The 57,671-nt window shown below is 41.2% G+C and carries 58 protein-coding genes and 1 pseudogene (1 of these 59 running past the window's edge); 51 read left to right on the top strand and 8 right to left on the bottom strand.

Annotated features, from left to right (window positions below):
- The first annotated feature begins 239 nt into the window (after window positions 1–239).
- Both pta and JCM9152_RS12260 read left to right on the top strand, forming a co-directional pair.
- Window positions 240–1,235 (top strand): phosphate acetyltransferase, encoded by a 996-nt coding sequence (gene pta / locus JCM9152_RS12255; RefSeq protein ID WP_035344624.1) that lies wholly within the window; start codon window positions 240–242, stop codon window positions 1,233–1,235.
- 171 nt (window positions 1,236–1,406) lie between these two features.
- Window positions 1,407–2,264: a hypothetical protein gene (locus JCM9152_RS12260; protein ID WP_035344626.1), complete on the top strand. Its 858-nt coding sequence runs from the start codon at window positions 1,407–1,409 to the stop codon at window positions 2,262–2,264.
- Between the two features lie 224 nt (window positions 2,265–2,488).
- Here JCM9152_RS12260 and JCM9152_RS12265 read toward each other — a convergent pair whose 3' ends face one another.
- Window positions 2,489–3,316 (bottom strand): lipoate--protein ligase family protein, encoded by an 828-nt coding sequence (locus tag JCM9152_RS12265; RefSeq protein WP_035344631.1) that lies wholly within the window; start codon window positions 3,314–3,316, stop codon window positions 2,489–2,491.
- A 140-nt stretch (window positions 3,317–3,456) separates the two neighbouring features.
- Here JCM9152_RS12265 and JCM9152_RS12270 point away from each other — a divergent pair, with 140 nt between their 5' ends.
- The 4 genes from JCM9152_RS12270 to JCM9152_RS12285 all read left to right on the top strand — a co-directional run bounded on the left by JCM9152_RS12270 (window position 3,457) and on the right by JCM9152_RS12285 (window position 6,351).
- Window positions 3,457–3,699 (top strand): YuzB family protein, encoded by a 243-nt coding sequence (locus JCM9152_RS12270; RefSeq protein ID WP_035344632.1) that lies wholly within the window; start codon window positions 3,457–3,459, stop codon window positions 3,697–3,699.
- Between the two features lie 276 nt (window positions 3,700–3,975).
- Window positions 3,976–5,268 carry an HD domain-containing protein gene (locus tag JCM9152_RS12275; protein WP_035344633.1) on the top strand — a complete coding sequence of 431 codons (1,293 nt, stop codon included), beginning with the start codon at window positions 3,976–3,978 and terminating at the stop codon, window positions 5,266–5,268.
- Window positions 5,269–5,290: 22 nt separating this feature from the next.
- Window positions 5,291–5,791: a YwgA family protein gene (locus JCM9152_RS12280; RefSeq protein WP_035344634.1), complete on the top strand. Its 501-nt coding sequence runs from the start codon at window positions 5,291–5,293 to the stop codon at window positions 5,789–5,791.
- Between the two features lie 26 nt (window positions 5,792–5,817).
- Entirely contained in the window at window positions 5,818–6,351 is a 534-nt protein-coding gene (locus JCM9152_RS12285) for a YwhD family protein (RefSeq protein ID WP_035344638.1), read from the top strand.
- Between the two features lie 222 nt (window positions 6,352–6,573).
- Here JCM9152_RS12285 and JCM9152_RS12290 read toward each other — a convergent pair whose 3' ends face one another.
- The gene (locus JCM9152_RS12290; protein WP_035344639.1) at window positions 6,574–8,634 is read right to left on the bottom strand and encodes a transglycosylase domain-containing protein; all 2,061 of its coding nucleotides are present in this window, start codon (window positions 8,632–8,634) and stop codon (window positions 6,574–6,576) included.
- 358 nt (window positions 8,635–8,992) lie between these two features.
- On the opposite strand from JCM9152_RS12290, the gene speE reads away from it, so the two are divergent.
- The 5 genes from speE to JCM9152_RS12315 all read left to right on the top strand — a co-directional run bounded on the left by speE (window position 8,993) and on the right by JCM9152_RS12315 (window position 13,426).
- Window positions 8,993–9,826 (top strand): spermidine synthase, encoded by an 834-nt coding sequence (gene speE / locus JCM9152_RS12295; RefSeq protein WP_035344640.1) that lies wholly within the window; start codon window positions 8,993–8,995, stop codon window positions 9,824–9,826.
- A gap of 207 nt (window positions 9,827–10,033) precedes the next feature.
- Window positions 10,034–10,468, top strand: a complete 435-nt coding sequence (locus tag JCM9152_RS12300; protein ID WP_035344641.1) for a YwiB family protein — start codon at window positions 10,034–10,036, stop codon at window positions 10,466–10,468.
- 4 nt (window positions 10,469–10,472) lie between these two features.
- The gene (argS, locus tag JCM9152_RS12305) at window positions 10,473–12,143 is read left to right on the top strand and encodes an arginine--tRNA ligase (protein ID WP_035344642.1); all 1,671 of its coding nucleotides are present in this window, start codon (window positions 10,473–10,475) and stop codon (window positions 12,141–12,143) included.
- Between the two features lie 244 nt (window positions 12,144–12,387).
- Window positions 12,388–12,558 (top strand): XapX domain-containing protein, encoded by a 171-nt coding sequence (locus tag JCM9152_RS12310; RefSeq protein ID WP_035344643.1) that lies wholly within the window; start codon window positions 12,388–12,390, stop codon window positions 12,556–12,558.
- 94 nt (window positions 12,559–12,652) lie between these two features.
- On the top strand, window positions 12,653–13,426 hold the full coding sequence (locus JCM9152_RS12315) for an alpha/beta fold hydrolase (protein ID WP_035344644.1): 774 nt from the start codon (window positions 12,653–12,655) through the stop codon (window positions 13,424–13,426).
- Between the two features lie 429 nt (window positions 13,427–13,855).
- On the opposite strand, the gene cls is transcribed toward JCM9152_RS12315, so the two are convergent.
- Entirely contained in the window at window positions 13,856–15,052 is a 1,197-nt protein-coding gene (gene cls / locus JCM9152_RS12320; RefSeq protein WP_035344646.1) for a cardiolipin synthase, read from the bottom strand.
- Between the two features lie 358 nt (window positions 15,053–15,410).
- On the opposite strand from cls, the gene JCM9152_RS12325 reads away from it, so the two are divergent.
- From JCM9152_RS12325 to pyrG, 3 genes are all read left to right on the top strand, one after another.
- The gene (locus tag JCM9152_RS12325; RefSeq protein ID WP_035344648.1) at window positions 15,411–16,046 is read left to right on the top strand and encodes a TetR/AcrR family transcriptional regulator; all 636 of its coding nucleotides are present in this window, start codon (window positions 15,411–15,413) and stop codon (window positions 16,044–16,046) included.
- A 61-nt stretch (window positions 16,047–16,107) separates the two neighbouring features.
- A complete protein-coding gene (rpoE, locus tag JCM9152_RS12330; protein ID WP_035344650.1) occupies window positions 16,108–16,611 on the top strand; it encodes a DNA-directed RNA polymerase subunit delta in 504 nt (167 codons plus the stop codon).
- A 165-nt stretch (window positions 16,612–16,776) separates the two neighbouring features.
- Window positions 16,777–18,384 carry a CTP synthase gene (gene pyrG / locus JCM9152_RS12335; protein WP_035344652.1) on the top strand — a complete coding sequence of 536 codons (1,608 nt, stop codon included), beginning with the start codon at window positions 16,777–16,779 and terminating at the stop codon, window positions 18,382–18,384.
- Window positions 18,385–18,511: 127 nt separating this feature from the next.
- On the opposite strand, the gene JCM9152_RS12340 is transcribed toward pyrG, so the two are convergent.
- Window positions 18,512–19,033 (bottom strand): DUF2529 family protein, encoded by a 522-nt coding sequence (locus JCM9152_RS12340; RefSeq protein WP_035344656.1) that lies wholly within the window; start codon window positions 19,031–19,033, stop codon window positions 18,512–18,514.
- Between the two features lie 286 nt (window positions 19,034–19,319).
- Here JCM9152_RS12340 and JCM9152_RS12345 point away from each other — a divergent pair, with 286 nt between their 5' ends.
- The 7 genes and pseudogenes from JCM9152_RS12345 (at window position 19,320) to JCM9152_RS12375 (ending at window position 25,706) form a co-directional block, all read left to right on the top strand.
- Window positions 19,320–19,694: a response regulator gene (locus JCM9152_RS12345; protein WP_035344659.1), complete on the top strand. Its 375-nt coding sequence runs from the start codon at window positions 19,320–19,322 to the stop codon at window positions 19,692–19,694.
- Window positions 19,695–19,919: 225 nt separating this feature from the next.
- The gene (fba, locus tag JCM9152_RS12350) at window positions 19,920–20,783 is read left to right on the top strand and encodes a class II fructose-1,6-bisphosphate aldolase (protein ID WP_035344660.1); all 864 of its coding nucleotides are present in this window, start codon (window positions 19,920–19,922) and stop codon (window positions 20,781–20,783) included.
- Between the two features lie 204 nt (window positions 20,784–20,987).
- Window positions 20,988–22,271, top strand: a complete 1,284-nt coding sequence (gene murA, locus JCM9152_RS12355; protein ID WP_035344832.1) for a UDP-N-acetylglucosamine 1-carboxyvinyltransferase — start codon at window positions 20,988–20,990, stop codon at window positions 22,269–22,271.
- Between the two features lie 308 nt (window positions 22,272–22,579).
- Window positions 22,580–23,850 (top strand): annotated as a pseudogene (gene rho / locus JCM9152_RS12360) (transcription termination factor Rho).
- A 113-nt stretch (window positions 23,851–23,963) separates the two neighbouring features.
- Window positions 23,964–24,209 carry a type B 50S ribosomal protein L31 gene (locus JCM9152_RS12365; RefSeq protein WP_035344663.1) on the top strand — a complete coding sequence of 82 codons (246 nt, stop codon included), beginning with the start codon at window positions 23,964–23,966 and terminating at the stop codon, window positions 24,207–24,209.
- A gap of 108 nt (window positions 24,210–24,317) precedes the next feature.
- Entirely contained in the window at window positions 24,318–24,935 is a 618-nt protein-coding gene (locus tag JCM9152_RS12370) for a thymidine kinase (RefSeq protein WP_035344665.1), read from the top strand.
- 285 nt (window positions 24,936–25,220) lie between these two features.
- Window positions 25,221–25,706 (top strand): hypothetical protein, encoded by a 486-nt coding sequence (locus JCM9152_RS12375; protein WP_035344667.1) that lies wholly within the window; start codon window positions 25,221–25,223, stop codon window positions 25,704–25,706.
- A gap of 209 nt (window positions 25,707–25,915) precedes the next feature.
- Here JCM9152_RS12375 and JCM9152_RS12380 read toward each other — a convergent pair whose 3' ends face one another.
- On the bottom strand, window positions 25,916–27,223 hold the full coding sequence (locus tag JCM9152_RS12380; RefSeq protein ID WP_035344669.1) for an FAD-dependent oxidoreductase: 1,308 nt from the start codon (window positions 27,221–27,223) through the stop codon (window positions 25,916–25,918).
- Window positions 27,224–27,485: 262 nt separating this feature from the next.
- Between JCM9152_RS12380 and prfA the strand changes: the two genes are divergently transcribed.
- From prfA to JCM9152_RS12405, 5 genes are all read left to right on the top strand, one after another.
- The gene (gene prfA / locus JCM9152_RS12385; RefSeq protein WP_035344675.1) at window positions 27,486–28,556 is read left to right on the top strand and encodes a peptide chain release factor 1; all 1,071 of its coding nucleotides are present in this window, start codon (window positions 27,486–27,488) and stop codon (window positions 28,554–28,556) included.
- A complete protein-coding gene (gene prmC / locus JCM9152_RS12390) occupies window positions 28,543–29,418 on the top strand; it encodes a peptide chain release factor N(5)-glutamine methyltransferase (protein ID WP_035344678.1) in 876 nt (291 codons plus the stop codon). The genes prfA and prmC overlap by 14 nt, the downstream gene beginning before the upstream one ends.
- Before the next feature lie 173 nt (window positions 29,419–29,591).
- Entirely contained in the window at window positions 29,592–30,215 is a 624-nt protein-coding gene (gene spoIIR, locus JCM9152_RS12395) for a stage II sporulation protein R (RefSeq protein WP_035344680.1), read from the top strand.
- A 64-nt stretch (window positions 30,216–30,279) separates the two neighbouring features.
- Complete coding sequence (locus tag JCM9152_RS12400; RefSeq protein WP_035344683.1) at window positions 30,280–30,720, top strand: GNAT family protein; 441 nt, start codon at window positions 30,280–30,282, stop codon at window positions 30,718–30,720.
- A gap of 203 nt (window positions 30,721–30,923) precedes the next feature.
- Window positions 30,924–31,961: an L-threonylcarbamoyladenylate synthase gene (locus JCM9152_RS12405; RefSeq protein ID WP_035344686.1), complete on the top strand. Its 1,038-nt coding sequence runs from the start codon at window positions 30,924–30,926 to the stop codon at window positions 31,959–31,961.
- Between the two features lie 170 nt (window positions 31,962–32,131).
- Here JCM9152_RS12405 and JCM9152_RS12410 read toward each other — a convergent pair whose 3' ends face one another.
- From JCM9152_RS12410 to JCM9152_RS12420, 3 genes are read right to left on the bottom strand one after another with little or no spacing between them, the layout of a single operon-like run.
- Window positions 32,132–33,040: a cation diffusion facilitator family transporter gene (locus JCM9152_RS12410; RefSeq protein ID WP_052015906.1), complete on the bottom strand. Its 909-nt coding sequence runs from the start codon at window positions 33,038–33,040 to the stop codon at window positions 32,132–32,134.
- A 23-nt stretch (window positions 33,041–33,063) separates the two neighbouring features.
- Window positions 33,064–33,450 carry a TetR family transcriptional regulator gene (locus JCM9152_RS12415; RefSeq protein ID WP_158318436.1) on the bottom strand — a complete coding sequence of 129 codons (387 nt, stop codon included), beginning with the start codon at window positions 33,448–33,450 and terminating at the stop codon, window positions 33,064–33,066.
- Window positions 33,432–33,650 (bottom strand): TetR/AcrR family transcriptional regulator, encoded by a 219-nt coding sequence (locus tag JCM9152_RS12420; protein ID WP_035344690.1) that lies wholly within the window; start codon window positions 33,648–33,650, stop codon window positions 33,432–33,434. Before JCM9152_RS12420 ends, JCM9152_RS12415 begins: the two co-directional genes overlap by 19 nt.
- A 329-nt stretch (window positions 33,651–33,979) precedes the next feature.
- On the opposite strand from JCM9152_RS12420, the gene JCM9152_RS12425 reads away from it, so the two are divergent.
- The 25 genes from JCM9152_RS12425 to JCM9152_RS12545 form a co-directional block, all read left to right on the top strand.
- A complete protein-coding gene (locus tag JCM9152_RS12425; RefSeq protein ID WP_173402077.1) occupies window positions 33,980–34,519 on the top strand; it encodes a manganese efflux pump MntP in 540 nt (179 codons plus the stop codon).
- 106 nt (window positions 34,520–34,625) lie between these two features.
- Window positions 34,626–35,072, top strand: a complete 447-nt coding sequence (locus JCM9152_RS12430; protein ID WP_035344693.1) for a low molecular weight protein arginine phosphatase — start codon at window positions 34,626–34,628, stop codon at window positions 35,070–35,072.
- 12 nt (window positions 35,073–35,084) lie between these two features.
- Window positions 35,085–36,386 carry a methyl-accepting chemotaxis protein gene (locus tag JCM9152_RS12435; protein ID WP_035344696.1) on the top strand — a complete coding sequence of 434 codons (1,302 nt, stop codon included), beginning with the start codon at window positions 35,085–35,087 and terminating at the stop codon, window positions 36,384–36,386.
- A gap of 32 nt (window positions 36,387–36,418) precedes the next feature.
- Window positions 36,419–36,970 carry a TIGR01440 family protein gene (locus tag JCM9152_RS12440; protein ID WP_052015909.1) on the top strand — a complete coding sequence of 184 codons (552 nt, stop codon included), beginning with the start codon at window positions 36,419–36,421 and terminating at the stop codon, window positions 36,968–36,970.
- A 122-nt stretch (window positions 36,971–37,092) separates the two neighbouring features.
- Window positions 37,093–38,346 carry a serine hydroxymethyltransferase gene (gene glyA / locus JCM9152_RS12445; RefSeq protein ID WP_035344699.1) on the top strand — a complete coding sequence of 418 codons (1,254 nt, stop codon included), beginning with the start codon at window positions 37,093–37,095 and terminating at the stop codon, window positions 38,344–38,346.
- A gap of 567 nt (window positions 38,347–38,913) precedes the next feature.
- The gene (gene upp / locus JCM9152_RS12450; protein ID WP_035344701.1) at window positions 38,914–39,543 is read left to right on the top strand and encodes a uracil phosphoribosyltransferase; all 630 of its coding nucleotides are present in this window, start codon (window positions 38,914–38,916) and stop codon (window positions 39,541–39,543) included.
- Between the two features lie 434 nt (window positions 39,544–39,977).
- Window positions 39,978–42,212 carry a S8 family serine peptidase gene (locus JCM9152_RS23730; RefSeq protein WP_081728029.1) on the top strand — a complete coding sequence of 745 codons (2,235 nt, stop codon included), beginning with the start codon at window positions 39,978–39,980 and terminating at the stop codon, window positions 42,210–42,212.
- A 423-nt stretch (window positions 42,213–42,635) separates the two neighbouring features.
- A complete protein-coding gene (locus JCM9152_RS12460) occupies window positions 42,636–42,869 on the top strand; it encodes an AtpZ/AtpI family protein (protein ID WP_035344703.1) in 234 nt (77 codons plus the stop codon).
- Window positions 42,866–43,204, top strand: coding sequence for an ATP synthase subunit I (locus tag JCM9152_RS12465; RefSeq protein ID WP_035344705.1), 339 nt, complete (start codon window positions 42,866–42,868; stop codon window positions 43,202–43,204). Before JCM9152_RS12460 ends, JCM9152_RS12465 begins: the two co-directional genes overlap by 4 nt.
- 60 nt (window positions 43,205–43,264) lie before the next feature.
- Window positions 43,265–43,978 carry a F0F1 ATP synthase subunit A gene (gene atpB / locus JCM9152_RS12470; protein ID WP_035344708.1) on the top strand — a complete coding sequence of 238 codons (714 nt, stop codon included), beginning with the start codon at window positions 43,265–43,267 and terminating at the stop codon, window positions 43,976–43,978.
- A 73-nt stretch (window positions 43,979–44,051) separates the two neighbouring features.
- Window positions 44,052–44,267: a F0F1 ATP synthase subunit C gene (gene atpE / locus JCM9152_RS12475; protein ID WP_035344710.1), complete on the top strand. Its 216-nt coding sequence runs from the start codon at window positions 44,052–44,054 to the stop codon at window positions 44,265–44,267.
- A 164-nt stretch (window positions 44,268–44,431) separates the two neighbouring features.
- Window positions 44,432–44,917, top strand: coding sequence for a F0F1 ATP synthase subunit B (gene atpF, locus JCM9152_RS12480; protein ID WP_035344712.1), 486 nt, complete (start codon window positions 44,432–44,434; stop codon window positions 44,915–44,917).
- On the top strand, window positions 44,914–45,462 hold the full coding sequence (locus JCM9152_RS12485; RefSeq protein WP_035344715.1) for a F0F1 ATP synthase subunit delta: 549 nt from the start codon (window positions 44,914–44,916) through the stop codon (window positions 45,460–45,462). The genes atpF and JCM9152_RS12485 overlap by 4 nt, the downstream gene beginning before the upstream one ends.
- A 21-nt stretch (window positions 45,463–45,483) precedes the next feature.
- Window positions 45,484–46,992: a F0F1 ATP synthase subunit alpha gene (gene atpA / locus JCM9152_RS12490; RefSeq protein ID WP_035344718.1), complete on the top strand. Its 1,509-nt coding sequence runs from the start codon at window positions 45,484–45,486 to the stop codon at window positions 46,990–46,992.
- Between the two features lie 37 nt (window positions 46,993–47,029).
- Complete coding sequence (gene atpG, locus JCM9152_RS12495; protein ID WP_035344721.1) at window positions 47,030–47,893, top strand: ATP synthase F1 subunit gamma; 864 nt, start codon at window positions 47,030–47,032, stop codon at window positions 47,891–47,893.
- Between the two features lie 181 nt (window positions 47,894–48,074).
- Complete coding sequence (atpD, locus tag JCM9152_RS12500) at window positions 48,075–49,487, top strand: F0F1 ATP synthase subunit beta (protein ID WP_035344724.1); 1,413 nt, start codon at window positions 48,075–48,077, stop codon at window positions 49,485–49,487.
- A 50-nt stretch (window positions 49,488–49,537) separates the two neighbouring features.
- A complete protein-coding gene (locus tag JCM9152_RS12505; protein ID WP_035344727.1) occupies window positions 49,538–49,939 on the top strand; it encodes a F0F1 ATP synthase subunit epsilon in 402 nt (133 codons plus the stop codon).
- Window positions 49,940–50,560: 621 nt separating this feature from the next.
- Complete coding sequence (locus JCM9152_RS12510; RefSeq protein ID WP_035344730.1) at window positions 50,561–50,797, top strand: DUF1146 family protein; 237 nt, start codon at window positions 50,561–50,563, stop codon at window positions 50,795–50,797.
- Between the two features lie 95 nt (window positions 50,798–50,892).
- Entirely contained in the window at window positions 50,893–51,663 is a 771-nt protein-coding gene (locus JCM9152_RS21410; RefSeq protein WP_052015911.1) for a YwmB family TATA-box binding protein, read from the top strand.
- A gap of 44 nt (window positions 51,664–51,707) precedes the next feature.
- Complete coding sequence (murA, locus tag JCM9152_RS12520; protein WP_035344733.1) at window positions 51,708–53,033, top strand: UDP-N-acetylglucosamine 1-carboxyvinyltransferase; 1,326 nt, start codon at window positions 51,708–51,710, stop codon at window positions 53,031–53,033.
- Window positions 53,034–53,432: 399 nt separating this feature from the next.
- On the top strand, window positions 53,433–54,449 hold the full coding sequence (spoIID, locus tag JCM9152_RS12525) for a stage II sporulation protein D (protein ID WP_081728030.1): 1,017 nt from the start codon (window positions 53,433–53,435) through the stop codon (window positions 54,447–54,449).
- A 315-nt stretch (window positions 54,450–54,764) separates the two neighbouring features.
- Window positions 54,765–55,592 carry a stage II sporulation protein SpoIIQ gene (gene spoIIQ / locus JCM9152_RS12530; RefSeq protein ID WP_035344738.1) on the top strand — a complete coding sequence of 276 codons (828 nt, stop codon included), beginning with the start codon at window positions 54,765–54,767 and terminating at the stop codon, window positions 55,590–55,592.
- 345 nt (window positions 55,593–55,937) lie between these two features.
- Window positions 55,938–56,225: a sporulation transcriptional regulator SpoIIID gene (gene spoIIID, locus JCM9152_RS12535; protein ID WP_035344741.1), complete on the top strand. Its 288-nt coding sequence runs from the start codon at window positions 55,938–55,940 to the stop codon at window positions 56,223–56,225.
- 112 nt (window positions 56,226–56,337) lie between these two features.
- Window positions 56,338–57,342 carry a rod shape-determining protein gene (locus JCM9152_RS12540; protein ID WP_035344744.1) on the top strand — a complete coding sequence of 335 codons (1,005 nt, stop codon included), beginning with the start codon at window positions 56,338–56,340 and terminating at the stop codon, window positions 57,340–57,342.
- Between the two features lie 41 nt (window positions 57,343–57,383).
- A protein-coding gene (locus JCM9152_RS12545) for a flagellar hook-basal body protein (RefSeq protein WP_035344746.1) crosses the window boundary here: on the top strand, window positions 57,384–57,671 show its 5' end (the start). It continues 534 nt past the right edge of the window; the window shows 288 of its 822 coding nt (coding positions 1–288); the start codon lies at window positions 57,384–57,386; its stop codon lies off the right edge, out of view.

Genomic DNA, 57,671 nt, shown 5'->3' on the forward strand with positions numbered 1-57,671 from the left:
ATAAGGAAAAAATGAAGCGAGCCTCTGACACATAAGCGTCAAATCTTTGGTCATCCTAGAAAAAGGGTAAAGTGGCGAAAGGAGAAGGATTTGCGACTGTGAAAACGGAAACAGATAGATTTTTTCAAAAATTTGAACTTTGATGAACTTGACAAATACGGTTCCTTTTTCGATTGGAGAGGAGTATCCTTATAGTAAGGGAAATAAGTAGAGGGAACGGATAAAGAGGAGGAAATGTAGTGAGCGATCTATTTGCAGCTATAAAAAATCAAGTAGAGAAACATCAGCCGACGATCGTTTTGCCTGAGGGGACAGATGAGCGAATTTTAGAAGCGGCGATTAAACTTGAATCTGATCAAGTCGTTAGACCGATTCTGATCGGTAGTGAAGAGGAGATTAAAGAGAAGGCGAAGCAGTTACAATTGGATGTAGCGAATGTAACGATTATGGACCCGTCAAGCTATGATGGAATGGATAATATGATCCAAGCCTTTGTTGAGCGAAGAAAGGGAAAAGAAACGGAAGAAACAGCACGTGAAAAGCTTGTTGATGTCAACTACTTTGGAACGATGCTTGTCTATATGGGAATAGCAGACGGTTTAGTAAGTGGTGCTGCTCATTCTACGGGAGATACGGTACGTCCAGCTTTGCAAATTATCAAGACACAGCCAGGTATAAAGAGAACGTCAGGTGTGTTTGTTATGGTAAAAGAGGACAAGAAGTTTGTATTTGGCGATTGTGCGATTAATATCGCGCCAAACAGTGATGAGTTAGCTGAAATTGCTATTGCAACGGCTGAGACGGCTAAAGTGTTTGATATAGATCCAAAAGTAGCGATGCTAAGCTTTTCGACTAAAGGATCAGCTTCGTCGATCGAAACGCAAAAAGTATCTGAAGCAACGAAGCTAGCGCAAGCAGCTCGTCCTGATCTTGTTATTGATGGGGAGTTCCAATTCGATGCGGCGTTTGTACCTGCTGTCGCGCAAAAGAAAGCTCCTGATTCACCATTACAAGGTCAAGCGAATGTGTTTATTTTTCCGAGCTTAGAATCAGGAAACTTAGGCTATAAGATTGCTCAACGTTTAGGTGGTTATGATGCAATTGGACCGATCTTACAAGGGTTGAATAAGCCAGTGAACGATCTATCTCGTGGTTGTAATGTTTCAGATGTATATAAGCTTTCCTTAATTACGGCGATGCAGGCGATTAATCAGAAATCGACTGTAACTAAATAAGAGAAAGAGCTAAAAGGTGAGCTTATCTTTTAGCTCTTTTTAGTGTTTTACAAAAGGAAGAAAACTGAAAAGAGCTTTCGTTATTCTGTTTTTCCATTCTTTTTCCACAGTATGAAAAAGCAAATCTTTATTCACACTAAAAGCAACATACTTGAAAAGGGAAGGATACACATGGAGATTAAGCAAACACGCCCTTTTTTCATACTTGGTATTGGTCATGCGATCTTATTTCTCATTACGTTTGTACGTTTTAAAAAGAAAACGATAGCGTTGTTATGGATTTCGATTGGATTTACGTATTTATTTGAATATGTTGTGTTAAATTGGCTACGAATGTACCGGTATAAGCCAGGGGTGTTTCGGAATGCTTGGGTTGATAGTGTATTCGGTGCTTTTCTTTCTCAAGCGTTCTTTGTACCTGTTAAGGCCGTATTTATTACATTGTTTCAATTTGGATGGAAAACCAAGGTTGGGTTAGCGATGTTGTTTGGTGGGGTGGAAGTGATTTTTTTAAGAAAGGGAGTTTTTATTAATCGGACGTGGAGGACACCATTCACAATCATTGGTATTATTTTTTATTTTTGGTTTATCGATCAATGGTGGGTAGGTTTTCGTTCTTCGAAGAGGAAGCTGTTCGCTGTCATTTCAGTCTATTTAAGTAATGTGATTCATTATACGAATGTGCTGTTTTTTTCTTTTGCTTTTACGAAGTTATTTCGTTTTCAATTTCCGTATCATACATCAAGAAGTAAAGATATGGATCATTTCATCGTTGCACCTACCTATGCATTAGTTGTTAGCCTTCTCCCAACTATTAATACATTAACAAAAGGTAGGTTTAAAGTGATTGCGCTCTGTTGCACCCTTCTCCTTGATCAATTGCTTTTTCGCTTTAAGATTCTGAATATAAGACATTCCAATATCATTTTCTTTTTCATGCTTCATTTTGTTATGCTTTTTGTTGGAGATTACACGTATTCCTTTCTTCTTGGAGTTCAAAAAGAAGCGGTTAGAGAGGATGCTATTTGAGCAACAAGAGGATCCTCAATCCAATATGCGGTTAGTGATTGAAAGGAATCCTTACCGCTAATCAGGCAAAATCGATGAAATAACTGGTGAAAAGGAAACAAATAGAGGGATGAGGGGCCGTTCAAAGCTAACTGATCACAGTTGCGATGGTTTCGCACATTGATCAAAGGGCGCTGGAAAAGTTTTAAATTAGACCTTCGCAGCGCCCTCTGCTGCACAGCTTTTTAGAGTACCTTTTCATTTCGCTTCCTTAACCGAGCTTGTTGCTCTGAAAACCAGGCATGCTCTTCTTGAGAAAAGGCTGCCGTTGAAATTGAAACGTTCTCTTGAAGCATCGTTTCGAGTAGGAGATGCAATCCTTTCGTGATATCAATTTCATCATTAAGTAAAGAGGATAAGGACGCCATTGTTGCAGGATTGATGTCTGGATAGGTAAACTTAGTCGGTGATTGCTTCACAGCGTGTTCATAAAATGAACGAATGAGGCGAGCACGGTCCTCGCCACTACCTGTCAAACATAAATAAATTTGAACAGCCACTCCGCCTCGGATGCGTCTTTGTGATATGCCGGCGAATTTCTTGCCATTAATACTAAGGTCATAGCTACCAGGACAATAAGAACCGATAATTTCCCTTGCTTCAATGTTAACTTTATAAGGTGAGAGAGCTTTCTGTATAAAGCGGTACATCAAGTCGTATCCAAAATCGATCGAAATCGATTGGTTTCCCTCCATAATAAGAGAGACATTTAATATGCCGGGATCAAGAACAACTGCTAGGCCACCTGAATTTCGGACGATGACTTCATAACCTGCTGAATGTAAGTGTTGAATGCCATTATTGATATAAGGAAGGCGGCTATCTTGAATGCCGAGCACGATCGTTTGATGATGAACCCACGGTCGTATAGTTGGCATGGAATAACCTCGTCCAACAAAGGCACATAATGTGTCGTCATAGGCAAATGAATCGAGTGGTGGAAAATGTAAACCTAATGTTGAATGGTCAAGCAATCGCCATTGCTTAGAGATGGATGATAAGGTTTCGCTCATGTGTAGACTCCTATTCATTAAGATAAGCTCGTTATATTATAGCATGTCTGCCTTTTTTTCGTGCAAAAAAGCGGGAGGTATGTTAAAATAGTCGCTAGGTTTTAAAAGTAAGATGAACTATAGATGAAAGGAACCGAGATATGGCCAATGAATTTCGAATTTGTGACGAGTGTCAAGCAACGAACATTAAGACGCTTATGCCCCGTTTAAAGAAGCTCGATCCTACCGCGACTATCGATATTCGTTGTCAATCGTATTGCGGTCCTGGACGAAAGAAGTCGTTCGCATTTGTCAATAATCGTCCTGTAGCAGCTCCTGATGAGGATCAGCTGTTAGACAAAGTAGAAAAGAAGATTAAATCAAAAGTTGTCTCTTCTTCGTAAGAGCTTATTGCTAAGAGTGTCGCTTTACCGTCGTGTAAAAGTGGACACTCTTTTTTAAAAAGATAAGAATTTAATCAAGGTAGCTTAAAGTCGATTCTGGGAGTGTCGGCTACGCTCGTTACACGTAGCACTTTCAGAAATGCTCAAACCGTTGTAACGGGTCAGCATGACGCACTTAAGAGAAGAGCGTTGCGCAGTTTTTCTTAAGTGTTTCTTAAGACACGTAAAGTCTTTTCTTATATAATAGTAGTAACGTCGAATATGAGAGGATGAACTATGAGTAAATATGGTGTATTAGCAGAGGAGAAGGTGTTTAAGGATCCTGTTCATCGGTATATCCATGTACGAGATGAATTAATCTGGGAGCTAATTGGAACGAAGGAGTTTCAGCGGTTACGACGAATTCGACAGCTTGGGACAACCTATGTGACCTTCCATGGTGCCGAGCATACTCGCTTTAATCATTCGTTAGGGGTATACGAGATCACAAGGCGAATGGTAGAGGAATTTACGGGACGCCCTGATTGGAATGATGAGGAACGATTGCTCGTATTAACAGCTGCGCTTCTGCACGATATTGGTCATGGCCCTTTCTCTCATTCATTTGAAAAGGTGTTCGACACTGACCATGAGGAGTGGACGCGATCGATCATCTTAGGTGATACGGAAATCAATGATGTCCTTTCTCAAGTTCGACCGCAATTTCCGAAAGATGTTGCAGATGTCATTGAGAAGACGTATTCAAATAAGCTTGTGACAAGTATGATTTCAAGTCAAATTGATGCAGATCGAATGGATTATTTACAGCGCGATGCTTATTATACAGGTGTGAGCTATGGTCATTTTGACATGGAACGGATTTTGCGGGTCATGAGACCGAAAGAGGATCAAGTTGTCATTAAGAATAGCGGTATGCATGCTGTTGAAGATTATATTATGAGTCGTTATCAAATGTATTGGCAAGTGTACTTTCACCCAGTCACAAGAAGTGCAGAAGTGATCTTGAGCAAAATATTAATGCGGGCGAAAGACCTTTATGAGCAAGGGTACTCCTTTATGCAAGAGCCAAAACATTTTTATTCAATTTTTAAAGGAAAAGCGAGCTTGGACGATTATTTACGGTTAGATGAGGCGATTGTCTTGTATTATTTCCAAGTTTGGCAGGAAGAGGAGGATCGCATTTTGCGCGATCTTTGTGTAAGATTTCTAAATAGACGTCTTTTTAAATATATTGAATTTAATCCAAACGATCGAATGGATGATTGGCTCGTGCTACATGATTTGTTTAAGCAGGCTGATTTACAGCCAGATTATTATTTAGTGTTGGATTCCTCGTCTGATTTGCCTTATGACTTTTACCGACCGGGTGAGGAAGAAGAGCGAGTACCGATTCATTTGTTAATGCCAAATGGAAGGCTACGAGAGCTTTCACGACAATCAGACGTTGTTGAGGCGATTTCTGGCAAGAAGCGAACGGATCATAAGCTGTATGTGCCACTTGATCGGTTAGAGGACGAAGAAGAGTATGGTGAGGTTAAGCGCAAAATACGAAAGATTTTAGATATATAATGAAAAGGGAAGAGGGATAACGATGCTGAAGGATCACGCCAATGTGATGGGGCTATTTTTGCAGGCGGGAGAAATCATCGGCAGAAAAAAACTGCAGAAAATGATTTACATTGCGAAGAAGCTGAATGCGCCTTTTTCAGAGAAATATACGTTTCATATGTTTGGACCGTATTCGGAAGAGTTAAGCTTAAGGATGGAGGAGTTGTGTAACTTAGGATTTGTCGTTGAACGTAAAGAGGATAAAGGTCATTACGTTCAATACCGTTATACACTTTCTACTGAAGGTGAGAGGTTCTTAGGTATGTATCCGAATCAGTCTCTCTCGAAGGAGTTAGTAGAAGCGTTAAATGACAAGAGCTCACGTTTTTTAGAGCTTGTTTCCACGTTACTGTACTTTGAAGATTTGGATATGGCTGAGCAGAAGGAGAAGGTTCATACATTAAAAGCTAAGCAAAACTATAGTGATGAGGAATTAGATGAAGCATATACCTATATACATATGTTGCGTGGACTGTTGTCATAATAGTATGTGGAAAGGATGATGGTTTGATGGACTTATTAAACAATGATAACCTTAAGAAGACAACTGGCTTTAATATTTTAAGCGGGGATTCTACAGATGGACATGGTGGATACGGTGCAGGGGTGATGAATTTAGATAATGTATCACCTGTTTTCGTTTGTCCAGAGGACGATGAGGCATTTGTTGATATGGGAGCTCTTCATGCTCGTTCTGCCGTCGAGAAACGAATTAAATTTCTGAAAAATAAGGAAGACGTACCGAACGGCAAACTGTATTGGCTCGTTTGGGTATCGATTGAATATAAGGATAAGAAGCCTTATTATGCCGGTGTGGCAGGTTGTGAAATGCTCGTTGACCGTGAGATCCGCCGAGGCTATAAGAGTATGCCAGAGCATGTGAACAAGATGGATAAATCACTAAAAGGAAAAATTGTTGTTGATGATATGGATGCAAAATCAAAGAAAATTCTTGCCCGGTTTTTGAAAGAGCATAATGAGGCGATGTGGGAGCATTCTTCTGAGGAGCTACACTCGGTTTTGTTAGGGGATAAGAAACGATAAACTTCTTGGCGGTCATGAAAAGTCGTTGCGCCATATTTCTTATCAGAACGCTGATTGATTGTAAAGGGCAAATTGCGTTTAAATTTGAACGATTTTTGAACAGTGATTGCGGCTATTGAGCTTTTCTGTCAGAGCGAGTAAACTGAAGGAAGTATAAACGCACATTTATACTAGGACAAAAAAAGCTGATCTCCAAAATGGAGGTCAGCTTTTTTGACTGTTTTAGTTTCCAAACCAGCGGAAGAAGCGATCAATGATATTCTCTTTATCATGGTCTTGCTCTTCGTCTGGCATGGCATCTTCTTCTGACGGTGACTGGCACGGGGTAGTTGGCTCTGTCCCTTCGAGAAAGTAAGTTGTACGATGGGTTGGACAGTCTTCTGTCGCTAATAGGCCAGTGAATGGATCCATTTCAACCCCAATAACTCCATCTGGGACGTCAAATGGAATCATATCTTGACCTTCCAAGGCATGCTCTGTGAATTGCGCCCAAATCCTCTTGGCAATTTGAGCTTCAGAGGAGTCGATCAGGTGGTCACGGTCATAGCCTACCCATACACTTGTCGATAATTGTGGTGTGAAGCCGACCATCCAACTATCAGTGGGGGTTGATCCTGATTTGCCAGCAACTTCACGAGAGAGGAAATGCGAAATAGAGCCTCCCGTGACGGAAGTGTAGCCATTTAAATAAGGGTCGAACATCCCCTTCATCAAATCGGTTGTAATATAGGCTAAACGAGGATCAAGAGCAGGCTCTAGCTCTGGTTCAGATTCATATAGAATCTCTCCCTCAGAATCGACGACTTTTCGAACGAGACGAGGCGTGACGCGTTGCCCGCCGTTAGCGAAGGCACTATAGGCTGTAGCTAGCTCTAATGGGTTTACTTCAGCTGCTCCAAGAGCGAGTGAAGCTCGTTCTGATAATGGACTTGTCATTCCTGTTCGATCAGCAACATCAACGAGCTTATCCATCCCAAGTAAGAGGTGGGTCTTAATGGCATAAATGTTATCGGAATAGGCCATCGCTTGTAGCAAAGTGATAAAGTCATTGGCATAATTGTCATTAAAGTTACTCGGTTTCCATACTTCACGTCCTTCATCTAATGTAAAGGTCGTTTCTTCACTTAATAGGGTAGAAGCAGGTGTATAGCCATTCTCGAGAGCAGCATAATATAAAAATGGCTTAAAAGTCGATCCACCGTGTCTCTCTAAATCAGTCGCACGATTAAAGGGGCTATCATGGTATTCCTTTCCACCGACGAGAGCTTTTACATCTCCTTGCATTGGATCAAGGGCGACAAGAGCGACTTGTAAATCGTTATTTGGCATTTCTGCTTGAACGAACCGTTCCGCCTCTCGTTGCATATTCGGATCAAGTGTCGTATAAATCCGTAAGCCACCGATTTCAAATAAGGTCGGCTCTAGTCCGATCTCTTGAATAAGCTCACGTTCAACAGCATCTTGAAAATATGGACCAACAGTTGTCGTTGCTTCAAGCTCGTCATGATCAAATACAAGATCCTCAGCATATGCTTCATCTGCTTCGACCTGTGTGAGTACTCCTGTCGCTACCATTGATTGTAAGACGACACTTTGTCTTTTCTTCGCCCTCTCTAAGTCAAATAGAGGAGAATAGTAGCTAGGCCCCTTTGGAATACCGGCAAGCATGCTTGCTTCAGCGAGGGAAAGCTCTTGTGCTGACTTACCGAAATAATGATAGGCAGCTGCTTCAATTCCATAGGCTCCATGACCGTAATAAACGGTATTTAAATAGCCTTCAAGAATTTGATCCTTGTCATAGTTCATTTCAAGGCGAAGGGAGTACATTAATTCATTCCATTTTCGTTTCCACGTTTTATCATGGCTTAAATAGAGGTTTCGCGCATATTGCTGTGTAATCGTACTAGCACCTTGTACCATAGATTGTGAGCGGATGTTCGCCACCATCGCTCCGCCAATTCGAAAGGGGTCAAACCCAAAATGATTGTAAAATTTCCGATCCTCGACAGCGATAGTTGCATCAATGACATCGTGATCTATTGCTGATAATTCAAGCCAATGTCGGTTTTCGCCTTGGTGGCGTTCTCCTATAATGGATTGATCCGCTCCGAAATAAACCGTCGTTTGTGCAACTGTTAATGGTGGAGGACCTTGCATTTTCGTATAAGAAAGTAAGCCAACCGCAGCGGCAGTAAGCAAAACGAATAAAAGTAGTATGAGTCTAAACAATAACCTTATAAGACGCATTTTTCGTCGCTTGCGTCGATTCAAGATGACTTCCATGTTGCCACCCCCATATAAGAGAAAGGTATAGTTACCTTTATCATTGGTAAAAACATGAAAGCTTAAACGTATGAATTCAAAGAGAACGTGTTGAAATTGCGTTGTGTGCAGTCGTTATTAGATCGAGGTGTACCGAACGAATCTGAATTCACCTACATCCTCTTTCTTTAAATGTCTAAAGGCTTTTCATATATTTTTAAAATAAGGTGCACGTATAAATGCAGATTCTACAAAAAAGAACGTTGCTGATTTTTAATCATTGCTATATACTTTCTTTTGAAAGAAAAGACCTATCGCATGTAAGAATGATGAACAGAACGATCAAATAGAAGTGAATCGTTAATATGAGGTGAAAGTAATGGAATTATGGTATACAGAAAAGCAAACAGAGCGTTTCGGCATTACAGCAAAGGTGAAGCAGACGCTCCATACAGAAAAGACAGAGTTTCAACAATTAGATATGATTGAAACGGAAGAGTTTGGGAATATGCTTGTACTAGATGGAATGGTGATGACAACGGAGAAGGATGAATTTGTTTATCATGAAATGGTTGCTCATGTACCGTTATTTACCCACCCAAATCCGAAACGTGTATTGGTCGTTGGCGGAGGGGACGGTGGTGTGATCCGTGAAGTGTTAAAACATCCGTCTGTGGAAAAGGCGACCCTTGTTGAAATTGATGGGAAAGTAGTCGAGTACTCGAAGAAATATTTACCAACCATTGCCGGTGCCCTTGAAGATTCACGTGTCGACGTGCAGATTGATGACGGCTTTATGCACATTGCCAAAGCGGAAAATGAATATGATGTGATTATGGTCGATTCGACCGAGCCGGTAGGGCCAGCTGTTAAATTGTTTGAAAAAGGGTTCTATGAAGGGATTTCAAGAGCGTTAAAGGAAGACGGGATCTTTGTCGCACAAACGGATAACCCTTGGTTTCATGGTGAGTTAATTTCGCAAGTATATCGTGATGTGCAGGAAATCTTTCCAATTACGAACTTATATACAGCGAACATCCCAACCTATCCTAGTGGTCTTTGGACATTTACGATTGGATCGAAAAAATATGACCCGTTACAGGTTGAGGACAGTCGATTCCATCAAATCGAGACAAACTATTATACGAAGGACTTACATCGAGCAGCGTTTGCGTTGCCACGATTTGTAGCAAAATTAATCGGAAGAGATTAATCAGAATGAAGATGAGCAACCAACAGTGGCTGCTCATTTTTTTCAAAGAGTATGAAAGGCCGGCTAGAAGCTTTAGAGCAGACCACTGAAAAAGTACAAATCAACTTTTCCAATGTCTTTGATTTGGCTGGAAAAGATATGAAGCGCTTCTTGCAACTGAGCTTGAAACTCGCTAAACTATGAAGGATAGAGAGGTGTGCGAGCCAGATGAAAAAGGCGCTAAAACGATTTGTGAAAATACGTTTTCAGACGAAAGTAGAACAGCATGACCATACGGATACGAATGATTTCACAACTAGAGGAGAGATCTTTCATAAAGGTAGTCAAGATTATTTGCGATTTGAAGAGGCAATCCCAGGTTTTGAGAAGGTTCAGACGACGATGAAATGGGATGGACATGAATTAATGCTAATTCGACAAGGTACTGTCTTAATGAGACAAGCTTTTGTTGCAGGTGAAAGAACGTTAGGACGTTATGTGACACAAGAGGCGTCTTGGGAAACAGAAGCGATCACTGAAAAAGTATTAGTACAATGGCCGCGAGGAAAGACACGTGGGCGGATTGAAATCTGTTATCAGTTCTTATTGCAAGGACAAGAGACAGGACGTCATTATGTTCGCTTAACGCTTGAGGAGGAATAAATAGATGAATAGTGTAGAGCAAATGAAGCAGCAATTAAAAGAAGAAATTACGAATGCAGTGAAGGCTGCCCAGTTAGCGGATGATCAAACGATCCCAGAGTGTATATTAGAATCACCTAAGGATAAGGCACATGGTGACTATGCGACAAATATGGCGATGCAGTTGGCGCGAATTGCCAAGCAAGCTCCAAGAGCCATTGCGGAGCAAATTGTCGAGCACCTTGATCAAGCTCGTGCCTCAATTGAAAAAGTTGAAATTGCAGGACCAGGCTTTATTAATTTTTATATGGATAAAGCGTATTTACGTGAGGTTGTCCCGACGGTCTTGAAGGCGGGTGAGCGCTATGGCGAAACCAATATTGGTGCAAATACAAAAATTCAGGTCGAATTTGTTTCTGCTAATCCAACTGGGACGTTACACCTTGGTCATGCGCGTGGTGCGGCAGTTGGGGATGCGCTTTGTCATATTTTGGACAAAGCAGGGTATGAGGTCGAACGGGAATATTATATTAATGATGCTGGGAATCAAATTCATAATTTGGCACTTTCTCTTGAAGCTCGTTATTTTCAAGCTCTTGGGAAAGAGAAGGACATGCCAGAGGATGGCTATCATGGCAAAGATATCATCGAATTTGGTCAGCAGTTAGCCGACGAATATGGCGATAAGTTTGTGCAACAAGCAGAAGGGGAAAGAAGGGCATTCTTTCGAGAGTATGGCTTAAAGAAGGAGCTAGATAAGATTAAATATGATTTGAAGGAGTATCGGGTAGAATTTGACCATTGGTTCTCTGAAACGTCGTTATATGAATCTGGCAAAGTGGACGAAACGTTAGCATTCCTCCAGGAAAAAGGTGAGACGTACGAAAAGGATGGTGCTACGTGGTTCCGTTCAACGTCGTATGGTGATGATAAAGACCGCGTCTTAGTTAAAAATGATGGCTCCTATACGTACTTAACTCCGGATATTGCTTATCATCAAGATAAGATGAGTCGTGGCTTCGATAAGCTTATCAACATTTGGGGAGCTGACCATCATGGCTATATTCCGAGAATGAGGGCGGCGATTGAAGCGTTAGGTTATCGTGCGGAGCAAATGGATGTGGAAATCATTCAAATGGTTAGCCTCTATCAAGGCGGAGAAAAAGTGAAAATGAGTAAGCGAACTGGGAAGGCGGTCACATTACGTGATTTAATGGAAGAGGTCGGAATTGACGCAACGAGATATTTCTTTGCGATGCGTAGTGCCGATACTCATTTAGACTTTGATATGGACTTAGCTGTTTCGACGTCAAACGAAAACCCGGTTTATTATGTCCAATATGCTCATGCCCGTGTATGTAGTATGCTTCGTCAAGGTCAAGAACTAGGGTTGACTTTTGATGAGACGACTGACCTTTCAAGCTTAACGTCCGAAAAGGCTTACGATTTGCTCAAAGCAATTGGTGATTTCCCCGTGGCAGTAGCGGAGGCAGCGACAAAGCAAAGCCCGCATCGTGTGACAAACTATGTCCATGAGCTAGCTTCAACACTTCATAGCTTCTACAATGCTGAGCGTGTCATTGATCCAGAGCAGAAGGAGGCGAGTGCTGCCCGTCTTGCCTTAATGAAAGCAACTCAAACAACGATCAAAAATGCGTTAGCGCTTGTTGGTGTTTCAGCACCTGAAAAAATGTAAATGGATGAAGAGGACTCTGGAAATTGAGTATTTTCAGGGTCCTTATAAGTACTGTTGAGTAAACGGTGTATAGAGGAAAAGAATAAGGTCCAGTTATCGATCAATCCGGATGAAGTGCAACATTTCGTTCGGTTTTTTTTATTGAAAAAAAGCAGCAGCTATTACCCCCTTAACTCTTCTTCAAAACCTATGTATGAAAAGTCGCTTCATGACACAAAGTACAAGTAAGAAAGAGGGGCTAGAAATGAATGAAATGATTCTTGCATTTATTGCTGGGGTAGTCGTTGGTTTCTTGTTTGCGTGGATTAAGCTACCTATTCCTGCTCCACCTGCGCTAGCGGGAGTGCTCGGTATTTTTGGGGTATATGCAGGCTATCAATTGTTCGTATTTGTATCTGCGTATTGGCTGAAGTGAGGCCAATGAAAAAGGACAAATCGAATGTTTTGGGCACGAAAAAAGTTAAAAACCAAACTTTTTCAGTGCCCTTTGAAATAAGGAGGAGAAGAACGTGCCGTATGTTAAAGTAGACAAAGCTCGTATTTATTACGAAATATACGGGAGTGGACAGCCACTTGTTTTTGTACATCCTCCAGTGATGGGACAATTAACGTTTCAATCGCAACGGGCACTTGCCAAGCACTATCAAGTGATTTTCATTGATTTATTCAATAGTGGTAAAAGTACAAAGCATGTGTCTGCTTCTGAGGTAGAGGTTCCGTACTTGGCAAAAATGATTAATAACGTTTTAACGAAAATCAATATCCAATCAGCCGTTATTTGTGGGTACTCGAATGGAAGTTCAGTCGCAACAGAGTTTGCATTAACGTATCCCGCAAGAACAGATGGTCTTATTTTAATTGGCGGGTTTCCTGAAGTATCCTCATTTTTATTGGAGAAGGAATTTAATCTCGGTATTTGGGCAGCAAAGAAAGAGTTGTTGGCTTTGTTTGCTCTTGCTCTACCGAAAGCCCATTTTCGCTCTAAGCGGGAGCAAGAGGAGATGGGAAGATGGATAAAGCGTGCTGATGCGACTGTTCTGAAGGATATGTATGAAGCCGGGAAACGATATGTTGCGACTGAACGTCTTAAGCAGCTGTCCATTCCCGTTCTAACGATTTATGGGAAACGAGATCTGTTTTCAACACCATATCTCGTCTATTTTCTTCAAGAAGTGAAGAAAATTGATGTAGTCATCGTTAGTCAAGTTGCACATCAAGTGCCGACGAAGACACCCGAAGAATGTAATGCGATTATTCATCAATGGATGGTACGTCATATTTAGAAGCTTTGGATTAGAATCACGCTATAAGTAATAAAGAGCCTAGAGAAGGAGGAATTCAACTTCTCTAGGCTCTCGTTTGTTAATAGAGGAACGGCTTAGAACGAGGTCACGTGCACTATGCGGTTCCTCATTCCTTTATTTCCTCCCTGATTCCCTGTTTCAAGTCGTAACGGTTCCTCATTCCGCTATGTAAGCTAAATGAGTCTAAAAGGAGCTATAAAAGCTAAAATAGCGGAATGAAAATTACATTTTCTTCTCAGGAAGCGTTCTTTCTCTGATTTAGAGGAATGAGGATTACCTTTGTTAGTTGGCACTGTCAAGTAGGTTCGCAAAAGCTGTCGTCCACGCTTGATACACGCATTTATGAGCTAACCCCTATTAACGGTTCCGCGCAACGTTTTATAAGAAAAGCCCGTTATCGCGCTTTTCTTATAGCAAGCCTGATACAAGCGTAGCAACCTTTTCTTTACTGCGCTGCATAAATGGACGCTTTTCGTATGCCTTTAAGGTTAAACGCTCGGAGCGTTGCATATCGTATTCGAGGGTATGGAGGACCTTATGAACGAATGATTTTTCATAAATAAGGCAATTAATTTCATGATTAAGGTGAAAGCTCCGCTTGTCAAAGTTTGCTGTACCGATATCACACATTTGCTCATCAATGACAATACATTTCGCATGAAAGAAGCCGCGATAATATTGATAGATACTTACACCCTCTTTTAAAAGGCGTTCGAAATAAGGATATGCCGCTTCACGAACGAGTGGATGATCACTTTTCTTCGGGAGAATGAGACGAATGTTAATCCCTTTTTGTGCTGCATTTAGTAATTCCTTTTGCAGTAATTTGCCTGGAATGTAATAAGGGGTGCCAATGACAATCGATGATTTCGCTTGTCTAATTAAATCGATAAACGTCTCTTCTAAATAACTACCGTCAGTTGGTAAAATGCGTAATGGGATTTCGCCTTTTGTTAATCGCGGATAGTGGCTTTCCTTTTTGATGTACGTTTGCTTAGCGGTTTGCCAATCTTCGAGAAATTGCTCTTGCAAATCTTGGACACCATCACCAGCAATACGTAAATGAAAATCACGCCAAAAGCCGAAAGAAGGGTCTCTGCCTAAATATTCGTCTCCGACATTAAAGCCACCGATATAACCGACTTTTCCATCGATAATCGATATCTTTCGATGATTGCGACGATTGAGTGTGAAGAATAAATATGGAAAAGAAGGAGGATGAGAGTAGGCGATTGAAATACCTGCTTTCTTATACTTCTTCTTAACATGCCTTGAGAGCTTGCATCCAAAGCGATCGACGAGCAGTCGTACAGTCACACCTTGCTTTGCTTTTAATGCTAATGTCGATAACACTTTTTTCCCAATATGATCATCACGAAAAATGTAAAAGAGGATGTGGATATGATCGGTTGCCTCTTTTATGTCTTGAAGCATTTGTTTAAAGCACTCTTCTCCATCTGTCAAGAGCAGGACATCTCCGTAACGAGTTTCCTGTATGTGACGAGTCGCCTCTTTCTTCTGCTTCCTTAAACCGAGTAAGAAGTCAATGCGCATTAAAATAATGAGTGCAGCAATGACAAAAAGTGCGATTAACCATCCATTCATTAAGGAACACCTACCTTTTCTCATAAGGAGATCATTTGATAAGATTCTTCCAACTAGATTACCCCATTTACTTGAAATTCATGTTGGTTATTTTGTAAAATCATGAAAGAATCAGAATTTATAAATGTCACAGAAGGATGTTAGGGGAGAATCGAGGGAAATGTAGGTCAATTCACAGGCGGAGTTGACTTCGCACGTTACCCGTTTTCTGAAAGATCCCCACTTGCAGCAAAACTGAAATCCGCTGTAACGGCTTAGCACATCGCTAATAAAAAAGACGCTATCGCGTTTTTTCTATAAAAGTATGGCTCATTCGTTTGAAATTTAGTATGCTATAAGCAAAATTAGGGGAGGTAGGTTGATGAAAAAGGCAGTAAAATCGCTTGTGAAGGATCCTGAACTGATTCGAAAGCGTAGGGAGCAAATGGTTAAGGCTGCGGTACATTTGTTTACGGAAAAAGGGTTTCATCGCACGACCACTCGTGAAATTGCAAGTGCATCAGGGTTTAGCATTGGTACCCTTTATGAATATATTCGAAAAAAAGAAGATGTTCTATTCCTTGTTTGTGATTCGATTTATGAAGAAGTCCGGGGACGGTTGCAATCGTTAATGAAGGAGGAAGGGAGCGGAATGGATCGGTTAAAGAATGCCGTTTCATCCTATTTCCAAGTCGTTCATGAAATGCAGGATGAGGTTCTTGTTATGTATCAAGAAACGAAATCGTTATCTAAGGACGCACTGAAATATGTGCTGGAGAAGGAAGTACAGATGGTTGCGATGATTGAAGAGGTCATTCGTCATTGTGTAAAAGAGAAAATAGCTACATTAAATGAGAAGCAGATTAAGCTGATTGCGAATAATATAGTTGTTCAAGGTCAGATGTGGACGTTTAGACGATGGTCGATTCAGAAGCTGTATAATATTGAGGAATACACTCAGCTTCAGATCGAAAACCTTCTTTCAGGATTGAAAAATACAAAAGCTATGGAATAAAGCTCATAATTATGTTTATAATGAGAAAGATGTGCGATAGATTGCGTGGAAGGGACGTGTCATGATGGGATTAGAATTATCGAAAGATGAAGTAATGGAGCATTCAATGGTAGAGGTTGCTTACGAAATTATGAAAAAGGGTCGTAAGCCTTATGATTACTATGATTTAATGGATGAAGTAGCAAAAGTGAAAGGTATGAACGAGGAACAAGTAGCTGAACGAATTGCGAACTTATATACAGATTTAAATATTGATGGTCGTTTCCATTCACTTGGAGATAATACATGGGGGCTGAAAAGCTGGTATGCACTAGAGCAGGCTGAGGAAGAAATCACAACGCCTGTGAAGCCGAAGAAGAAATCAAAAGCAACAGCTGACCTTGATGATGACTTTGATGATTATGAAGATGAATATGAAGATCTTGAAGACGAACTCGATGAAATTGCTATGGAAGATGATGCTGACAAGGATGAGGAATCAGACGAGTATTCAGATGGAGTCGAAGATCTAGACGAAGATGAGGATGATTCTGATCAATTTGATGAAGAAGATGATTTGAACTAACGAATCTGCTTGACTTCTTCCGGCATTCTCGGTAGAATCATTTTTGGGCTTAAGAACCGAATGGTGAAGTTAAAACAAAAGTGTGCCCCCTTTACATAAGAGGGATCGCTCACTTTTGTTTTTTTTATAACTAGATTGAAAGTACAAAATAAGGGAGACGAAAACATGGCAACAAAATATATCTTTGTCACAGGCGGTGTGGTGTCGTCATTAGGAAAGGGAATAACAGCAGCTTCATTAGGACGTCTACTAAAAAATCGCGGGCTGAAAGTCACAATTCAAAAGTTCGATCCTTATATAAATGTCGATCCAGGAACAATGAGTCCGTATCAGCATGGTGAAGTATTTGTGACAGATGATGGGGCAGAAACTGATCTTGATTTAGGGCACTATGAGCGTTTTATTGATATTAATCTTAGTCAAAATAGCAATGTTACAACTGGGAAAATATATTCAACGGTACTAAAGAAAGAGCGTCGTGGAGATTACCTTGGTGGCACAGTACAAGTCATTCCGCATGTGACTAATGAAATCAAAGAGCGTGTATTTCGTGCTGGGCGTGAAACGCATGCTGATGTGGTTATTACAGAAATTGGTGGTACGGTTGGTGACATTGAGAGTTTGCCGTTTCTAGAGGCGATTCGCCAAATTAAGAGCGATGTCGGCTTTGAAAATGTGATGTATATTCACTGTACGCTTATTCCTTATTTAGCTGCAGCTGGTGAGATGAAATCAAAACCAACTCAGCATAGTGTAAAAGAGCTTAGAAGCCTAGGAATTCAACCAAACATTATTGTTGTACGTACGGAGAAGCCAGTTCCGCAAGAGATGAAAGAGAAAATTGCGTTATTCTGTGATATTGATAAGGATGCTGTTATTGAAGCGCGTGATGAAGATTCACTTTATAAAGTGCCACTTGAGTTGCAGGCACAGCACTTAGATGATATTGTTTGTCGTCATTTTAATTTAACGTGTGAAACAGCTGACATGACAGAATGGAAGGAGCTTGTTAATAGAGTTCAGAACCTATCGAAAAAGGTGACAATTGCCCTTGTCGGTAAATATGTCGCCTTGCAAGATGCCTATCTTTCGGTAGCAGAGGCTTTGCGTCATGCCGGCTATCATTATGATGCTGATATTGAGATTAAATGGGTTCATTCTGAAGAAGTAACAAAGGACAACGTTGCAGAGTATTTAGCAAATGTTGATGGTGTTCTTGTTCCAGGTGGCTTTGGTGATCGTGGTGTTGAAGGGAAAATTGTTGCCATTCAATATGCTCGTGAACAAGGAGTGCCATTTTTAGGTATTTGCCTAGGTATGCAGCTAGCATCAATTGAGTATGCAAGGAACGTATTAGGACTTGAAGGTGCTCATTCGGCTGAGTTAAATCCAGAAACGCCTTATCCAATTATCGACCTCCTTCCTGAACAAAAGGATGTTGAAGATATGGGTGGGACATTACGTCTCGGCTTGTATCCATGTAAGCTTGACAAAGGATCACTTGCAGATGTGACATACAAGGAACCAGTTGTGTATGAGCGGCACCGCCATCGTTATGAGTTTAACAATGAATACCGCGAGCAAATGGAGGAAGCGGGCTTTGTCTTCTCTGGGACAAGTCCAGATGGTCGCTTAGTCGAAATTATTGAGCTTCGTGACCACCCATTTTTCATTGCTTCTCAGTTCCACCCTGAGTTCACATCTAGACCAACGCGCCCACAGCCGCTATTTAGAGAGTTCATTGGTGCGTCGTTAAAAACAGAAAACGCATAACCAAGAATGCCCTTAGGTTACTCAGTGACTTAAGGGCATTTTACTTAAAAGCTAAGGATGAAAAAATCTTTAAAAGTTTAATCAGCGATAAGGCGAATTGTGGGAATAATACATGCATTTTTAAAAGTTATAGGTATTCTTCAAGTATGTCTTTCATCATCAATTGTAACGCTATAAAACAGTAAAGGGCGGTAATGGATGCTGGGTGACCGATTCGGTTTCCTAGATCATTAGGTACTAGCCCATCCATACTATCCAAGTCAATAATTATATCTGCTAGCTTATCAAGTTCTTTCGATTCGTGCTTCGCCACGATCACAACAAATGGAACAGCATGCTCGGTTAAGATTTTCGCTGTTTTTAGTAGCACGTGATGACCTGATGTTGGTGCTACGAGCAGTGCGCGGTCAACCGGAGAAGTAGTTGCTACTACCCCATTTTGATAGAGAGACTTCGTTTGTTCAAAGCGATCTTGACCATGAAGTGCTTCAGCAAGTACACCTCCCATTTCCTCTTGTGCATCAATATACAGGCTCCCATCACCGATTAATGATTGGCATAGAAGGCGGGCTGCATCTTCAATTAATTCTTCATTTTGAGCGATGTCCTTGAGACGTCCTTGAAGCTGTGTTGTAAAAATCGTAAGCACAGTCGTTTCCTCCTTCTTTTCGGTGAATTTTTATTCGGCGTATTGAAAAAAACGCTACGTTCTTTTTTCACTAACTGACTATTGTGAACGACATATACATACCCTCGAAATTATAAAAGGATTTCATACGGAACGCAAGAAATGCAAAATATGTCGGACGGAATTTATGAAAATTGAGTGGAATTTGGAAGGAGTTAGCCATTACTTGGCGAATATGTCGAGGGGGTTTAGAATAGAGGAACACATTCGATAGGGTAAATATGATTTAAATTAGGAGGAAGAAAGCATGAACAAAATTCTTGTCGTCGACGATCAATATGGAATACGTGTATTGCTAAGTGAAATTCTTCAAAAAGATGGTTATGTTATGTCTGATGCGGCTAATGGTGCTCAAGCTCTTAAATTAGTGGAAAAGGATAGACCAGACCTTGTGTTACTTGATATGAAAATCCCAGGAATGGATGGTCTGGAAATTTTAAGGCGTATTAAAGAGCATGATGAATCGATTCGTGTTATTATGATGACTGCTTACGGAGAATTAAATTTAATTAATGAAGCGATGAGTTTAGGGGCGGTAACACACTTTGCTAAGCCGTTTGACATTGATGACATTCGAGAAGTGATTCGTAAGACATTGGAAATGGAGGAAATTTCAAAATAAATTATTCTAAAAAAATTGACGAATCTCCGGTATAAATGGATGTTTTCTTGAGAGAGTATGCTATAATGGACACGTTCAACTATAGAGAGCATTTTGAAGATCATGCCTCTTACATAGAGATACGCACATTTGCGTGACGCGCTTTACTTTTTGTACAAATAAGTAGATACGTCTAGTGGGGATGTTGATCTTTGAATAAGGCTCAATTTAAGGAGGAAAAGAAACATGCCTTTAGTTTCAATGAAGGAAATGCTTAACAAAGCAAAGGCGGAAAGCTATGCAGTGGGTCAATTCAATTTGAATAATCTTGAGTTCACTCAAGCAATTCTACAAGCTGCCGAAGAGGAAAAGTCACCAGTAATCCTTGGTGTGTCTGAGGGTGCAGCTCGTTATATGGGTGGATTCAAAACAATCGTCAAGCTTGTCGAATCATTAATGGAAGAGTACGGTACAACTGTACCAGTTGCGATTCACCTTGACCATGGTTCTAGCTTTGAAAAGTGTGTCGAAGCGATTCATGCCGGATTCACTTCTGTTATGATTGATGGTTCTCACCATCCGCTAGAAGAAAACATTGCGATTACAAAGCAAGTTGTAGCAGTTGCTCATACGTTAGGGGTATCTGTTGAGGCTGAGCTTGGTCGTATTGGTGGACAAGAAGATGACTTAATTGTTGACGATGCAGAAGCTGCTTATGCCATTCCTTCTGAATGTAAGCAACTTGTTGCAGAAACAGGTGTTGACTGTTTTGCACCAGCGCTTGGATCTGTTCATGGCCCATACAAAGGTGAGCCTAACTTAGGCTTCGATCGTATGAAGGAAATTGATGAACTAGTTGGAATTCCGCTTGTTCTTCACGGTGGTACAGGAATCCCAGTAGCTGATGTTCAAAAGGCAATTGAGTTCGGACATGCGAAGATTAATGTAAATACAGAAAGCCAAATTTCATCTGCGAAAGCTGTTCGTGAAACGCTTGATGCAAACCCTGATATGTATGATCCACGTAAATATTTAGGGCCTGCTCGTGACGCGATTAAAGAAACAGTAAAAGGCAAAATGCGTGAATTTGGTTCTTCAAATAAAGCGTAAGCAAGCTATGTGTAGACAAAAAGCAGTTCAGCTGAACTGCTTTTTGTCCATTCATAGGGTTAATTGTATGTAGAAAATGTGGCTAATGCGAATTTTATTTTCATATAAATTAATTGAACTTTAAAAAAAAAGACTCGTTACTTTTTCGTTGATATGGTTATAATGGAAGATAGAGAGATGAGCACCAATGGAAGGGATGCGATTATGGATAAATTAATGATTGAAGGCGGATATCCGTTAGAAGGTACTGTACAAATTAGTGGAGCAAAAAATAGTGCGGTTGCGTTAATACCAGCTGCTATTTTAGCTGATTCAGAAGTTACGATTGATAATCTACCTGAAATATCAGATGTTCAACTTCTCGCAGAGCTTCTTCAAGAGATTGGTGGAGAAGTAGAGTTAACTCCTGATGAAATTAAAATAAAGCCTGAAAATATGATAGCAATGCCACTCCCAAATGGACGTGTCAAAAAATTGCGGGCATCTTATTATTTAATGGGAGCCATGCTAGGTAAATTTAAAAAAGCGGTGATTGGATTACCAGGTGGTTGTAACTTAGGTCCAAGACCGATTGATCAACATATAAAAGGCTTTGAGGCACTTGGAGCTAAGGTGACGAATGAACAAGGTGCGTTTTATTTACGCGCTGATGAACTCCGTGGTGCAACGATCTACTTGGATGTTGTCAGTGTTGGAGCGACTATTAACATTATGCTGGCTGCTGTTCGAGCGAAAGGGCAGACGATTATTGAAAATGCTGCTAAAGAACCTGAGATTATTGACGTTGCTACATTGTTAACAAGTATGGGAGCGAAAATAAAAGGGGCAGGGACAAATGTGATTCGAATTGATGGGATCGACTCATTACAAGGGTGCCGCCATTCCATCATTCCTGATCGAATCGAAGCAGGAACGTATATGATATTAGCGGCTGCTATGGGTCAAAGAGTGATGATTGATAACATTATTCCTTATCATGTTGAATCACTCATTGCTAAGTTACGTGAAATGGGTGTATCGATTGATGTGAATGATGACCAATTATTGATACATAACGATAAACCGAAGCAAGGTGTTGATGTGAAGACATTAGTATACCCTGGCTTCCCTACCGATCTTCAGCAACCATTTACAACGTTGCTTACCCAAGCTGAGGGGACGAGTATTGTAACAGATACGATTTATAATGCTCGCTTTAAGCACATTGATGAGCTCAGACGAATGGGAGCGAATGTCAAGGTAGAAGGCCGTTCAGCGATTATTAATGGGGCGACTACGTTACAAGGAGCAAAGGTAAGAGCAACGGATCTACGAGCAGGAGCTGCTCTTGTAGTAGCAGGGCTATTGGCAGACGGGGTAACAGAAATTTCTGGGGTAGAGCATATTGATCGTGGCTATGCTCATCTTGAGGAGAAATTATTAGGGCTAGGCGCAAAAATTTGGCGTGAATCGATGACTGAAGAAGAAGTGGAACAAGTAAAGAGTTAGTTTGAAAATAGGAAGGGCTCCGTTAAAGGTACCAAAAAAGTTAAAACCAAACTTTTTCAGTGCCCTCTGAAAAGCCCTTCTTGAATATTTGATTGAAATATGGTTAAAATGATTGATAGTAGATACCATTTTAAGCCTTCTATTTTTCTCCGCAATAACTCCAAATATGACCTTATTATTTAAATAAGTAATAGTTTTCCTAGTATAGATGGATATGTTGTCAGTGAAGGAATCAAAACAAGTGTATCGAACCATTGATGTGGTGAGCATCAATGGGTATTCTAATATATAAGAAACGTGGTGTTACGATGGGTGTACATATTTCAGAATTGGAAAATATGAAGCTAAAAGAGCTTTATGAACTTGCTAGAGAATACAAAGTGTCTTATTATAGCAAGCTGACGAAAAAGGAGCTTGTTTTTGCCATCTTAAAAGGACAAGCTGAACAAGACGGTTTAATGTTTATGGAAGGCGTACTAGAAATTATTCAATCAGAGGGTTTTGGTTTCTTGCGACCAATTAATTATATGCCGAGCTCAGAGGATATTTATATTTCTGCTTCGCAAATTCGCCGATTTGATTTGCGAAATGGTGATAAAGTATCAGGGAAGGTTCGACCTCCAAAGGAAAATGAACGTTATCATGGGCTGTTACATGTTGAAGCTGTAAATGGCGACGCACCTGAAACATCGAGAGAACGTCCTCACTTCCCGGCATTAACGCCACTTTACCCTGAGCAGAAGATTGAACTAGAAACAGCCCCTGGCCGTGTATCTTCAAGGATTATTGATATGATTTCACCTGTTGGATTTGGACAGCGTGGCTTGATTGTCGCCCCTCCTAAAGCGGGTAAGACCTCATTAATGAAGGAAGTAGCGAATAGTATTGCGGAAAATCATCCAGATGTTGAACTGATTGTTCTATTGATTGACGAACGTCCAGAAGAAGTGACTGACATTGAGCGTTCCGTTAAAGCAGAGGTGGTTAGCTCAACGTTTGATGAAGTGCCTGAAAATCATATTAAAGTGGCCGAGCTCGTTCTAGAGCGCGCTATGCGTCTCGTCGAACATCGTAAGGATGTCGTCATCTTAATGGATAGTATTACTCGCTTGGCGAGAGCGTATAATCTCGTGATCCCACCGAGTGGTCGAACGCTATCTGGTGGTATTGATCCTGCAGCCTTCCACCGTCCGAAGCGTTTCTTTGGGGCGGCCCGTAATATTGAAGAAGGTGGAAGTTTAACGATTTTGGCAACAGCACTTGTTGAAACGGGTTCACGTATGGATGATGTTATCTATGAAGAATTTAAAGGGACAGGAAACATGGAGCTACACCTTGATCGCAAATTGGCTGAACGACGTATTTTCCCATCGATCGATATTCGTGCTCTGGTACGCGAAAAGAAGAAATGCTTATGCCGAAAAGTCAGTTAGATAAGCTATGGGCCATTCGAAAAACGATGAATGATTCCCCAGATTTTGTCGATCATTTCATTAAGCGAGTGAAGGAAACGAAAACAAACATTGACTTTTTTGCGTCAATGGAAGAAGAAATGAACGCAAGAGGAAGGAAAAGATAACTCATTGGATGAAAATGGAGTTGCTTTTTCGTTGTTGAGTTGATATAATTTCGTCATGTGTGATTGAGATAACTCTGTTTCGAAGAGATTCAGGGCAAAAGGAGTTGAAAGTAATGAAACAAGGTATTCATCCTGATTATCAAAAGGTTGTATTTATGGATACAAGCACGGGCTTTAAGTTTCTAAGTGGTTCTACAAAGAGCTCTTCTGAAACCATTGAGTGGGAAGATGGAAACACATATCCGCTTTTAAAAGTGGAAGTAAGTGCTGATTCACACCCGTTCTACACTGGTAAGCAGAAGCTAAACGACTTAGGCGGACGTGTCGATCGTTTCAAGAAGAAATACAACTTGAAATAAACCGCATTATACAAACAGGCAATAGCAATGTGCATTGCCTGTTTTTTCATGTATATGTGTAGTAGCAATTGTGATGAAGAGAGATATACTATAGATGAGGTGTAAACGATGTATGGGGATAAACAGCTTGGTTCAATTGAAGTCATATGTGGGAGTATGTTTTCAGGCAAATCGGAGGAGCTCATTCGACGAGTTCGAAGAGTGAGCTTTGGAAATGTAAAGGTACAAGTGTTTAAGCCGATTATTGATAATCGTTACAGTGAAGAAGAAGTCGTATCCCACAACGGAACAAAAGTATGCGCATCACCAGTGGAGCGGGCAATGGATGTGTTAGCAGGAGTCGAAGCTACAACACAAGTTGTTGCAATTGATGAGGTACAGTTTTTTGATAACGCCATTATCGATATTGTTGAAGAGTTAGCGAATCGTGGGAAACGAGTTATTTGTGCAGGATTAGATCGAGACTTCCGTGGTGAGCCATTTGGTCCGATTCAACCACTATTAGCGATTGCTGAAGATGTTACAAAGCTCCAAGCGATTTGCCCATTATGCGGGTCACCTGCAAGCCGTACACAACGATTAATAAATGGGAAACCTGCATCGTATGATGATCCGATCATCTTAGTAGGAGCATCAGAGTCCTATGAACCTCGTTGTCGTAATTGTCATGAGGTAGAGCGGTATCAAAAGCAATGTAAGGATCGGGATCATCAAATGAAAGGATAAGTGCGAATATAAAAATGAGGATGTTTCAAAAGAGTGATCATAGACCCTTTGAAACATCCTTTTTGTAGTTGGAATGAAATGGTACCACGTTTTTCCTTGTAGAATGTAATTTATATTTATAAGGACATCGCAGATAACGATTGCACTTTTTGGAAATCTCAAACGCGCGACATCTAAGAAAAGACTGCTGCGCCCGTATTCTTTGGTTATAATTGTCACGTTCTTTTCTACAAAATCGGACAAACTATAAAAGAAATCAGTCTGAATGTAGAGGAGGTGCTTAGATTGAAAAAAGTGTTATGGATGATGGTTGTGGTAACACTATTCCTTGCTATAGGTTGCCAACAACAAGGCGCTCACTATGATTCTGGTGACGGTCAAGGTGTGCAAAATGCATCAGATGAACCAGGTACAAATCGCGTCATGTATGGATTATTCGGACCAGGACCATTAAATTATGGGCAAATTCGAAAGCAGCAATTAGGTCGCTACGATCTAGATGAAATGCCTAATACTGGTACGAACTTTAGATCTATGGATGTTGAGAGGCGTCATTTAGGAAATGATCAACAGCTTATCGCTGAAATTATACAAGAGGATTTTGGACTTGAATCTGGTATGGTGTTTCTTGCTGGAAATCATGCTTTTGTTAATGTGAAAGCACCGAAAGACATGGAGGAGAAGGAAAAGAAAGAATATTTTGATGAACTTCGTCAACAGCTTAGCCGGGAGATTCCAAGATATAATGTCCATATAAGTGAGACAGATTAAGGATTGAAGAAACTCAATCGGGCTATGCCTCATTTGGGTTTCTTACATATGGGTTAAATGTTACTTTTTTAGAAGTTCTCACATTCCTCCTTCAATCCCCCTAGTCAACACCACTTTAATGAATTCCTTTTTTCCTGCTTTGCTTCATTTGTCCTCGATTTGAAAAGACTCTTCGTAGTAATGTGTCAGCCTTTTGGATATGTGAGTCATTAGCGCCGCCGAGCAGTTTGTTGAATCGGATCCCAAACACCGTTATAAGGAGGCGCGTAGGCGAGATCTAAATGCTCTAATTCATCAACTTTCATTTCGTTATAAAGAGCGGTTGAGAGAACATCGATTCGTTTGTCGACACCTGCACGACCGATGATTTGTCCACCGAGAAGCTGATTCGTATCTCGGTGATAACAAAGACGAACGGTTAACCTTTCAGCTCCAGGATAATAGCCAGCAATATGTCCGATTTCGGTAGTCATTTGATCATATGGGTAGGAAATCTCCTCTAACTCACGACTTGATAACCCTGTACGTCCTAATGTTAAGCTGAAAAATTTAATGATCGATGTTCCAACAATACCTTGAAATGGTGAAGGCTGACCAACCATCGCTTTTCCTGCTAGTCTCCCTTGTTTATTTGCATGTGTACCAAGAGGAATATAATCATTCTTTTTCTTTATACGATGATATTGTGTTGCGCAATCACCTGCAGCATACACGTTTTCTACATTCGTTTCCATGAAACGATTCACACTGATTGCACCGTTGTGATGAAAGTGAAGATTAGAGTTAGAAAGAAATGATGTGTTTGGCGTCACACCGATTGCAACGACAACTAGATCCGTACGGATAGAAGCTTGATCCGTAATCACGCGTTCGACACGTTCGTTGCCTGCAAATCCTTCAACGGTTTCATTAAGACGAACTTTAATCTCGTTCTTTTCGGCTTCCTCTTGAATCATGTTGGCCATGTCTTCATCAAAAATAGTAGCAAGCTGCGGTGCTTGTTCAATAATGGTCACTTCTTTTCCTATTTTAACAAAATTCTCTGCGAGCTCCAGTCCGATATAACCACCTCCGATGATTGTGATATGCTTTTTCTCTTTCGCATCAGCTATTAATTGTTCAGTATCGGGGATTGTTTTCACTGTATGAATACCTCGCAAGTCACTTCCTGGCCAAGAGGGAACGATAGGACTAGCCCCTGTTGCAACTAGCAGTTTGTCATATGAAAGGGAAAAATGATGACCACTTACGGTCTGGTTCTTTAGGTCAACCGAAGTTACTTCATGCTTAGTCCGCGCATCTATTCTGTACTTATGACGAAATGTTTCAACATCGCGAGCAATGAGATCGGTTGTTGATGAAATGAGTCCTCCAATCACATAAGGAAGGCCACACTGTGCATATGAATAGATCTCACCTCTTTCTAGTGTGATGATCTCTGCATTCTCTTCATGTCTGACAATTTGCATTGCAGCGCTCATTCCAGCTGCGTCACCACCTATAATGACATATCTCATGAGAACCACCCTTTCTGGCTATTATGTGTAGGTCGTATACGCCTTGAATAAGTATGATAGTAGTATTCCCTCTTTTTTCAACATGAAGCATATATTTTTTTCTGAAAGAAGCTTTTACTTACAGAAAAGCTGAACCCCTATGTAGTAACTATGCACGGCGTATTTAAGAAAAGCCGCTGTGCACTCTTCTTATTTGACCACTGTAAGGCAATGTACTATAATAGTTCTGTTATACGATGGAATATGATGAGGTGAAAAATCCGTGTTAGATCGTTTACAATCATTAGAAGATCGCTATGATCGATTAAATGAGTTACTAAGTGACCCTGATGTCATTAGCGATTCAACGAAATTGCGTGAGTATTCAAAGGAACAATCGGATTTAGAAGAGACTGTACAGGCGTATCGTGAATATAAAGAAGCAAGTACACAATTGACAGATGCTAAAGCGATGCTTGAGGATAAGCTTGATGATGAGATGTATGCAATGGTCAAAGAGGAGATTGATGAACTATCTACGACGATTGAAGAGCTTGAAGCACGCTTGAAAATATTATTACTACCAAAAGACCCGAATGATGATAAAAATGTTATCGTTGAAATTCGTGGGGCTGCTGGTGGAGATGAAGCACAGTTATTCGCTAGCGATTTATACAAAATGTATACTCGTTATGCAGAAGCGCAAGGCTGGAAGGTTGAAGTCATCGAATCGACACCAACAGAGCTTGGTGGCTTCAAGGAAATCATTTTCAGTGTGAACGGAAGCGGTGCCTATTCTAAGCTGAAGTATGAAAATGGAGCTCATCGTGTGCAACGTGTACCGACAACTGAATCAGGTGGTCGAATTCATACGTCAACTGCTACGGTTGCTGTTCTTCCTGAAGCGGAAGAAGTTGAAGTGGAAATTCACGAAAAGGATATTCGTGTCGACACTTTTGCATCAAGTGGTCCTGGTGGGCAAAGCGTTAATACGACGATGTCAGCTGTACGCTTAACACACGTACCGACTGGAACGGTCGTTTCATGTCAGGATGAGAAATCACAAATTAAGAACAAAGAGAAAGCGATGAAGGTTCTTCGTGCGCGTGTATATGATAAATTTCAGCGTGAGGTTCAGGCAGAATATGATTCCAATCGTAAGCTTGCGGTAGGAACGGGAGATCGTTCAGAACGGATTCGCACGTATAATTTTCCACAAAGCCGCGTGACCGATCACCGGATCGGTTTAACGCTTCAAAAGCTAGAGCAAATTTTACAAGGGAAGCTTGATGAAATCATCGATGCTCTAATCGTTGAAGAACAAGCGGAAGCGATGCAAAATGCCGAACGATAGGACGATCCAAGAGGCTCTTCAATGGGCTTCTTCTTTTTTAGCTGAAAGGAAGCTGGAGCAACCAGTCGGAGAATTACTGCTACGGCATTATTTACAAGTGAATCGTACGCATTTTTTGATGATGCTACAAGAGCCACTTTCTAATGCGGTGTGGAATCAGCTAGCGTCTGATCTAGAGCAGCATGCACAAGGGGTTCCTGTTCAGCATTTGATCGGATATGAAGTCTTTTATGGACGACGTTTTAAGGTCAATGGTGATGTGCTCATCCCACGTCCAGAAACAGAGGAGCTTGTGGAAGTGGTGAGTGAGCGAGCGCAGAAACTATTTCAGGAGCGAACGATTCAGGTTGTTGATGTCGGGACTGGCAGTGGAGCGATAGCCATTACGCTTGCACTTGAAAATGCTCAGATGAATGTAGAAGCGATAGATATCTCGCCACAAGCGTTAAAGGTAGCTCGGGAAAATGCACGTAGTCTAGCGGCTGATGTTACGTTTATCGATGGGGACTTACTATCTCCCTATGTATCGTCGAAAAGCAAGGTCGATGTGATTGTATCGAATCCTCCGTATATTCCTGTTCGTGATGAAGGAGAGTTGGCGGTTCATGTTAAGGAACATGAGCCACATTTGGCGCTTTTCGGTGGAGAGGACGGATTAGACTTATATCGTAGGTTTATGACGGAACTTCCACAAGTAATAGAAGCAACCGGTTTAGTTGCGTTTGAAGTAGGTATAGGGCAAGCACAGACGGTTTGTGAAATGTTATCAACAGCTTTTCCGCACGCTATGACTGAAATTAAGCGAGATATTAATGGGAAAGAGCGAATAGTATTGGCATATGGAACGATGACGAACTCTTGAGTGTACGTGGTAGTCTTTTCTTATTTCCGTTGTATTGAAAGTGGAATGTAGCTCGTGAACCAGCCTACGTCCTCCAATTAAATTTCTAACAATCTTTCAAAAAAGAAAAATGACAGGTTTAAATGCCGCTCTCTTTGACGAGAATAATTCGTGAAGGGGCGGTGTTTTTTATTATGAAACCAAATGTTGTTATCTATCTATTATTCTCGTTATTTGTCATAGTCGTTAATTGGGAAGCTCAACATTCGCTTGCGGTAGCTGAGCTACATCAGGAGGTCAATGAAGAGGAAGCCATTCGCCTGCGCATTCTAGCCAATAGTGATTCTGTAGCCGATCAAGCATTAAAGCGCGATATACGGGATCGAGTAAATGATGCGATTACGGAATGGGTGTTACGTATAGATGATATGGAAGAAGCAAAGGCGACGATTGAAGCTAATTTAGTTGAAATTGAGAAGATTGTTGCACAAGAATTAGAGCGTTATGGCTTAGAGCAAGACTATGAGGTCGACTTTGATGCCGTTAATTTCCCGACGAAGCTCTATGGTCACCTTGTCTATCCAGCAGGTACATATGATGCTGTATTAATTACGCTCGGAAAAGGAAATGGTGAGAATTGGTGGTGTGTCTTATTCCCACCTCTCTGCTTTCTTGATATGGCGAATGGAGATGCGATAGAGGCAACGGATGATGAATCTGAAGAGGAATTCGTTGAGGAAACAGAAGAAGATGAGATTGAAGTTTCGTTTTTCTTTGTTGAGTGGTTTAGTGGGTTATTTGAGCGTATATTCGGATAGGATGCATAAATGAGACAAGCCTAGCATATAGATTAGTAAGCTAGTAGAAAGGAAGTGGCTTGCTATGGCGATGGTTGTCCGAAAGGCAAAGCAAGAGGATTTGTTGAAAGTGCAGCGGTTAGTTGCGAAAGCTGGATTACGAGATGAAGGTATTGAACATATAATTGAACATTTCTTAATTGTTGAAAACGATGCCGAGCAGCTAATTGGAACGGTAGGAATTGAAATGTATGAGGAAGTAGGTCTATTAAGGTCACTCGTTTTGCAATCACCTGAATGGGATGCAAAGCTAAGCTTAGAATTCCTGCAATTAACGTTGAAATATGCTGAAGAACAGAAGCTTAAGGCTGTTTATTTATGTGCGAAGGCGACTAGTGCATTGTTTCATCAGCTAGGATTTAGAGAGGTAGTTAAAGAACGTATTCCGAAAGAGATCCAAGAATCAGCTCATTTCAAAAAGCATCAAACGGCTGATGTGAAAATTTGGTGTTGCCCTATTGTCTGAAAGGGGTTACTTATCTACAGGTTATTCACAAGTGTGGATAACCTCATTTGCATTGAAAGAACAAGTAGAACGAAAATAAGAAGAAAGAAGATGTTGTAACAAGTCGATTTGATAAAAAAAACCGAGATTACGTCGAAATATGAATGGAATATTGACATCGTTTGACTTCCCTTGCAAAATGGAGAAGTTAGGAGCGATGAAAATTGAGTTATAAACAAACAAAACGATGGATTGTGGATAAAGAGGATCAACTTTTACATAAAAGTAGTGAAATAAAGGAAGCAGCGTTGTGGATAAAAAAAGGTGAGGTGATTGCCTTTCCAACGGAGACGGTGTATGGACTTGGCGCAAATGCTCTTGATGAAAAAGCAATTCAAAAAATTTTTCAAGCAAAGGGAAGACCGAGTGATAACCCATTAATTGTCCACATTGCTAAGGAAGAGCAGTTAAAGGATTTAGTGACGGACGTTCCGTTAGTAGCGAAAAAGCTAATAAATGCCTTTTGGCCGGGACCATTGACGATAATTCTAAAGCGCACCAATAGCATAGCAGAGAGTGTAACAGCGGGATTGGACACAGTTGGAATACGAATGCCATCACATTCAATCGCTTTAAGTCTTATAGAAGCAGCAGGTGTACCGATTGCCGCTCCAAGTGCTAATCAATCGGGTAAGCCAAGTCCGACAACTGCAAACCACGTTATTCATGATCTAGATGGAAAGATTGCTGGAGTTGTTGACGGAGGTGTAACGGGTGTCGGTGTTGAATCAACAGTTGTTGATTGTTCTGTGGATAGAGTGATGCTCTATCGACCAGGCGGTGTCACGAAGGAAGAGATTGAGGACGTGATCGGTGCGATTGAAGTCGATCCTTCTTTGCATGCTGAAACAGAAGCGCCACGTTCACCTGGAATGAAATATACCCACTATGCGCCAACGGGCCAACTGTATATTGTTTCTGACTGTAGGAAAATCAAGGATTATGTACAGGAGGCTAGAATAAAGGGGCATCGTGTTGGCGTGTTAACGACGGAAGAAAGGGTAGCTGAATATGATGCTGATATTGTTGTCGCCTGTGGAAAAAGAGATGATCTATCAACAGTAGCGCAGAAGCTATATGACAGCTTACGGGCATTTGATGGGCAAAAGGCTGAAATTATTTATACAGAAGCGTTTCCGAAAGAAGGAATTGGCATTGCGGTTATGAACCGACTTGAGAAGGCGGCTGATGGGGTTATTTAGCGCTTCTGAGAGGAATCGATGTGTCGAATATCCTCGAAATTCATCATGTGAGCGCTTTCGAAGGTATTTAGAGCGCTTATGCTAATTTAGGAAGCGCTTCCACTAAAAAATAGAGCGCTTTCAAACACTTGCACAACACAAGAGCCATCGAAACGGCTCTTGCAACTTCATTAAACGGCCCACTTCTCATCTTTTGTAAAGGAGATGGTTAGCCATTTTTGATACGGTAAGTGGTCGGTTGCACGTTTAATTTTCTCACGGATGTCGTCTTGCTGGTCGACAGTTTGTATCAAGGAATGTTCATTTAAAATAAAGTCAACCTCGACAAAGAGTGTGCCACCGACTTTGGCTAAGCGGACATACATTTTCTCTATTTTTTCTTCTTGTTTGATCGTGTTAAATAGCTGCTCATAGTTTGCTTGTATAGACTCTTCTGGTGCCATTTCTAGTATTTCGCGACACGCTTTGACCATTTCAGTAATAGGGACCTTCAAAAAGGCTCCAGCAACTATTATGACCATGAGTGGATCAATATACGGTGTGAAATGAGCATAGGATGTAGATGAGACGAGTAAAGCCACTATAAAACCGAGTAACACAGCCGCGCTTAAATACATATCCATTTTCCACTGATTGGCTTCGGCTTGAACGAAGCCCAATTGGCTGCTTTCTTTCTTCAAATGCATATATACACCGAAGCAGAGTACAGTTGATAGCAAGGCATACAACATAGCGTAGCCGAAGTTGACCTCAGCTCCACCTGAAAAAAGCGTCATCCCTGAAGAGATAATAGCTGTGATACATAACAGCAAAATAGCTGTATATTTGACTAAAAGTACAATAGGCTCGACCATTTGCTTTCCAAAAGGGAAGCGTTTGGAATCTCGTTTGCGAATGAAATTAGCACTTAATAGAGATAGGAATGATAATTTCACACTTATTAATGAATAGAGACCATCAAAAACGACCATTTGTGAGGAAATAAGAAAACCCCAAATGATCGCAATAACCGCAAGTAGAAGCGCCCCGTAGATGGAAAGCTGAAGCAATTGCTTTTCCTTTTTGTGAGACGTATTCATGTTAGTACCTCCATTTTTATATTTTATGACTGATTGTCAGTCAGTGAACTCGAAATAAAAAGTAGTAGCTGTTGCTTCACATCATGAACAGAAGTCGTTTGTTGATTCCCAAAAAAATAAGACTCCGCTGTCGATTCTATCAAATTGATGATCATTTTAGTTAAAGATGAGAGTTCGATTTTTGATTGAATCAGACCTTCATCGATACCTTTTTTCAATTGAGATTCAATCCAGCTGTAATAAGGAGCGTACATTTCCTCCCAGCGTTCATACGTATGATAATAGGCGAGTCCGGAATAACAAAGCTTAATCAATTCATCATATTGATCTGTAATCGCAAACGTCTCGTCGATAACAACAGTGAGTATCTCTATCGTTGAGGTATGATCGTCTACGTTTTTTGAATCGATTCAAATAGGGTCGTTAGAATGCGTTCAGCAATTGCTGGAACTAGTTCATTCTTAGATTTGAAATATAAATAGAATGTTCCTTGAGCTACGCCGGCTTGTTTGACGATATCAGAAACAGAAGTGTGCTCAAAGCCTTTTTCTTTAAAACGGGTAATCGCTGCATCAACGATAAGTGGTAATTTATTTGCTTTTTTGGCCATGTATCTTCCTCCTATAATCAAAAAGTGACTGACTGTCATTCATTAAGAGTATAGCAATAAATAAGATGATTTGCAAATGCTGACAAGTACTTACTGTTTTTAAGCCGTTTTGTTACGATCATGTTAGAGTTTATTAGGAGAGGAGTGAACGATGCGAATGAAGATTGAAATGAAGGCAAAATGGACAAATGTCCTTATTCAAGCATTTGATCCAATAGGTGAAATACTTTACGAGGAAGTCGTAGCACTCGCTCATTGACTTCATTTTCACGTCTTTTTCCTACTGTTTGTGCATACATATGGACTAGCACGGACAAGGAGTGAGCGAGATGGCGGAATGGGTCACGTTAATGATCATGGCATGTGCACTTGGGATGGATGCTTTTTCTGTTTCACTTGGAATGGGAATGGCGGGACTACGTATCATGCAAATTTTCCGTATCGGTCTTGTGATCGGTGCGTTTCATATCGTTATGCCATTACTTGGGATGGTGACAGGTAAATGGCTTTCACAATATGTTGGTATGATAGCTCACTATGTTGGCGGTGGGCTTCTTCTATTCATAGGTGTGCAGATGGTCATAAGTGCGTGGCGTCAAGAGGAAGAATCGCTCTTGCAGCCAGTCGGTTGGGGCTTAATGCTATTTGCCATTAGTGTTAGCTTAGATAGCTTTTCGGCAGGTTTAAGCTTGGGTATTCTTGGAGCAAAGACGTTAATGACGGTTGGGATGATTGGCTTGATTAGCATGCTACTTGCTTGGGTAGGTCTAATCGTAGGAGCTAGATTTCAGCATGTAATTGGTTCATACAGTGAATTGTTAGGAGGATGTATTTTAATTGGCTTTGGCGGAAAGCTGCTTTTTATGTGACTAAAGGCTCATCTTAAATGATATAGGTTTTTGAAGAGGTCTATGGTAAAATTAAGGGCATACTAACGATATTCGCCATAATCTGCTTGAAAAGGAGGTTTAGTGAGTGAAACGCGTTCTATTTATTTGTACGGGAAACACTTGCAGAAGTCCTATGGCTGAAGCACTGTTGCGGGACAAAATGGGAGAAGCAATTGAAGTGAAATCAGCAGGCTTACATGCTTCGACTATGTCAGCTCTTTCAGAAGGGACAAGAACCGTACTAGAAGAGAAAGGGATCTTTGTTGCCCATTCTGTTCAAGAATTGACAGAAGATTTAATCGATTGGGCCGATTTACTGTTAACAATGACAGAGTCGCATAAGCAATCGATCCAAGTGTTTTTTCCAGAAGTGAAGGAGAAGCTTTTTACGTTAAAGGAATTTGCTTATGATCAGGAGGAGGACAGCGATATTGCTGATCCGTTTGGGGGGAGTTTAGAGCAATATCGTACAGTTGCAGAAGAGATAGAAGGGTGTTTGGAACCCCTAATTGAAAAATTAAACAAGAAGTAAGAGGTGGCTCATATGGCAGAGGAGAAAAAGAAGTATCAATTAAGTATTCGCAAGAAGCTAGTATTTGGTGTAAGTGGACTATCATTAGTAACATTCGGTACGAGTGCAATTTTTATTTTTATTCTTGGTGATTTCTTGTTAGATATATTAGGCGTTAGCTTGCAAACGCTTATTTTGCTTACATTGCTTAAAGGTGTTCTTTGGAGCTCGGTCTTAGGTTATTTCGCAGCACCTTATATTACAAAACCAATTCGTGAGTTAGAACAATCAGCAAGACTGGCGGCGGCTGGTAATATACAACAGGATATCACGGTGACGAAATCAGATGATGAAATTCGTTCACTTGGGTTAGCCTATAATGAGATGCTAGCGAATCTACGAAATATGGTGAGGGATATTGATCATAATTTCGAGCAAACGAATGCGAAAGTAACAGAAATGGAGCAGTCCTCACAATTAGCGCAGCAAAAAGCAGAGGAAATTGGAGCGACGATTCAAGAAATATCAGAAGGAGCTGAACAGTCGGCTGTCGCATTGAGTGGGACAGTTGGCTTAATGGAAGAGTTAACAGACATTGCTGGAGAGGTTCAATCACGTGCACAAACATCGAAGAAATCATCAGATGAAATGGTACATACGTTAAAGGATAGCCGGGAAATCTTTGATTCATTAGTGAATGGGATTAAGCAATTAGCAACGGATAACCAGCAGTCTTTGAAGGCAGTTAGTCAATTAGAAGAGCAAGCGAAGCAGGTTGGTGATATTATTTCATTAGTTGGAGATATTGCCGGTCAAACGAATTTACTTGCTCTGAATGCATCGATCGAAGCGGCGCGTGCTGGTGAACAAGGAAAGGGATTCGCGGTAGTTGCGGATGAAGTTCGGAATTTAGCTGATGAAAGTGGACAAGCTGTACAAAATATAACTGAGCTCATTCATAGCATGCAATCAGAGGTGCAAAATGTTGTCAAGCAGATTGGTGATCAAGTCGACTTTGCACGTGAGCAATCGGAAAAAGGGACAACGACGAATGAAGCGATTGCCAATGTTGAACAGTCTGTCTTGGAAGTGGCGGACGTAATTGCCGATATTTCGACGATGATTCACCGACAAATGGATGCGATTAAGAAATCCAGTGGACAGTCTAAAGAAGTGGCGGCAACGATTGCTGAAACGACAACAGCAAGTACAGAAAAGGTAGCGACGATCACTTCTGAGCAAGCGCAAGTCATTGATCAAATGTCAGAAACAGCTAATTTGCTCTCTAGTCAATCAAAAAAATTGAAAGTGACAATCGAACGATTTACGATATAAAGGTATTCATGTCATACTGTAAGGAGGCATAGATGGAGCCGTTCACAAAACAACTATCTATTGATTTAAAGGTGGCATTAGCTGACTTGCAGCAGGCTTTTCCTTTTACAGAGGATTCCTTACTCGTCGTAGGAACTAGTACGAGTGAAGTTATTGGCTCACAAATTGGTTCGAAGGGTTCAGAGACAGTAGCGGATACGATCTTTCAAGTATTGTCAAAAATCCGGACGCTTACGAATGTACAGCTTGCTTTTCAATGCTGTGAACATTTGAATCGTGCGCTTGTTGTTGAACGCAAGACAGCGCGTGAGCGTCGCTATGAGATTGTTAGTGCAATTCCAATTCGGACAGCAGGAGGGGCTATGGCAACTCATGCATTCGGACAAATGGAAGACCCTGTTCTTGTTGAAGCGATTCAAGCTGAGATCGGAATTGATATCGGTGATACGTTTATTGGGATGCATCTTCGTCCTGTTGCTGTACCACTAAGAAGTACCGTTAAAGAAATAGGTCAAGCTCATGTAACGATGGCTTACACAAGACCGAGGCTTATTGGTGGTGTTCGTGCCGTCTACCACGAATGAATCTGAATAAAAAATAGTTTTTTTAAAATAATGTACGGATTTGGAGCCGTCTTATGTTAGAATATATTCTGAGATAGGACGGTTTCGTTCAAATTCCGAAAGATGAAAGGAAGGGTATGGAGATGAAATCATTACCAAAACAAGATCCGAAAGTATTTGCGGCGATTCAACAAGAGTTAGGTCGACAAAGAGATAAAATCGAACTGATTGCATCAGAGAATTTTGTAAGTGAAGCTGTTATGGAAGCACAAGGCTCAGTTTTAACGAATAAGTATGCAGAAGGATATCCTGGCCGCCGTTATTATGGTGGTTGTGAATATGTTGATATTGTGGAGGATATTGCCCGTGACCGTGCAAAGGAAATTTTCGGTGCGGAATACGTCAATGTTCAACCGCACTCAGGTGCTCAAGCAAACATGGCCGTTTATTTCACGATTTTAGAGCCAGGTGATACGGTACTAGGGATGAACTTATCGCACGGTGGGCACTTAACACACGGAAGTCCGGTTAACTTCAGTGGTGTTCTATATAACTTTGTGGAATATGGTGTTGATAAAGAAACGCAACGTATTGATTACGATGCGGTTCGTCAATTAGCTATAGAGAATAAGCCGAAGCTAATTGTAGCAGGAGCAAGTGCGTATCCGCGTGCAATTGATTTCGCGAAGTTCCGTGAAATAGCAGATGAAGTGGGCGCTTACTTAATGGTTGATATGGCTCATATTGCCGGGCTAGTAGCTGCAGGGTTACACCAAAATCCTGTTGAGCATGCTCATTTTGTCACAACGACAACACATAAGACATTACGTGGACCTCGTGGTGGTATGATTATGTGTCACGAGGAATTCGGAAAGAAAATTGACAAGTCGATTTTCCCTGGTATCCAAGGTGGTCCGCTTATGCATGTTATTTCAGCAAAAGCTGTTTCATTTGGAGAGGTCTTAACTCCTGAATTTAAGCAATATGCTCAATCTATTATTGATAATGCGAAGCGTCTTGGAGAGAAGCTTGTTCATGAAGGTGTGAACCTAGTTTCTGGCGGCTCTGATAATCACTTGCTTTTACTTGACCTTCGTACGTTAGAGTTAACAGGAAAAGTGGCGGAGGAAGCGTTAGATTCAGTTGGGATTACAACGAATAAAAATACGATTCCATTTGACCCAGAGAGTCCGTTTGTAACGAGTGGTATTCGAATCGGTACAGCGGCTGTGACGGCTCGTGGATTGGATTTAGAAGCGATGGATGAATTAGGTGAATTAATCGCATTGACGTTGAAAAATGTCGACAATGAAGAGAAAAAGGCAGAAATTCGCGAGCGAGTAGCGGCTCTTACAGCGAAATTCCCGATGTATCCAGGTCTAGGGGATTTAGTGTAACAACTCGAATAAGTGGATGAAAAAAAGGTAGGCTTATTGGAAGGGCGCTGAAAAAGTTAAAATCAAACTTTTTCAGTGCCCTTTAAGTAATGTGCGTAGCCGTTGCCCGATTTTGAAAGCCTTGCAATGAGTCGGTTTCTCATAGCAAGGCGCGCAACGAGCGGAGCCATTACTCTTCTTTGAGTTACTAGAAAGGGCTTTTTCAGTGCCCTCCTCATCGCTCTGCCCTTTTTGTGTGGCTTAGAAGTTAAAACTGCTATCCGGTTTTGCTGATGCCGTTAAAGGAGACTAAAGTGCATTTGTGAGTGGCGTCGGCTTCTATGTTACACGTTCGGTCGAAGAGCCTTAAAAACCATTGAAACGGCTGAATACGATCCGACTAAGGTAAGTCTGTTAGCCGGTACTTTTTATCGTCTCAGCGGAGATCGGGGAAGATATCGGTAAATTCAAAACATTTAATTTTCATCATTCTTGCAAGAAAATCACTCATAGAGGTTGAATGAATGTGTCTTTTTTTGTAGAATTTCAAAGAGTGAATAGAAGTCCGAATACGAAGGAGCCATAATAATGAGTAAAGTATTTGTATTTGATCACCCGTTGATCCAACATAAATTGACGTATATCCGTGATAAATCGACTGGTACGAAGGAATTTAGAGAGTTAGTTGATGAAGTGTCTGCTTTGATGGCTTTTGAGATTACTCGCAATTTGCCGACGCAAGAAGTGACAATAGAAACACCTGTAGGGAAGGCGACATCAAAGACGATTGCTGGGAAGAAGCTTGGTCTTGTACCTATTTTGCGAGCAGGTCTAGGTATGGTCGATGGAATTTTGCGAATGATTCCTGCGGCCAAGGTGGGCCATGTCGGCTTGTATCGTGATCCAGAAACATTAAAGCCGGTCGAATATTATGTGAAGTTACCGAATGATGTCAATGAGCGTGAGTTGATTGTTATTGATCCTATGCTAGCTACTGGAGGATCAGCGATCGATGCGATTACAAGTATTAAAAGGCGTGGCGCAACTTCGATTAAGCTAATGTGCTTAGTGGCGGCTCCTGAAGGGGTGGCGGCTGTACAAATAGCTCATCCTGATGTTGATATTTACTTGGCGGCCATGGATGAGAAATTAAATGAAAAAGGTTACATCGTTCCAGGTTTAGGGGATGCAGGCGATCGCCTTTTTGGAACGAAATAATGGGGGAAGAAGCAAGGGCATCGAAGAAGTTCAACTATGCTATAAGCAGCATGGTTGAGCTTCTTTTGTACTTCTTAATGGGCGGAACAAGGGGAATCCTCATTCCGCTAAAGTGGAGATAAGTAAGTTGAAGTGACTAATAAGGAACCCTCATTCCTCTAATTAGACAGAGTGAAAGGAGAAAGAGGTCAAAAACGACAAATAGAGGAATGAGAATGACAAAACACGGTAAAAACAGCACTTATTAAGTGAATAAAGGAATGAGGATCCGTTCAATGATCGTAAGTGAAAATCTACTTCAGGAAAATCTGTACATTTGTATGAAGCCCATCATGTCATAGGCTCCCGTTACGTGGCATTGATACATAAAAATGGTTATCGTGCATCATACTATTTCTATCTAGAATTGGGTGGGGGAGTTTGATGTTGAAAAAATGCTTCGTTGTTTTCATATTAGCAACTTTATTATCTACGTTAAACAGTGGGCAATTATTTGCCTGAATCAGTTACCTGAGCAAAAGAAGCAAAGGGATCAGGACGTTGTTGTCATTGTAACGACTTCAGGTAATCTTGAAGAGGTCGCTCAAGAAGTGGTGGCCCTTCTACCAGATAGTGAGATTCGAAAAATGTATCGCACTGTTTTAAATGGTTTTTCACTAGAGCTTAAGGAAGGAGAGCTTGATTTATTAGCGGGTATAGAGGCCATTGATCGTATTGATCGAGTTACGGAATATTCGGTTGATTTGGATGGAAGTGTGCCATTTATAGGTGGTAACGCGACTCGTGGTATGGTGGATGATGGCGGACAGCGTCTAACAGGAAAAGGAATTAAAGTAGCTGTTATCGATACAGGTGTTGATTATACTCATCCAGATTTAAAAGCGAACTTTCGTGGTGGTTACGATGTTGTTGATTATGATCATGATCCGATGGAAACAACGTCCAAACAAGGGCAGCCAACGCTACATGGGACACATGTAGCTGGAATCATTGCGGCTAACGGAAAGGTGAAGGGTGTGGCGCCAGAAGCAGAGATTTACGCTTATCGTGCGCTAGGGCCTGGTGGGTCAGGTACGACAGAGCAAGTCATTGAGGCGATCGAAAAAGCGGTGGCAGATGAAGTTGATATTATTAATTTATCCTTAGGAAATACGGTGAATGGTCCAGATTGGCCGACAAGCGTTGCGCTTGATCAAGCGGTTGATGAAGGTATTGTCGCAGTGACATCAAATGGGAATAGCGGTCCGAAAATGTGGACAGTAGGATCGCCTGGTACGTCGACGAAAGCTATTTCGGTTGGGGCATCAGCTCCGCCGATTAAGACGCCTTATTTAACGTATGTTGGCGAGGATAAAGAGTTAACGGTTTATCCGATGGGAGGAGCCCTGCCGTGGGATTTAAGGAGAGATCGTGAGCTTGTTTATTTGGATTATGGACTAGAAGACGATTGGCAAGAAGTCGATGTGAAAGGGAAGGTCGTACTTGTGAAACGGGGAATGATCCCTTTTTCAGAGAAAGCGGAGTATGCTGAGAAGGCAGGCGTTAAAGCGCTTATTATATACAATAATCTCTCAGGAGCTTTTGTCGGAATGGTGGAACCTTCTAAGAAAATTCCAGTTGTAAGCTTGACGAAGGAAGACGGGGAATGGCTTGTCGAAAAGATTAAAAAAGGGAAGAACTCTCCTCATTTACGGACGGTGTATCGTCATGAGGAGGACTTTATTGCGCCATTTAGCTCAAGAGGCCCTGTCACCCAAACGTGGGAAGTGAAGCCGGATATTGTCGCGCCAGGAGTAGCGATTGATAGCACTGTTCCACAAGGATACCTTGGTTTAAATGGCACAAGCATGTCTGCGCCGCATGTTGCAGGAGCAGCAGCGCTAGTAAAACAAGCTCACCCTGATTGGACACCAGAGCAAATTAAAGCTGCGTTAATGAATACAGCGAAGAGGCTTGAAAACGATGAGGGAGAGCTCTATTTACCTTACGAGCAAGGGGCAGGTAGGCTTCAAGTAGATAAAGCTGTTGAAGTAAAAACATTAGCGTATCCAGCAACATTAACGTTTGGAAAATGGTCAAAGGATGATAAGCGTGAAAAGAGAACGGTATCGTTCACAATTGAAAACCATGATCACGTAACGCGGACATATCATGTGAAGCCGCCGTTTGAAGCTCCAGATGGCTTGCAATGGAAGGTTCCTTTTTCCCTTGAGTTAAAGCCGGGCGAAAAGAAAGAAGTGCAAGTGGAGCTCGATTTATTTCCAGCTGTACTTGAGGAAGGGATTCATCATGGTCATATTGAAATTGAAGGCGGACGTGATGAAATTTCAATCCCTTACGTCTTCTTTATCGAGGAGCCTAACTATCCACGAGTGATGGCCTTTAATTTCGGAGTAGGTGACCATCCAGGAAATTACCGCTACGAGCTCTATTTGCCGGGAGGGGCAGAGGAAATGGGTATTGCTTTGTATGATCCGGATACGTTTGAATTTATTCAGTTCCTTGATGTGAAATACAACATTGGGCGTGGAATGGTTAGTGGGACTTGGTCGAAGCCTAGTGTTGAGGACGGAACGTATAAAGCGCTTGTATACGCACGTAAAGACGGCAAGGAAGACACAATTGAAGCAATGATTACAATTGGTGACATTTTAAGGCCGCATTCATGAAGAGAGCCACTAAAAAGGTGAAATAACCAGCAATGGCTCCACTCGTTGCTTACTAATAGGAAAATTTCATTCGTATCAAGCTGTTCAAATTAGGCAGCAGAACACTGTAAAAAGCAAAAAATGCGAGGAGCTCACGAGCTCCTTGCGGGAAGCTTTAATTGCGCTCCGTGTATTTGTTATGATCCTCTGCATTCCAACATGCTTATCCTGGTCAGATCTTTTCAAAAAACGTGTCGATCTTTATGATGCGTCTATCCAATTTTCGGAGTTTTTTGACAGTAATGTGAACGGATATGTCGTGAGTGTGTAAATCTGTGGGAAAACGCATTGACACAAGGGGTATGCTATTGTACGATTACAAAGGGTATGAAGAAAAACTCTACATATTTATATGCTCAGCAAAATGAATGTTGAGGTGAAACGATGTCAAATGACAAAAATGGCAATCGAGTTTTCCGGACGATGGCACTTGTCTCGACGATTTCCTCCTATATCGTAGGTGGAACAGTTGGTGGTGTATTTATTGGTCTCTGGTTAGGGAACCAATTTGGAGCAAAGCCATTTTTCATCATCACTTTTTTATTGCTGGGACTTTGTACAGGGTTTTACGGCGTATATAAAACCGTCGAGCCTTTTTTAGGGGAAGGTCGGAAGTGACAACGATTCAAAAAAAAATGAAAAATTATTGCTTAATCGTGTCAGGATTTGTGCTATTATGTATGATAGGTTATCTGACAAGTTCATTTCAGTCGCATTTCCTCGGCTTTATGATTGGGCTCCTCTTAGGCCTACTCAGTCTTTGGACAACCTATCGGAAATCCATTTTGATTGGGGAAGCTGCCTCAGGCATGAAAAACCATACAACACTTTCCTATGTCGTAGCAGGGTTTGGTTTTGTTATTCGAATCGGAATCGCGTTACTAGGAGTATGGCTTGCCATTACATATCCAGAGCAGCTAGATTTAATCTCAGTCATTGCAGGCTTTGCCTGATGTATTTCATTATTATGGCAGATATGCTTATTGAATTCGCTAGAAAGAGGTGAGAATTGAATGGATCACATAGCACCTATGAGGGAATTTCTAGGGTTACAGTTTAATATGTCGACGGTTTTAATGACGACCGTTACATGTGTAATCGTTTTCCTAATTTGTTTTATTGGAACACGTAATCTGTCGATGAGACCCTCAGGTATGCAAAACTTTCTTGAATGGGTTGTTGACTTTGTTCGAGGCATTATTAAAGCAAACATGCATTGGAATGTGGGCGGACAATTTACAGCGTTGGCCTTTACGCTTTTATTTTATGTGTTTGTTGCGAATATGTTAGGGATTCCTTTTGAGATTTATAACAAAGAAACTCATGAGGTTTGGTGGAAATCACCAACGTCTGATGCAGCATTAACGATAACCCTTGCTGTTCTCGTTATTGTTATGACTCATTATTATGGAATTAAGATCAGAGGAACAAAGGAATATTTTAAAGGGTATGTCAAACCAGTGCCGTTCCTATTACCGTTTAAAATAATTGAGGAATTTGCAAACGCACTAACGCTTGGAATGCGTTTGTTTGGTAACGTTTATGCGAAGGAAATTTTGATGGTTCTATTGATCGGTTTAGGTACGACATGGGGCTTTTGGACCTTTGCCGCGTTTCTACCAACAATGGTGTGGCAAGCATTTGGAATGTTCATCGGGTCTTTGCAGGCGTTTATCTTCGCCATGCTTGCGATGGTGTACATGTCCCACAAAGTTGAAGATCATTAAACATTGCTCATTTCAACACATGAGCGTTTAAATAATTAAAAAATAAACTTATCCTTAAGGAGGACTTATAATCATGACAGCATTAGCAATTGCAATTGTAGCAGGTTTAGCGGCGATCGGTGGTGCGTTCGCAGTAAGTATTATCGTAAAGGCAACAATCGAGGGTACAACTCGTCAACCAGAACTACGTGGTACATTACAAACTCTTATGTTCATCGGTGTACCTCTTGCTGAGGCGGTTCCGATCATTGCGATCGTTATCTCTTTCCTATTATTATTCATCTACTAATTCTTGAGCTTGTGTTGTAAGCAAGCTTCACTACGGGAAATGGCGACAGTGTTCATTTAGAACCTTCGCCATTCCTTTTGTACGACTACCAAAGAAGATAATGAATCAATTACTTATACATTGAATGGAAGAATTCTTCACATCCATGAAAGGAGTGAATCCAATTGACAATACCTTGGGGATCGATATTATACCAACTCATTGCGTTTTTAACGTTACTATTTTTCCTAAAGAAATTTGCGTTAAAACCTTTACTTGGTGTAATGGAAAAGCGTGAACAAATTGTAAATGATAATCTTGACTCAGCAGAGAAGACTCGTAAGGAAGCGGAAGAGCTTATTGCGAATCAAACGAAAGAGCTTGAGAAAGCAAAAGAAGAAGCAAACGAAATTATTCAAAATGCGAAGAAGCTTAGTGAACAGCAAGGGCAAGACATTATTGCTCAAGCAAGAGAAAATGCCGAGCGTTTGAAGGATGCTGCATTAGCTGAAATCCAACGTGAGAAAGAGCAGGCAGTTGCTTCATTACGTGAAGAAGTAGCAGATCTTTCTGTCTTAATTGCTCAGAAGGTCATTACAAAAGAATTGGATGCAAATGAGCAGGAGAAGCTAGTTGCAGATTATCTGAAAGAAGTAGGCGAGAAGCTATGAGCAATCTCACAGTAGCCAATCGTTATGCGGAAGCCCTTTTTAAAGTGGCACAAGAAAAGAACGTACTAAACGAATTGAATGCAGAGCTTCAATTAGTGAAAGACGTAATCGAATTAACTCCTGAATTTGTCCAGTTTGTTAGTCATCCGAAGGTAAAGACAGACAAAAAGCAAGCGTTTATTAAGGAAAGCTTCGGACAAGCGCTAAGTGAACCGAGCCTTCATCTGATTTACCTCTTAGTCGACCGTAAACGTACGGACATTCTCGTTCCATTAATTCAAACATTTAAGAAGCTTGCACTAGATGCACAGGATAAAGCAGAAGCACTTGTCTATTCAGCTAAGCCTTTAGCGAAAGAAGACGAGCAGCAAATTGCCGAGCTTTTTGCAAAAAAAGCAGGGAAGAAACAGCTTGAAGTGAAAAATGTGGTAGATCAAGAGCTAATCGGAGGATTAAAAATCCGGATTGGCGATCGCATTTATGACGGTAGTGTAAAGGCGCAGCTTGACCGCATGCAGCGTCAACTAATTGCCGGAACACGCTAGTAGAAGATAGGGGTGAATGAAATGAGCATCAAACCAGAGGAAATTAGCTCTCTTATAAAGCAGCAGATTGAACAGTTTCAGTCTGACGTTCAAGTACAAGATGTCGGTACAGTAATCCGTGTCGGTGACGGTATCGCACTTGCTCATGGTCTTGAAAATGTTATGGCTGGTGAGCTTCTTGAGTTCTCAAACGGGGTTATGGGGATGGCTCAGAACCTTGAGGAGAATAATATCGGGATTATTATCCTTGGGCCTTACACAGACATTCGTGAAGGTGATGAGGTCAAACGTACAGGACGTATTATGGAAGTGCCTGTTGGGGAAGAACTTCTTGGTCGTGTCGTGAATCCATTAGGTCAACCAGTTGATGGTCTTGGTCCAATTGAAACGTCTAAGACTCGTCCAATTGAAAGCAAAGCACCTGGGGTTATGGATCGTAAATCGGTACATGAGCCACTTCAAACAGGTATTAAATCAATTGACTCAATGGTTCCGATCGGTCGTGGTCAACGTGAGTTAATTATCGGTGACCGTCAAACAGGTAAAACAGCGATTGCAATTGATACGATTATTAATCAGAAAAACGAAGATATGATTTGTATTTACGTTGCAATAGGTCAAAAGGAATCAACAGTAGCAGGTGTTGTCGAAACACTTCGTCAAAAGGGCGCACTAGATTACACAATCGTTGTATCTGCGGGTGCATCTGATCCAGCACCGATGTTATTCCTAGCACCTTATACAGGTGTTTCAATGGGCGAAGAATTTATGTATAACGGTAAGCATGTTCTTGTGATCTATGATGATTTAACAAAGCAAGCTTCTGCGTATCGTGAGCTTTCCCTATTGTTACGTCGTCCTCCAGGTCGTGAGGCATTCCCAGGGGATGTATTCTACTTACATTCACGTTTGCTAGAGCGTGCAGCAAAGCTAAGTGATGCAAAAGGTGGCGGTTCCATTACTGCTCTTCCTTTCATTGAAACGCAAGCTGGTGACGTTTCGGCATACATTCCAACGAACGTTATTTCAATTACTGATGGACAAATTTTCCTACAGTCAGACTTATTCTATTCTGGGGTTCGTCCTGCGGTTAATGCCGGTTTATCGGTATCACGTGTTGGGGGCTCTGCCCAAATTAAAGCGATGAAGAAGGTTGCAGGTACGTTACGTCTAGATTTAGCCGCGTATCGTGAACTTGAAGCATTTGCTCAATTCGGCTCAGATCTTGACAGTGCGACTCAAGCAAAGCTTAACCGTGGTCAACGTACAGTTGAAGTGTTAAAGCAAAATTTACATGAGCCACTTCCAGTTGAAAAGCAAGTAACGATTATTTATGCGCTTATTAACGGATTCCTAGATGATATTCCAGTAGAAGACGTTCTACGTTTTGAGTCAGAGCTATTTACATACTTTGACCATAATAAGAAGGACCTTCTTGATAACATTCGTTCAACTGGAAATCTTCCTAATGCTGGTGAGTTTAACGCAGCGATTGAGGAGTTTAAAAAGACATTTTCAGCGAGCAAGTAATCGAAACACTTGATTTTTCAAAAAGGTGGTGAGTGAAATGGCTTCAATGAGAGATATAAAAGGGCGTATTACGTCAACAAAAAAGACGAAGCAAATTACGAAGGCGATGCAGATGGTTTCGGCTGCGAAGCTAAACCGTGCCCAGCATAATGCTCAAGCATTTCTACCTTATACGGAAAAGATTCGTGAGGTTGTAGCGAGTATTGCTTCTTCAGAAACAGAGATATCCCATCCAATGCTTGAGGAGCGTCCTGTGAAGAAGACTGGCTATATCATTATTACGTCTGACCGTGGGTTAGCGGGTGGTTACAATGCTTCTTTAACACGTGCCCTTCTCCAAAAGATAAGTGAACGTCATAAATCACCTGATGAGTACGGTATTGTCGTAATGGGACGTATCGGTCGCGACTTGTTCAAAAAGCGCAATTTGCCGATTATTCAAGAGATTGTCGGTTTATCGGATCAGCCTGAGTTTAATGAAATCAAAAACTTGGCGAAGACAACGGTCGACATGTTTGCTGACGGCTTGTTTGATGAGCTATACATTTGGTATAACCATTTTGTTAGCCCAATTACACAAGAAGTAACAGAAACGAAGCTGTTGCCATTAACGGATCTAGCAGAGGACAATCAATCAGGTAACGCGGCTTACGAATATGAGCCATCTGAGCAAGTCATTTTAGAACAGTTATTGCCACAATATGCTGAAAGCCTCATTTTCGGTGCTTTGCTTGATGCGAAAGCGAGTGAATTTGGTGCTAGAATGACAGCTATGAGTTCGGCAACTGACAATGCAACGGCGCTCATCGATGATTTAACGTTAATCTATAACCGAGCACGCCAAGCAGCAATCACCCAAGAGATCACTGAGATCGTCGGTGGAGCTGCCGCGTTAGAATAAAATCAATCAAAGGATGGAGCCAACCGACAAACTCCATCCTAATGGAATAAAAGCTGGAACATAAGCTATTACAAGAATCAAAAGCACAAAAGAGATACCTGCAAAACAAAAAGGAAGCGCAAATAAAATGGCTATCCGAAACACATAGCGTGAAAGCTATTAGAAGGGATGGAAAAAAACTATGAATAGTGGTCGCATTACTCAAGTAATGGGTCCGGTTGTCGACGTTAAGTTTGACGACGGCCAGTTACCTGAAATATATAATGCTTTACGTGTTGAGCAAAAAGGTTCGGATGTAAATGCGGTTGATGTAAACGTAACGTTAGAAGTTGCGATTCATCTTGGTGATAATACGGTTCGTACCGTTGCGATGGATTCAACAGACGGGCTAGTTCGTGGTACAGCTGCAGTGGATACGGGCGCTCCGATTTCCGTACCAGTTGGTGAAGCGACATTAGGACGTGTATTTAATGTATTAGGTGAGGCGATTGATTTAGATGAGCCAATCGCAGCAGATGTGAAGCGTGATCCGATTCATCGTGAAGCACCACAATTTGAAGAGCTATCGACAAAAACAGAAATTCTTGAAACCGGAATTAAAGTTGTTGATCTTCTTGCTCCGTACATTAAAGGTGGTAAGATCGGGTTGTTTGGAGGAGCCGGTGTTGGTAAGACGGTTTTAATCCAAGAGTTAATTAATAACATTGCCCAAGAGCACGGAGGAATTTCCGTATTCGCAGGTGTAGGGGAGCGTACTCGTGAAGGGAACGACCTTTACCATGAAATGACGGATTCTGGTGTTATTAATAAAACGGCGATGGTCTTCGGCCAAATGAATGAGCCACCAGGTGCACGTATGCGTGTTGCCCTATCTGGTTTGACAATGGCTGAGCATTTCCGTGATCAAGATGGACAAGATGTATTATTGTTCGTCGATAACATTTTCCGTTTTACACAAGCTGGTTCGGAAGTGTCTGCCTTATTAGGACGTATGCCTTCTGCGGTTGGTTATCAGCCGACATTAGCAACAGAAATGGGTCAGCTACAAGAACGTATTACATCGACGAAAGTCGGTTCGGTTACATCAATCCAAGCCATTTATGTACCGGCCGATGACTATACAGATCCAGCTCCAGCGACGACGTTTGCTCACTTAGATGCAACGACAAACCTTGAGCGTAAATTATCAGAAATGGGGATTTACCCAGCTGTTGATCCACTAGCGTCTACATCACGTGCGCTATCTCCTGAAATTGTTGGTGAAGAGCATTATGAAGTAGCTCGTCAAGTTCAATCAACATTACAAAAGTACAAGGAATTACAAGATATCATTGCGATTCTCGGTATGGATGAGCTTTCTGAGGAAGATAAGCTTGTTGTACACCGTGCACGTCGTGTTCAGTTCTTCTTGTCGCAAAACTTCCACGTAGCCGAGCAGTTCACAGGACAGCCAGGTTCATACGTGCCGGTTAAAGAAACGATCAAAGGCTTTAAAGAAATCTTATCTGGTAAGTATGATGACCTTCCAGAAGATGCATTCCGTCTTGTCGGTCGTATTGAAGAAGTTGTTGAAAAATCGAAGGAAATGGCGTAACACTAAAAGAGGGGGCGTACTCCTCTCTATGCTAGTAAGGAGGGTTCCACATGCAAATTAATGTTAGTGTTGTCACTCCTGATGGCAAAGTGTATGACGGAGATGTTGATATGGTAAGTGTTCGCACGATTGAAGGCGAGCTTGGTATTTTACCACGTCATATCCCGTTGGTTGCTCCATTAACAGTTGGAGCAGTGCGCTTGAAAAAAGGCACCACTGTAGAAAAAGTAGCTGTGAGCGGCGGATTTGTTGAAGTTCGCCCCGATCAGGTCACGATTTTGGCAGAGGCAGCTGAGTTGCCTTCAGGGATTGATGTTGATCGTGCACAGGAAGCTAAGAAGCGTGCCGAGCAACGAATTGAGACAAACAAAAAAGATGAAATTGACTTCAAACGTGCTGAGCTCGCCCTACGACGAGCAAGCAATCGTTTGGATGTCGCTTCAAGTAAGTAAGAAAAAGGTGCCGAAAGAGGCGCCTTTTTTTGTTTGGAATACGGATGTGTCTTTACTAATCAAAAGAAGGAGGGTTTAGGTGGAATCCGAGGCGAAAATGCACCAAAAAAGAAAATAGGTGCAGGTTGAAGAAGAAAATGTTTTATACTAGCATGGCTATCTTAAAAAATCTGGAATTCCAATTAAGACTGTGTTCATAGATCGACAAATGGTGAGCTGAGTCATGAAGTTTAAAAAATGTTGAAATGGTTTGCCTGTCTTCCTATTTTAAGAGGGGCTATTGCAATATCGGCCTTTTTTCATTATCCATATCACCGTTTCATTTCGTACTTCCTAAAACAGTTTCAAGAATCTCATTTAAATATCTCATAGTACATTTATAAAATGTGAACAATATGTTTAAAAAACCATACAAGTTTTATTTTTGGCTAATTAGATAAAAAGTCGCTCAAACCATTGCGATGTAAGCGTTTCACTCCTGTATAGCCAAGTTTAATTAGATTTATATACCTATGGATTTTTTTTTTTGTTTCCGTTAAGATGGAGAAGGTTGTGTCATGTTGACAAGTAACCTAAAATAAATGGGGGTAGAGATAAGATCAAAGAAAAGGGGTCATGTCTATGCTTGAAGGATTTGGTCAACAAGCAATGTTATCCATCATCGTTAATGTATTCTTTATAGCTGTTACATGGTGGGCATTACAATCTTTTCGATTTGATTTGTTTGTCAAAGATCCCGAAGGACCAAGAGCGAAGGTTCTTATGATCATCGTCACGATTGCCATTGCTCAGTTAGTAAGTCAATTCTTTTTAGATTATATGTACTCTTCACAAATGCTCCGATACATATGGGAATAAGCAATTTGTCGAGAGATGACTACAACTTCCATGTATTGAACGCACTCTCCTGGTAAAAATGATACTAAATCATGTTTTCTTGGGGAGGAGAACCAATGGCTTTTTGGCGACTAACGATGGCAGGTTTACTTTTATTTGCGGTAGGGTATGTTCATGTGTATGGTGCACAAGAGGATGTACTTGACTATCAAGAACCGTTAACTCAATTTTATCAATTTGTACATGACGTCGACCTTGAGGTGGAAGAGTGGCACATTCGGGTGAGGGACCAACGATTGTTACCTTTTACATCAGAGGATGATTTTATGCATGATTTGGAACAATTGTTTCAATTAAATAAAAATTGGGTACAACAAGATCTTGATATGACAGGGACGGAATGGAGTGCTTTGTATACATATGAAGATGATAAACGACCCGTAAAGGAAGTTGTCCGCATTTATATGCATCCTGTATCGCCCGAAAGCAACGAACGTAATCGTATCATATCGTACCAAATACAAGCAAGTGATCTGATTACTGAAAATGATTTAAATGAAATTGTCGAGCAGCGTATCACCGAATTGGGCTTAGATACAGGGGAAGCCTATGTTCAATTGCGCGCAATTAAAGAAAAGGAACGTACGAACGCAACAAATATACAAACACAAGCGTATGAATGGTTAGAACATTTAGATGCACAAGCAGTAGAAGAATTAGTTGAGGAACAGTTTATCTCTCTCTCTGCGTATCAACCAGAATGGGGTTCTGGTCTTATGACAGGTAATGAGCACATGAATGTCCAAATCGCACTTCGTGATGTAGAAGGAATGGGCGCTAGGACAACCGTGACAATTGGCACGCCTATTATTACGACTGAATATTGATGATAGAGAAGAGACTATAATTTAGAGACGCGGAGGGGAATACGTTGGAAAAAATTATTGTCCGGGGTGGCAATGAGCTACGCGGTACAGTGAAGGTAGAGGGAGCGAAGAATGCTGTTTTACCAGTCATTGCTGCATCAATCTTAGCAGGCCGCGGCACGAGCCACATATATGATGCGCCAGAATTGGCAGATGTATATACGATGAAAGAGGTTTTAAGTAATTTAAATATAGATGTTCAATATAAGAAAGGTGTATTTTCCGTAAATGCCGAAAAAACATTAAAGACAGAGGCGCCTTTTGAATATGTTCGCAAAATGAGAGCATCTTTTCTAGTGATGGGACCGTTACTTGCACGAGTTGGGAAGGCACGAATTGCCCTTCCAGGTGGTTGTGCAATTGGATCAAGACCGATTGATCAACACCTTAAAGGCTTTGAAGCAATGGGAGCAACAGTTGAAATTGGTAATGGCTTTATTGAAGCATCGATTGATAGAAGACTACAAGGTGCCAACATCTATTTAGATTTCCCAAGTGTAGGAGCAACTGAAAACATTATGATGGCTGCTGTATTAGCTAATGGTGTAACATTAATCGAAAATGCAGCAGAAGAGCCTGAAATTGTTTGTTTGGCGAACTATTTAAATGCAATGGGAGCAAAAGTTCGCGGAGCAGGTACAGGTGAAATCCGTATTGAAGGTGTCGATGAATTGGTTGCTTGTGAGCACACGGTGATTCCGGATCGAATTGAAGCAGGTACCTTTATGGTAGCAGCTGCTATTACAAGTGGAAATATTCTAATTGAAGGTGCTGTATCAGAGCATCTACGTCCGCTTATTGCTAAAATGAAAGAAATGGGCGTTAAAATTACAGAAGAAGAAAAAGGTCTTCGGGTTGTTGGTCCAAAGAAGCTAAAGCCAGTTGATATTAAAACAATGCCACATCCTGGATTCCCAACGGATATGCAAGCACAAATGATGGCATTATTATTAAAAGCGAACGGTACGGGCGTTATTACGGAAACCGTGTTTGAAAATCGCTTTATGCATGTCGAAGAATTCCGTCGGATGAATGCGAATATTAAGATTGAAGGTCGATCTGCGATTATGACAGGGCCAAGTAAGCTACAAGGTGCAGAGGTAGCGGCAACTGACTTACGTGCTGGAGCGGCACTCGTGCTAGCCGGACTTGTAGCTGATGGAATAACGCGTGTGACGGAGCTTAAACACATTGATCGTGGATATGTTGATTTAACTGATAAGCTCATTGCACTTGGTGCTGATGTCGAACGTGTGACTGAAGTCGTAGAAACGGAAACGGAAGCTGTTGAAGCGCCAGCGTCGTTACAGTTAAATACAAACCTAGTTTAAATGGAATGGCTCCAACTAGCGGGGCCTTACATACAAGTAGAGGGCGCTACGGTGTTTTTTCCCGATTTTGAAAACTCTGGTACGCGTCGTATCAGATCATCTAAGATTTTCAGTAGTCTTCAAAGAGCATGAGGCATTCGTTGCTTCATGTTTTTTTGTATAGAGAAGAGGTGTTCGTTGTTAGTCACTCACAGGAGTCGCCGGCTTCGCTCGTTCGACGTTCAGAAAAGCAGAACTTCTTCGTAACGGATCCCAAAGGGCACTGATAAAGTTGCTTCGTACTTTTTTGAGTGTCCTCCTTATACAATCCTTCGTTTTTTTCCTCATAAATGATGCTTCTAAATAACGCTTCGTCCTCATATACTGTCCTAGAACAATTTCACATTGGGGGACTAAATTATGAAACGAATTCTCATTGTAGCACTTATTCTCTGCACAGTTATCCTCGTCATACCAACGATGCTTGTTGTGATTGTATCACCATCACCAGATGTAAATGTGATGCAATCAGCCCCTACAGACGAAGAAAGTGGATGGGATTATGACCCGTCAGAAGATGTTTCCATTGCCGTTTTTCGCAGTCAACAAGAAGTGATTGATACGTTACCACTCGAGATTTATGTAATGGGTGTCGTCGCTTCTGAAATGAATGCAACCTTTGAAATGGAAGCACTTAAGGCACAGGCACTAACAGCTAGAACCTATATGATCAGACATATGCTCGCACCTCAAGATGTCGATTTACCTGAGGGTGCGATGGTTACAGATACGATTATGCATCAAGTGTATAAAGATGAAGAGGAACTTAGAGAGAAGTGGGGAAGTGAGTATGAACACTTTATGAAACGAATTGAAGAGGCGGTTCTCTCGACGCAAGGTCAAGTGCTCACATATGATGACGAACCGATTGATGCGATGTTCTTTTCGACTAGTAATGGATATACGGAAAATTCAGAAGACTATTGGGAAAATGAGATCCCTTATTTAAGAAGCGTTGAAAGCCCTTGGGATCAACGTTCACCACGGTTTACAGCCGAAACGACTTTTACGGTGGAGGAATTTGAGCAAAAGTTAGGTGTCACGTTACCTGAAGATCAATCAGTCGGTGTTATATCTGAACGGACAAAAGGAAGTAGAGTGGCGAAAGTAAATATTAATGGCACTGAATTAACAGGCAGATACGTAAGAGAGGAGCTCGGACTTGATTCCTCTGATTTTCAATGGCGGCGTGAAGGAAACCAAATTATCGTACAAACACGCGGTTGGGGACACGGTGTCGGGATGAGCCAGTATGGAGCTGACGGTATGGCAAAGGAAGGAAGAGATTATGAGGAGATCGTCAATCATTATTATCAAGGTGTGACGATTGAAATGGTTGATCCGTATGTTCAAGAGCTAACTGCTAAGGCGGAATAAGAGAGCATACTTAATAATGAGACCACTGAAAAAGGATAAATCAACTTTTTCAGTGGGTTGCATTGCCTGCCAGATACGAGAAGACCAATCCGTATCAGGCTTTTAAAATAGCAAATGGTTACACATATCTCTTCTTATCGGTTTGTCCTTCTTTACTTTGGGACAAACCTTTTGTTATATCAAAAAATAAAAGTAATCAAAATGAGATGTATAATACGATATAAACTCTCAAATACTAAACACAAAAAATTTTTTTCCGAAAATATGTATAGAAATCAATCATTCTGATCACAATGGTTGCTGAGGTGATGAGAAATGAGAGAAGATAACAATCGATCTTCTAACAATGAGGAAACAAAAATCAATATTCGAAGTATTTTACGTAAACGTTGGGTTATTCCTGCACTTTATTTAGCTGCTGCTGCTCTAGTACTAAGCGCTGTATTCATGCTACAAAATAATGAGGATACAGCTGCACCTGAAACCGGAATGGATGCTGATGGCGTAAGTCAATATGAGAATCCATATGGTGAAGATGCCCTTCCGGTTACATCGATGTCAGAGCGCGTACAGATGCCATTTGAGAATGAACATGAGATGAACATTGTCGGTTACTTCTATGACGTTCATGCGACGGCTGAGGAGCAACAAGAAGCACTTGTCTATTATAATAATGAGTACTATCCGAATAAAGGAATGGATTTTGCTCATGTTGATGGCGAGAGTTTCGATGTTATTGCCGCTTTATCAGGTACGGTTGTCCGTGCTGAAAAAGATGAGTTACTTGGCTACATTGTCGAAATCTCACATGAGGATGATGTTGTGACACATTATCACAGTCTAGAGAAGGTAGAAGTCGAGCAAGGTGACACAGTCGAGCAAGGTGATGTGTTAGGAACTGCTGGTCGAAATGTGTATAATAAGGACGCTGGCATTCATGTTCACTTTGAAATTCGTCAAGATCAAGTAGCGATTAACCCGAACAATGTGTTTGATCAACCAATTGATGCCATTGAGGATATTGCGAAGGAACAAGAGGAAGATGAGAAAGAAGCAGAAGAAGAGCAGGATCCAGCAAAAGATGATCAAGATGAATCAGATTCAAATGATGAATCAGCTGAATCTCATGAGCTTCATTCTTAATACAATGTGTAAGTGTGACAAAAAGGGACATAATGCCTTTTTGTCACACTTTTTTTGTGGCGTAGGTTTTGGATTAAGAAATACCAAGCGGCGTCTCATTCCGCTAAATGGAGAAACATGCCGTTTCAGCATGCGAAGTGGAAAGTCCCTCAAAAATCCCTATGAGTGTGAAATCGCAGAATGAGGTCCCAGACCTGAAGGAGAGATTCTAACCCCTGATATTTCGCCTTAGACAAACCCTATATAAGAAAACTCGCGCCTGTCCCGATAATAAGGTGGTATATCTCCTTTACCTCGCTAATAAACTGTACCAATCACCAAGATTGAATTAGGGAGGCGAGTCGTGTGCACGATTACATCAAAGAGCGAACCATCAAGATAGGTAGGTATGTGGTCGAGTCCAAAAAGACAGTTCGAACTATCGCAAAAGAATTTGGAGTCTCGAAAAGTACCGTACACAAAGACCTCACAGAGCGTTTACCAGAGATCAACCCAGAACTAGCAAACGAAGTGAAAGAAATTTTGGAGTATCACAAGTCTATTCGCCACCTGCGAGGCGGAGAGGCGACGAAAGTAAAGTATCGAAAGTCCGAAAAAGACAATCAACCATCTGCTGTACAAACTCCTAACTAATTTTTGAAAAAATTCCACCCGTTTCGACATTTATATGATAAAATTAACAATTAGGTACATCGTATTAGTAAACGTACGATTTCTATGTTCGGAATAGGGAGGAACGAAAATAATGTTTGGTCGAGATATTGGGATAGATTTAGGTACAGCAAATGTGTTAATACACGTGAAAGGAAATGGAATTGTCTTAAACGAGCCATCAGTTGTAGCAGTTGATACGACAACGAAACGAGTTCTTGCAGTTGGTGAAGAAGCATTCCGTATGGTAGGACGTACACCAGGAAATATTGTGGCACTCCGCCCGATGAAAGATGGGGTCATAGCTAACTTTGAAATGACAGAATCAATGCTTAAGCATTTTCTAGCTAAGATTAACGTCAAGAGCTTCTTTTCAAAACCACGCATTTTAATTTGCTGTCCAACCAATATTACATCAGTTGAACAGAAAGCAATCCGTGAAGCAGCTGAGAAGAGTGGCGGGAAAAACGTGTATTTAGAAGAAGAGCCTAAGGTCGCAGCGATTGGCGCAGGGATGGATATTTTTCAGCCAAGTGGAAATATGGTTGTAGATATAGGCGGTGGAACAACGGATGTCGCAGTTCTATCAATGGGAGATATCGTCACCGCCTCTTCTATCAAAATCGCAGGTGATCGATTTGATATGGATATTCTCGCGTACATTAAGAAGAAATACAAACTACTTATTGGTGAACGTACAGCTGAAAATATCAAAGTACAAGTGGCTACTGTATTTCCAGGTGCACGACAGGAAGAAATTGATATACGTGGACGCGATATGGTTAGTGGACTTCCACGCACAATTACGATAAACTCAAATGAGATAGAAGAAGCGTTACGTGAATCTGTTTATTATATTGTACAAGCTTCTAGGCAAGTACTTGAGCAAACGCCACCAGAGCTATCGGCGGATATCATCGACCGTGGTGTGATCTTAACAGGTGGAGGAGCTCTATTGCACGGAATGGATCAACTTCTATCAGATCAGTTAAAAGTACCTGTTCTCGTTGCTGATGAACCTATGCATTGTGTAGCGAAAGGGACTGGAATGATCTTAGAAAATTTAGATCGTATGTCAACGAAAAAAATTCAGATTTAATACATACATTTATTCATAAGAAAGAACGGGGGAGAATGTCCATGCTTCGCGGATTATATGGAGCGGCTGCTGGAATGGTGGCTCAACAAAATCGACAAGAAATGTTATCAAATAATTTAGCAAATGCAAATACACCAGGCTTTAAAGCGGATCAGGCATCATTACGCTCATTTCCTAATATGCTCTTACATGCAGTCGATACTCAAGCAATGCCGGGTAGACGCTCATATCCGATCGGGGAGCTAACGACAGGAGTGTATCTCCAAGAACGAATGCCTAATTTTAAGCAAGGTGATTTAGTCGAGTCAAGGAACGCGACGGATATCGCG

This window comes from Halalkalibacter hemicellulosilyticusJCM 9152, from assembly GCF_000513115.1.
Taxonomy (GTDB): domain Bacteria; phylum Bacillota; class Bacilli; order Bacillales; family Bacillaceae_D; genus Halalkalibacter; species Halalkalibacter hemicellulosilyticus.

Bases quoted from the DNA above. Each gene is read 5' to 3' on its own strand.
- JCM9152_RS12260 (WP_035344626.1), top strand. From the start codon at position 1,407: ATGGAGATTAAGCAAACACGCCCTTTTTTCATACTTGGTATTGGTCAT.
- JCM9152_RS12265 (WP_035344631.1), bottom strand. From the start codon at position 3,316: ATGAGCGAAACCTTATCATCCATCTCTAAGCAATGGCGATTGCTTGAC.
- JCM9152_RS12270 (WP_035344632.1), top strand. From the start codon at position 3,457: ATGGCCAATGAATTTCGAATTTGTGACGAGTGTCAAGCAACGAACATT.
- JCM9152_RS12275 (WP_035344633.1), top strand. From the start codon at position 3,976: ATGAGTAAATATGGTGTATTAGCAGAGGAGAAGGTGTTTAAGGATCCT.
- JCM9152_RS12280 (WP_035344634.1), top strand. From the start codon at position 5,291: ATGCTGAAGGATCACGCCAATGTGATGGGGCTATTTTTGCAGGCGGGA.
- JCM9152_RS12285 (WP_035344638.1), top strand. From the start codon at position 5,818: ATGGACTTATTAAACAATGATAACCTTAAGAAGACAACTGGCTTTAAT.
- JCM9152_RS12290 (WP_035344639.1), bottom strand. From the start codon at position 8,634: ATGGAAGTCATCTTGAATCGACGCAAGCGACGAAAAATGCGTCTTATA.
- speE (WP_035344640.1), top strand. From the start codon at position 8,993: ATGGAATTATGGTATACAGAAAAGCAAACAGAGCGTTTCGGCATTACA.
- JCM9152_RS12300 (WP_035344641.1), top strand. From the start codon at position 10,034: ATGAAAAAGGCGCTAAAACGATTTGTGAAAATACGTTTTCAGACGAAA.
- argS (WP_035344642.1), top strand. From the start codon at position 10,473: ATGAATAGTGTAGAGCAAATGAAGCAGCAATTAAAAGAAGAAATTACG.
- JCM9152_RS12310 (WP_035344643.1), top strand. From the start codon at position 12,388: ATGAATGAAATGATTCTTGCATTTATTGCTGGGGTAGTCGTTGGTTTC.
- cls (WP_035344646.1), bottom strand. From the start codon at position 15,052: ATGAATGGATGGTTAATCGCACTTTTTGTCATTGCTGCACTCATTATT.
- rpoE (WP_035344650.1), top strand. From the start codon at position 16,108: ATGATGGGATTAGAATTATCGAAAGATGAAGTAATGGAGCATTCAATG.
- pyrG (WP_035344652.1), top strand. From the start codon at position 16,777: ATGGCAACAAAATATATCTTTGTCACAGGCGGTGTGGTGTCGTCATTA.
- JCM9152_RS12345 (WP_035344659.1), top strand. From the start codon at position 19,320: ATGAACAAAATTCTTGTCGTCGACGATCAATATGGAATACGTGTATTG.
- fba (WP_035344660.1), top strand. From the start codon at position 19,920: ATGCCTTTAGTTTCAATGAAGGAAATGCTTAACAAAGCAAAGGCGGAA.
- murA (WP_035344832.1), top strand. From the start codon at position 20,988: ATGGATAAATTAATGATTGAAGGCGGATATCCGTTAGAAGGTACTGTA.
- JCM9152_RS12365 (WP_035344663.1), top strand. From the start codon at position 23,964: ATGAAACAAGGTATTCATCCTGATTATCAAAAGGTTGTATTTATGGAT.
- JCM9152_RS12370 (WP_035344665.1), top strand. From the start codon at position 24,318: ATGTATGGGGATAAACAGCTTGGTTCAATTGAAGTCATATGTGGGAGT.
- JCM9152_RS12380 (WP_035344669.1), bottom strand. From the start codon at position 27,223: ATGAGATATGTCATTATAGGTGGTGACGCAGCTGGAATGAGCGCTGCA.
- prmC (WP_035344678.1), top strand. From the start codon at position 28,543: ATGCCGAACGATAGGACGATCCAAGAGGCTCTTCAATGGGCTTCTTCT.
- spoIIR (WP_035344680.1), top strand. From the start codon at position 29,592: ATGAAACCAAATGTTGTTATCTATCTATTATTCTCGTTATTTGTCATA.
- JCM9152_RS12400 (WP_035344683.1), top strand. From the start codon at position 30,280: ATGGCGATGGTTGTCCGAAAGGCAAAGCAAGAGGATTTGTTGAAAGTG.
- JCM9152_RS12410 (WP_052015906.1), bottom strand. From the start codon at position 33,040: ATGAATACGTCTCACAAAAAGGAAAAGCAATTGCTTCAGCTTTCCATC.
- JCM9152_RS12420 (WP_035344690.1), bottom strand. From the start codon at position 33,650: ATGGCCAAAAAAGCAAATAAATTACCACTTATCGTTGATGCAGCGATT.
- JCM9152_RS12425 (WP_173402077.1), top strand. From the start codon at position 33,980: ATGGCGGAATGGGTCACGTTAATGATCATGGCATGTGCACTTGGGATG.
- JCM9152_RS12435 (WP_035344696.1), top strand. From the start codon at position 35,085: ATGGCAGAGGAGAAAAAGAAGTATCAATTAAGTATTCGCAAGAAGCTA.
- JCM9152_RS12440 (WP_052015909.1), top strand. From the start codon at position 36,419: ATGGAGCCGTTCACAAAACAACTATCTATTGATTTAAAGGTGGCATTA.
- glyA (WP_035344699.1), top strand. From the start codon at position 37,093: ATGAAATCATTACCAAAACAAGATCCGAAAGTATTTGCGGCGATTCAA.
- upp (WP_035344701.1), top strand. From the start codon at position 38,914: ATGAGTAAAGTATTTGTATTTGATCACCCGTTGATCCAACATAAATTG.
- JCM9152_RS23730 (WP_081728029.1), top strand. From the start codon at position 39,978: ATGCTTCGTTGTTTTCATATTAGCAACTTTATTATCTACGTTAAACAG.
- JCM9152_RS12460 (WP_035344703.1), top strand. From the start codon at position 42,636: ATGTCAAATGACAAAAATGGCAATCGAGTTTTCCGGACGATGGCACTT.
- atpB (WP_035344708.1), top strand. From the start codon at position 43,265: ATGGATCACATAGCACCTATGAGGGAATTTCTAGGGTTACAGTTTAAT.
- atpE (WP_035344710.1), top strand. From the start codon at position 44,052: ATGACAGCATTAGCAATTGCAATTGTAGCAGGTTTAGCGGCGATCGGT.
- JCM9152_RS12485 (WP_035344715.1), top strand. From the start codon at position 44,914: ATGAGCAATCTCACAGTAGCCAATCGTTATGCGGAAGCCCTTTTTAAA.
- atpA (WP_035344718.1), top strand. From the start codon at position 45,484: ATGAGCATCAAACCAGAGGAAATTAGCTCTCTTATAAAGCAGCAGATT.
- atpG (WP_035344721.1), top strand. From the start codon at position 47,030: ATGGCTTCAATGAGAGATATAAAAGGGCGTATTACGTCAACAAAAAAG.
- atpD (WP_035344724.1), top strand. From the start codon at position 48,075: ATGAATAGTGGTCGCATTACTCAAGTAATGGGTCCGGTTGTCGACGTT.
- JCM9152_RS12505 (WP_035344727.1), top strand. From the start codon at position 49,538: ATGCAAATTAATGTTAGTGTTGTCACTCCTGATGGCAAAGTGTATGAC.
- JCM9152_RS12510 (WP_035344730.1), top strand. From the start codon at position 50,561: ATGCTTGAAGGATTTGGTCAACAAGCAATGTTATCCATCATCGTTAAT.
- JCM9152_RS21410 (WP_052015911.1), top strand. From the start codon at position 50,893: ATGGCTTTTTGGCGACTAACGATGGCAGGTTTACTTTTATTTGCGGTA.
- spoIID (WP_081728030.1), top strand. From the start codon at position 53,433: ATGAAACGAATTCTCATTGTAGCACTTATTCTCTGCACAGTTATCCTC.
- spoIIQ (WP_035344738.1), top strand. From the start codon at position 54,765: ATGAGAGAAGATAACAATCGATCTTCTAACAATGAGGAAACAAAAATC.
- JCM9152_RS12540 (WP_035344744.1), top strand. From the start codon at position 56,338: ATGTTTGGTCGAGATATTGGGATAGATTTAGGTACAGCAAATGTGTTA.